A 57,671-nucleotide genomic window follows, 5' to 3' on the forward strand; every position below is an offset into this window, starting at 1 on the left:
AACCAATTATATCGATATCACGAATAAAAAACAGATGCACCCAATTTAATTGGTGACGCTCCATCTCCTTTTGAATAAGGTCGTGCAATCCCTTACCGTTATCGCTTTTGATAAAGTGATGTATCTTTTCCAGGTAGTCGGAATAATGCTCAAAGCCTATCATGATGGAAGCTTCAGGATAATCCCGTATTTTGCCGTTGAAACCATTTAGGGATTCACCATGAATATGCCAAACCTGATGTTCTGCTACCTGATTGAAACGGTAAAGGCTGTATTTAGGCCTTTTTTCATTTTTGCCTTTTAGCGGGTCAAAATCTTTAAACAAGGCTTTTTCTATGCAGTAATCATAATTAGTCGTCAGGTAATGCTGATAATAGTTTCTTTCGATGAGTTCACGCAATAATGGATGTGGCTGCAGTTTTAGCGCTTCCTGGCCGATATAACTTTTAAGCTTTTTTATATTTTCTTCAACAGGCTGATCGCGGTTTATGCTATAAGATATTTCTTCAAAAAAAAGAGGAAAGGCCTTTTGGTTACGTTGAATATTTAACCCCGCGTCGCGGCAAACATTGGCCAACAAGTCATCCCAGGAAAAACGGGCCGCTAATTGGTTGGGACCGTTGCCGATGAAAAGATATTTTTTGTCGGGAAGATAAAACTGCCTGATGTCCTTTTTCATTTCGCGTGATATGCTTTATAAACGATCGGCTGTAACAGCAATTCTTTTAATGGCTCCGCCAAAACGTAAAAATCAGCCGTATTGCTTTCGTCGTCAAAATTATAAAGTCTGTAAATGAAGTAACTTCCCGCGTGCCGTTCGGCGAAAATATACTCGTTGATAGTATAATAAAACGGCGTAAGCGCGCCCGCAGAGGTGGTTTTTACTTCGATACACAAGTAATTACCATCTGCATCAAAGGAGCGAACATCATAACCAAGGCCATTAGGTACAATAGCAACCTGTTCGGCCAAGTCCGGCCTTCCGGCGGCCAGGAGTTTTTGTTTTTCATATTGCTTAACCAGTTCTTCGCCTGCATCGCCCGTCTCTTTGTGTTCGGCGGCTTCGGCCACGTAATCGGTATCGTTTGCCTGGAAAGAAGGGTTTACAGGCGGTAATTGAGTTATGCCTTTGGTTGGTGGGGATTGTTTGCGCAGTACGTTGCTGAAAACTTCCTCCGGAGTCGTTGCGCCCCAGGCTAACCGGATCAATTTGTCGTACAAAGCGGTATTCTCAGCGATAAAATCTCTGGTAAGGGTGATAAGCCGCTGCCAATCATAATTTTCGAAATCGCCGACCGGAATTGAGCGCCAACGTAAAGACTTGGGGATATTTTTGTCGACGATATCCTTTTGCGCGGCGGAAAGATGTGAGTTTTTCTCAAAATAATAATCCATCTTGTAGACGAGTTCCCGTCCATGTCCATCCAGCCCTACGGTGAAAAAGATGTCTTTGTTTTCGTCACCGACCTTATAAATCCGAGCCCAGGTGTAGGTTTTATACCGAGCTACCCGTTTTTTACCGGCAGGCGTATCTTCCCAGCCTTTTTGGCTCCACATTCTCCAATTGAAAGTTTCAAAACCCGGAAGTAATTTGATCAGTGCATTCGACCAATAAACGGTTTTCGTACCGGGACCGCTGATAATAAAGTTCTTAGCTGCAACATGCTCCGCGTTATGCTTATCGTAAACCGTGCCGCCCCAAGCATGTAAAAAATCAGTTTCACGTTCGTTAAAAAACGGATGATTGTAAGTCACCAACGGCGCCAACTGATAGAACGCTTTGTAATGCTCGTCGTCTTTCCAGAACTCCGCACAGCGTTTCATTTCCGCAAATCCGAAAAATTCCTCCGCCAGTTTTTTTTTGACGCCAAATCCGAAATCCTCCGCCAGTTCGTAAAATCCGGGGCCGTGATCGGTTAAGTCGGCATACATCGCCATTGAACTTAATAACGGACGCTTATGATCATGCTCCAGCTTGGATATTTCATAAAGTTCATTGCTCAAAATTCGGCGATCGCCCGGACTATCATGGTCCAATCCCAAGCGTTTCATGATATCGCCGTAAGTTATCGGCGTGAGTTTTCGCGCCTGGTCTATGAGTAAAGTTCTGATCTGGTGGTTCATTATGATAAGATTATGTTTAGGATGGTAATATTAATCAATAGGCATTACTTATAAAATATTATTTTCACCCTATGATAAAACTACTTTACATCTTTATTCACGACTACGGAAACATTAAAGATCAGGGCTTTAATTTAAGTTCTGATTATGTAGTTCAATTCGATTCCGTCCAAGTTAATCTGACCATTAAAGAGCAAACGGACAAGCTGCCGCATTTATTCCATCCCAAGATCATTGATGTGAAAGGTATCGTTGGAGAAAATGGTGCCGGAAAAAGTACTTTATTACATTATTTGTCTACGAAAGCTCATCAGCATGACGTCGGTTTCAGCGAAGAATACTTCGCTAAAGACATTCTAGTTTTCATGGTTGACGGACAATTGTATGTCAACGCCGGTAAAAGCTGGTCATTGTCGCCAGATGATATCATCAACAAAACAAAGTTGAATTTTGAACATTCGGCATTAAGCATCAATAGCAGTCATGTTTCGTGGCGAGACATCAATGAGCTTTTGGGAACAAAGTTCATTTTTTACTCTAATGTGTTTGATAATAAACCTGAGGAATCCTTCAACGAGTTGCTGAACATCAGTACTAATGCGCTCTCGAGATCGGATACGGTCACGCGTACGAACGGTCGTATTTATGAATCGAGTGTAGAGTCGCATCGTTTATTGGAAAACCAACGCCAGTTCGAGTTAGCAGTTGCAGGCGTTCGATTGCCTTTTCCGCTTCCGGATAATTTTCAAGTGAGGGATAATGAACTAGCCAAACACAATCTATCGCAATTGCTGTTTAGTAAAAAATTAAACAAACGTGTCGCTGGAAGGATTAAACGCTGGCTGGAACTTTGTCAAAAATACCATTGGCAAAAAAATGAACATTCGTTTCAAAGCATGTTGGACCAAGCGTTTTTTAGCCAACTAATTTTGAATCGTATTGTCGAAGCGGATCGCTACACACAGGAATATTTCAATGGCTATGAATCCTATACGTTTCAGTTATTGCTGGAAATATTGAGAAATTTTTCCAGTCGCAAAGGAACGATCAACTTATCTCTGCTAATCAAAAAAAGCAAGGCTTTGGAATCCAAAATTCCACCGGGAACTTTACAGGTAAGTGAGCAGCAATCCTATGAGATTGGTCTTGGTAAATCCGCCATTAGTGAAATGCTGGAAGACTATCACAAACTCCGTCAACTGATGGAACCGTTTTTCAAGAACCCCATGATGACATCGCAGGGTTTTTTAGTTCCACGGGGCCAGGAAACCGTGAATATATACCGACAGTACGTCGCATCAAAAAGTCTGCTAAATTACCTTGATTTCTTTCTTCCAAGATTGAGTTCGGGTGAATTAGGCTATTTAACATTGTTTTCCCGGTTTTATGCATTAGTTTCTCATACACACGCTTTGAGTGTGAGTTTGGAGGACCATGAGAGGAATCTGGTAATCCTGATTGACGAAGGCGATCTTTATTTCCACCCGCAATGGCAAACGCAATATTTGGCTTTTCTAAATGAGTTCCTGCCACAAATCTTGGGGGATAGATCCATTCAACTCATTTTAACTTCTCATTCGCAGTTTTTACCCAGCGATCTGCCCGTCGATCATTTGCTGTTCTTGAAGCGTGAGTCTTATGATGACAACGGAAAGACCGCCTATAAAGCGGCTGTAGTAGAAGGACCTGAAAGAACTTTTGCCGCAAATATTCATGATTTATTAGCGGATACATTTTTTATGCAGGGAGCACATATGGGTGAATTCGCCAAACAACAGCTTTATATACTCCTGGATATCTTGGAGGGAAAACAACAGCGAGGTAATTGGACATTATCACAGATTAAGAGACTGATTGCGGAAGTAGGTGAACCCTGGATGCGCTCGCGTCTCGAAGAAAAATTTTCACTTTATCTAAACGAACAGCAATGATTTCTCTCAATCACCTTCCTTTGAATAAGATTGCCGATAAACACCGTATCGGCATTTCACAATGGGCCTTTACCAAACGCCTGGAACCACTTTTGCAGCTGTATGAAGAAGTCGTTAAACCTACAAAGCGTATCGGGTTTCCACAAAAAAAACTGGAAGCTTTAACGGTTAATTTGGGACCGGACACAAAACTAAAAACGATTACGGTATTAAAAAAACTTTTCTCAGATAGCAAAAGCTTTAACGGTGGATTAGAAATTCTTAGAAAAATTAAAGCAGATTGGGATGACTTGTTGACGGGATTACCATCCAGGTTAGCCGTATTAATCACAGAATATGACCCTTTGTTCGATAAGCACAAATCCATTGATCTTAAAGGAAATCTCGTTTACGACAAGTCATTTAAGCTCGTACTGGATCAACTGGGACATATTTTTGACTATGAAGACAAATTTATCAAAAAAGAAGACCTGAAGAAAAATTGGGATGCTTATCGACTGGCGGAAGCTTTATTGGTTGATGTTTGTCCTTATTGCAATCGCCAATATACCAACACGATTATAGCGGAAGATGCAACCGCATCAAAGAAGATCACCTACGACAAAATCATCCGCCCGGAATTCGATCACTTCTTCCCGCAATCGCAATATCCTTACCTAGCACTTTCATTTTACAATTTGGTACCTAGCTGTAAGGTCTGCAATTCCTCATTGAAAGGACAAAAAGTGCTTAATCTAACAGATCATATTCATCCTTACTTAGGAGGTTATCATGACCTTATCCGTTTCAGGACCGGAATCGATTTGAGGGATTTCTTAAAAGACATCAACATGGATATACCGGTAGACATGAAAGTCGTCGGTAAACCGTCGCAACAACTTACTCGCGCCGAAGAAACGATGAAGGTTTTCAAAGTATCCCAGATCTATCAAATACATTCGGAGACCGCACGGGAGATTTTCAAAAAAATGACAAACAACTCAAAAAAGTATCTCCGAAGGGCAAAAGTGGAATCTACTCATGGAAGTAAACTATTTGACACTAAACAGCAGCTTTACCGGCATTTTGTCGGAAATTATATGGACGTCGAAGATTTTCATCGCCGGCCGTTGGCTAAACTCCAACACGATATCGCTGAGGAAACAGGCTTATTGGATTTTATTAAAAAATTAAAATAGTTATGATTTTGAGATTTGTTTCGAAGATAAGTGATCGCTGATGTCGAAACAGTCAACGAATTTTTGATATTCGTTTTCCTTTAGCGCGGTGTAGAAATCATAACATTTGCAACGGCCTGTATGCTCACGTTTAACAATTTTGTAAGTGGGCCGATCGTATTTTTCAACTGCCTTCTCAAGTGCGGATTTAATCAGGTCGCGGCCTTCTATTTCACCATTCTTAAACGGCACTTTAATTTTAGGATCATCATAACAAATCTCGACCAAATACTTTTCTAGATTTAATTTTTTATCCGGTGATCGAAACGTGAACATAATTTGAGCGTCTTCAGTTTTTTTACCTGCTGTATAATTTGCCCTAACTTCATCTATAGTTTGATAGTATTTGCGTTCGTCCGGCATCACATCAGGCCAACTTCCAGGATTGGAGCGAGTGATAAAAACTTCACTGAAATCTGCAGAAAGCAACAATCCCAATTTGATTTTAAATAGTATAGGGCCATAATAATTACGACGCGAGAATATCACGTGATGATCGGTACCATCAAGAAATGAAGAATCCCACACATCATGCCTTTTATCTTTTTCATCAGAGCCCTGTGGAGTTTGATGTAAGTGCTATCATCCTCGACCGCCTTTATAGTCATAAAGCTCCCAGCTTTAATAAAACTGATGGCGGTGCCCAGAAACCGTCGGTCAAATATTGGGTCACAAAAAACTGGCGACTACCCAGTTATACGCGCGGGTCACTGACACCAAAGTCCTGAAAGATATGGAAACGGTCAGGGACAAGTACAAAAGGAATTTACTTTGAAATAATATTTTTAGTAAATTCGTGTTTTACTGTAAGATATGGCTCCCCTTAGCATGCTTTCTGATGAAGAATTGTTGCCCGATTTGATCGCGGGCCGGGCGGAAGCTTTTACGGTGTTTTACGAGCGTTACCATAGCAACATTTACCAGTTTATTTATAAATATGTGCATTCGGCCCCTATGGCGGATGATTTGACGCAGGAGGTGTTCATTAAGATCTGGGACGGCCGGGCGCAGCTACAGCATGTGCAGTCTTTTAAAGCCTATTTATTGATCAGCGCCCGTAACCATACGCTTAACCGATTGAAGGCGGCTTTAAGGAATGAGCACGCCATGGGCGAAGTGGTGCGGAACTTTGTGACGCAGCGCAAGGCGACCGATGAGCGTTTGCTGGAAACGGACTATGCCGCTTTCCTGCAACGGGAGCTGGCGAAGTTACCGGAGCGCAGCCGGGAGATCTTCCGCTTATGCCGCCAGGAAGGCCGTACCTATGAAGAGGTCGCCCAGGAACTGGGGATCTCCAAAAGCGCGGTTAAAAATCATATGGTCTTTTCCATGAAAGTGCTGAAGAACGCGGTGGAAAAAGAACTCGGCGTATCCCTGGCAACTGTTTTAGCGGTCTTCCTGACCCGCTAAAAACTTTTTTTTTCTTTTTTGCTACCCTACCCCCATAGCAGCGTTGTCTTATCCAAAGAAGCGCATAACTATGGAAGACGAACAATACTATCGATTACTGGTACAACGATTCACCGATCGTACGGCGACAGACGAGGAATTGGAGGTATTTATTAAGCTGGCCAATGAGGGTAAGCTGGATGCTTACCTGACCGAGGCGATGAACCGGGAGGCGGGTATCACCGAGCAGGATGAGGCGAATTTCCCGGCACCGGTAAAAACGGTCAGGTTATGGCCGCGCTATGTGGCCGCGGCTTCTATTCTTTTGTTCTTGTCGTTTGGCGCTTATTTCCTTTTGAAACCGAAGCCAACGCCACAATTAGCACAAAACACGATTCTACCCGGAACCAATAAAGCCATCCTGACTTTAGGTAATGGCCAAAAGATCGATCTGAATGATGCGAAAAATGGTGCTTTAGTCAAAGCCGCCGGTATCCGGATCACCAAGGATAAAAAAGGACAGATCACTTATGTCGTAGAAAATACCGGCCAACCGGCACAGTATAATACCACTACCACGCCTAAGGGCGGTCAATGGCATTTAGTGCTGGCCGATGGTACGCAGGTGTGGCTGAATGCGGCATCGTCCTTACATTACCCGACTGCCTTTAATGGGAAGGAAAGACTGGTAGAACTGACCGGTGAGGGCTATTTCGAGGTCGCTAAAGACAAAGCGCATCCGTTTATCGTGAAAACGGCGCAGGAAAGCGTGCAGGTGCTGGGAACGCATTTTAATATCAATAGTTACGCTGACGAACCTTCGGTGAAAACCACGCTGCTGGAAGGATCGGTGAAAGTCTCGAACGCGCAGCGTTCGGTACTGATCAAGCCGGGTGAGCAGGCGGTGCTGGTCAATAATGATTTAGTAGTGAAAGAAGCCGATACCGAAGAGGCCGTGGCCTGGAAGGAAGGGCGCTTTATCTTCAATGATGAATCGCTGGAAAGTATCATGCGCAAGGTTTCGCGCTGGTACGATGTTGACATAACCTATAAAGGCGTGGATCCGAAACAGGTTTTCGGCGGTACGCTTTCCCGCTACGGAGAATTAAACAAACTCTTACATAAGATAGAATTAACCCAGGGAGTCCACTTTAAAGTTGAAGGAAGGAGGATCGTCGTTACGCCATAACCTGTACTAAAAATGAAGGACACAAAAAAACCGGAAGCGCTTCGAAAGCTCCCGGCTATGTTTTGAAGTCCGCCCTAACATTTAACATATTAGTTTAAACCATGGCCGCTGCCGGTAATTTTCGAGGTTCCCAGACAGCGCCAGCTAACAAAACGAAACAAATTTATGAATTTTTATCCGATACCCGGGTACTATTATCCCTATAAAAAGTCCGGGCAAATCCTCCGTATTATGAAGCTCATCATAGTTATCATAACGCTCGGCTTTTTAAACGTAACTGCCGCCACCAAAGCGCAGCAACTCACCCTGAATGTAAAAAAAGCCAGCCTAAAAAAAATCTTCGGCGAGATCCGGAAACAAACCGGCTACGACGTTTTTTACCAAAGCGAACAAATCAATCACACACAACCCGTGACGGTTACCTTCCAGGGCAAACCGCTGACTGAGGCGCTCGATATTATTCTGGCTGATCAGCAATTGTCTTATACGATTGAGGATAAGGCGATCGTGATCAAAGAAAGAGCGCCAGTTGCCAAAGACAAAATGAGCAGTCTTGTAGCCCCGATGTACCTCGTAGGACGGGTGGTCGATGAAAAAGGCGAGCCAATGGCGGGTGTGAACGTGCTGATCAAGCGGACGAAAACCGGCGTGATCACGGATGCCCAGGGCGTCTACAGGTTCTCTAACGTCGAGCTGACTGACATCCTGGTCGTGTCGTTTGTAGGCTATGAGACCAAAGAGGTTAAAGTTTCGGATTCGAAAAGAGATGTGCTGTTCGTGATCCAGCTGAGCCCGGGCATAACCAAACTCAGCCAGGTGAACGTGAGCGTTAGCAATGGTTACCAGGATATCCCGCCCGAACGGCAAACCGGTTCCTTTGAGCATATCACCAAAGAGCAATTGCAGCACAGTTCCGACCCGGACCTGCTCAAAAGGCTGGAAGGGATCACCACCAGTATGAATTTCAATAATAACCTGATCCCCAACAATTCCGCGGCATCCGGGAAGACTACGATCCTCGGCCAGCAACTCAATTCAACCCTGAACAACCTGACCATTCGGGGCAAGAATACGCTGCAGCCGAATTTCGACCCCAATAACCCGGTAGGGCAGGTACTGGTGGTGATCGATGGGATCGCTACGGCTTATACCGTTGACCAGATCAACCCGAATGATGTGGAGGATATCACCATTTTGAAAGACGCGGCGGCGGCCTCGATCTGGGGCTCACAGGCGGCCAACGGGGTGATCGTCATCCGGACCAAAAGGGGGAGCTATGAGAGACCCCTGAGCGTGTCGTTCAATGCCAATGTGAACGTCACGGATAAGCTGGACCTGTTTTCCCAAAAGCTGATGAGTACCTCGGATTATATCGATGCCCAGGTCCTGGCCTATAATTCTTCCAATCCTTTGGGACCGGTATCGGCCAACCAGTACCAGTTCATGGCCTCGCCGGTCGCCGAGATCATGGAGCAGCAGCATAACGGGCAAATTACGCAGGCGCAGGCTAATGCGCAGCTGGACGCTTTGCGCGGCAACGATGTCCGCAACGATTATACCAAATACCTGTTAAGAAAGGCGGTTACCCAAAGCTATGCCCTGGCCTTTGATGGTGGTTCCAAAGCGGTCGCCTATCATGTGTCGGCCGATTATGACCATGTTTTAAACAATACCATCGCCTCGGGCTCTAACCGGCTGTCGCTGACCTATAATACCTCCTTTAAGCCGCTGAAGAACCTGGAGCTGACCGCCAATATCCATTATACGCAAACCGGCACACAGGACCAGATGCCGGACAATCCGGTAACAGCCTCCATAGACGGGATCTATCTTTTCCCCTATACGCGGCTGGTGGACGGCCAGGGGAACCCGATTAATATTCCTTTCAAATACCGGCCGGGCTTCGTGGATATCATATCCTCCACCTACGGCAATGCCGTCCAGGACCTGCATTATAACCCCCTGGCGAATATCCAGGAGGGCTATTCCAATACGGCCAATAAGAACCTGAACTTCAATTTGGGCGGTACTTATAAACTCAACCCTGCCCTATCCCTCAGCCTGCTGTACAATTACAACAGGGGTAATGCTGAACAGAATCAACTGGATCGTCAGAACTCATTTTATATGCGGGACCTGGTGACCTTTTACACCAACCCCAGCACCTTGACCAAACAGATCCCACTGGGCGGCTTGTACAGGCCGATAGCCTATACCACCAATAACCAGACGTTGCGGGGGCAGCTGAGCTTTAATAAGGAATGGGGTAAACATGCGCTGAACGCCATCGCCGGCCTGGAAGGCGCCCAGACTTACGTGGTGAGTCAACCCTATGTTTTTTGGGGCTATGATGATCATACGCTGAAGAGCAATAATACCCTGAATTTCCTGGACCAGTTGCCCACCCTGTACAGCGATCCTTTCGGCGGCCAGAATTATGCCATACCCGCCTTTAGTACCAGTTCTACGGACAATAAGGTCAGGACCTATAGTATGTTCGGCAATGCGGCCTACACCTATGACCGGCGCTATACGCTGACGGCGAGCCTGCGCAAGGACGGCTCAAGCAATTTCGGGGTTGGGACGAACAAGAGCGGCGCGCCGTTTTACAGTTTAGGCGCGGGCTGGAACATCGTGAACGAAGATTTCTATCACCTTGCCTGGCTGCCGGTCCTGAAGCTGACCGCGACCTTCGGCTATAACGGTAATGTGAACCCTTATGTCTATCCTTTCCAACTATTGAGTAATAATAAATTCACATCGGTCAGCGGCTTAACGGTGAGTACATTAGTTCCCGGCAGCGCGACCAATAATGAACTGCGGCCGGAAAAAACGGCGGTGATCAAACTGGGGCTGGATTTCGGTTTTAAAAACAATGTCCTTACCGGCAGTATAGAATATTACGATAAACGCACGACCGACGCGATCTCCACAGATGACATTGATCCTTCGACCGGGATGAGTTCGCTTCCGGTCAATTCCGCGAACCTCCGGGGACAGGGGGTGGACCTGACGCTCAGCTCCAATAATATCCGGCGCGGCCGGTTCAGCTGGAGCAGTACCTTTTTGTTTAGCTATAACCGGGTGAAGGTGACCCACCTGTACACCAAAACCCCGCTCACCGTAGGGACGGCTATTTACGGTGCACCCAATTATAGCGAAGGTTCCGACCTTTCGCGGATCTTCGCCTTCCCCTGGGCGGGTTTGGACCCGGCAACCGGGAACCCGAGAGGGTACCTGAACGGGCAGGTGGTTTCCGCCTCGGACCAATTTTTCGATATCGGCAACCAGCCGGCATCCGCGGCCCATTATATGGGATCTGCCGTTCCGGTCTATTACGGCTCCTTCCGAAACACGCTGCGCTACGGTCCGCTTTCCGTTTCTGCCATGCTCCGGTATGCGCTGGGGTATTATTTCCGGAGGCCGCTGTATAGCATGGTGCAATATGCCAGTTTATTTGGGTATAACCAAAATAGCCCTCAAGGAGCGGAGTTTAGCCAGCGCTGGCAGAAGCCGGGGGACGAGGCCCATACCAATGTGCCTGCCATGACCTACCCGGGCGATGCCTTAGGCGACCTGTTCTACCAATACGCGGACATCAACGTAATCAAAGCGGATAATATCCGCCTGCAGGAGATCAATGTGAGCTATAGTTTGCCCAGCAAGAAGAAGTGGCTCATCAAGAACCCGCGGGTCTATGCCAATATCTCCAACCTGGGGATCATCTGGCGGGCGAACAAGCAGGGGCTTGATCCCGAGGTGAACGACTATGCCGCCCCGAAGACTTACGCGTTTGGTTTCAGTTGCAATTTTTAACCAAGGAATTAATTTAAAGCTATTTCAATGAATATCAAGACCGATCGTACCCAATTGGTACGCATATTTCTCCTCCTTATTTTCTGCCTGGCCGGTTCCTCCTGCCGGAAGTTCGTCGACATCAAAAGGACCAGTACCCTGAGAATCATCGAGACGACGGATGACTGCCAGCAGATCCTGGACTATTATAATACAATGAACCTGAACGACCCCAGCGACGGGGAGGCCTCCGCCGATAATTCTTATCTCAGTGACGCGGGCTATAATTCCAGTTCGCTTCAATCGGACGACCGTAGCTTTTATATATGGGACCCGGGCGCGATCAGGGCGACTGCGGGAACGCAGTACCAGCCTAGTTATTATGTGATCTATACGGCGAACCTGGTGCTGGAGAACCTGGACAAGCTAAAGGGCACCGCCGCTCAGCAGGTGTTGGACAATATCCGGGGGCAGGCGCTGTTTTTCCGGGGGTTTCGTTTCTGGGGCCTGGCGCAGCTGTATGCCAAACCTTACAGCGCCGCCACCGCGGGGCAGGACCCGGGCATCCCCATCCGTTTGGGTTCCGATATCAATGAAAAATCCACCCGGGGGACGGTGCAGCAGACCTATGCGCAGATCATCAGCGACCTGAACCAGGCGGTGAGCTTATTGCCGGCTACATCGCCTTCGGCCACCCGGCCGAACAAGGCGGCGGCCTATGCCATGCTGGCGCGGGTGTACCTGTCGATGGAAGACTATGGCAACGCGCTGACCAGCGCCACGGCGGCCCTGCAGCTGAACAACCAGTTGATGGATTTCAATACGGTGAGCACCAGTTCGAACACCCCTTTTCCCCGCTTCAACAAAGAAGTGATCTTCCAGGCCATCCTGAGCCGGGTTCCTGCTTTGAACCCCGGTAGCGCATCAAGCAATATCGCGAAGATCAACCCGGTACTCTATGCCAGCTACGCTTCATCAGACCTCAGAAAGACCATCTTTTTTAAACCGAATTCGGGTGCTAACGCGGGGACCTACCGTTTTACGGGCAATTATGAGCCGGTGACCTCGGCCTCTTTATTTGACGGACTGGCGGTTGACGAGCTATACCTGACCCGGGCGGAATGTTATGCCCGGGCGGGCAATGTGACCGCCGCCCTAACCGACCTGAATACCTTGCTCCGGACGCGCTGGGTAACCGGGCAGTATGTGGATATGACGGCAGCCACGGCCGACCAGGCCCTAGCCATCATCCTGACGGAGCGCAGGAAAGAACTGGTGATGCGTGGGCAGCGTTGGACGGACCTGCGGCGGTTAAATAAAGATTCGCGCTTTGCTGTTACGCAAACCCGCACGGTGGCCGGGCAGACCTATACCCTGCCGCCGAACGACCTGCGGTACACTTTGCTGATACCGAACGAGGTGATCGTCAGTTCGGGCATCGCGCAAAACCCCAGGTAAACAGCTAAACTAAAGCGCCGGCTGTGCCGGCGCTTTTAAGACAAAACTATGAAAATAAAAAGAACAATATTCATCCTCGTGCTAGGATCCCTATCCGCTTTGCCGGGTTTTGCCCAGGTGAAAGATACCCTGGCTTATCATAAGCCGCTGTTTGACTTCGATTATGATAAGCCCGTATTTGAGCTGGACAGCAGCCAGTTGCATAACCAAAATCGTTTTCTTCGTTTTATCGCTTTGTCCGGTTACCGGGAGGGTGTTGAACAGGTTCATGGCGGATGGACAAATTGGGAAGCTACAGTGGATCAGGAACACGGTACTACCCGGTTTTACTGGATCAACCTGTCTATCCAGGATATCCTGACCAACCGGTTTAGTCCGAATATTCCTTATAACCACGTGATCCTGGAAGTAAGAGAGCCGTCGAAATACCGTTATGATCCCAGCTATGGTGATAAAACAGACTGGATGCGCAAAAATGCGTGGTGTATTGAACTCATGCTCCCTTATGCTTCCTCTCAGGATTTTTCAAAGACCTTAAACGAACAACTCGCCCAGGCATTCCAGGTGAAATTCAGCAATAAAAAACGGATGGTCAATTCCCTGGTACTGGTACGGACTTCTCAGGTTGATAAACTGAAGTCGGCCGGCGGGCCCCCGGTCAACGGAGATAAAGGGGTCTTTAGAAATACCAGTGTAAAATGGCTCGGGCCATTGCTGGATAAAGCCGGTATGCCGCCGTTCTCCGATGAGAGCGGGTACGCGGGCGCGGTAGATATGAATTTAAATATCAAAGACTGGACAGACCTGGCGGCCTTACGCAAGGCCTTACAATCATACGACCTGGACCTGAAAGAAGAACCCAGGATGCAGGATATGGTCGTGATCACAGAAATAGCACAAAACAAATGAAGATAAAAAATATAATCATACTGCTGTTCGTCGTGATGGCAACTCAAAGGGCAGCTGCTCAAACCCATTCCGAAGCCAACCGGGACATGCTGAAAAAGCAACCCGCCTTCCGGATCGGGGAAATGCTGCCTGATTTCAAATTGAAGGTCATCAACGCGCCGCAAACAGCGATGCATACGGGCCAATTTAAGGACCGGCTGCTGATCATCGATTTCTGGGATACCAATTGTGGCGCCTGTATCGAGGCCATGCCTGGAATGGACGCCCTGCAGAAACATTTCAGCACCCGAATTAAGATACTGCCGGTAACTTATCAGAAAGACGATTTCATTCGCAATTTCTGGAAAAACAACAGGAATACGAAGAAGCTGGACTTAGCTGTCGTTGTGGAGGACCAGCTTTTATCCCCCTATTTTGAACATGCTACATTTCCGCATGAAGTCTGGGTTTATAAGGGCAAAGTGATCGCGATCACGACTTCAGCATATGTGAACCAGGCCAATATCGAAAAAGTATTGAGCGACGCTGCGGTTAGCTGGCCGGTCAAAAATGATTTTTTTGCTTTTGATATCACGCATCATCGGTTATTTAATACCGATCCCAGACAGATCGATACCACAGCTACATTCCTGAAATACGCGGCGGTCGCGGACTACCGGGAAACAGACGGTGCATCGGACGGCGGAGAGTACAACCCGCCGGTGATCGTCAGAGATAAAAACAACCACACGGTTAGGGTGAGCCTTCTAAACCGCGGAATCCTGGATATATATATCAACGGCCTGATGGGCACGGGTAACTTCGGTAAGCTGGTAATGCCTACCGATGTGCGGCCCCAGGAGCAGGTACTCTGGGAAACTGGCCAAAGATCAATGTATGCCTATGATAAAGCTTCGGTTATCCCCGAAGGCGACTGGAACAGGGAGCATGCGATCTGTTTTGAATCGGTGAACCCCGATACCGGCCAAAGCGACGAACAAGTTTACAAAACGGTGATCGCGGACCTCGATAGATTGCTAGGCCTTCACGTGCGGTTTGAAAAGCGCATGGAAAAAGTCTGGATTGTTGCCAGGACCGGCGCGCAAGAGAAGTTTTTGAACCGAGCAAACGTACCCTATGAGCGTGCTGTTGGCCTAGGGGAATTCATGTATCAGGTGAATAATCCAACAGGGCACCCCTATGTTTTTAATGAAACCGGGTATAAAGGGCAGGGAGTGATGGATCTGCAGATCAGCAACTGGGGAGATCTGCCCGCTCTTCGTAAAGCCATCGCGCCCTATGGTTTATCCATCAAAGAAGAGGAAAGATCAGTCGACCGGCTGGTATTCTCGGAAGTCGACGGTAGTTTAATGGTCGACGGCAAAATGATCGCTGAGGCCAAAGCCAAACGGGCCGCCCAGAAAGGTATGCCGGACCCCCCGGAAGAAGCCGGCCGACTGTTTATGCAAGCGAATAAAACTGCTCCCGGCGTAGTGACGCTTCCTTCAGGTTTACAATACAAGGTCATTAAAACGGGCACGGGCAATAAACCCACTTTAAATGATAGCGTTCAGGTCCATTATAGCGGGACGCTGGTCAACGGGAAGATCTTCGACAGCACTTATGAGCTGGGAAGACCGACTAAGTTCAAAGTTAACGAACTTGTCAAGGGGTTTGCCCAAGGATTGCAATTAATGCCGGAGGGCTCTCTGTGGGAATTTTACATACCAGCAGAACTAGGTTACGGCAGCCATACGAATTCGGGGCAGTTGCCGCCGAACAGTACGCTGATATTTAAAGTAGAACTTCTTAAAATCTTACCTGAAAACAAATGATCGATCATCCTAATAAAGTTATCTTAACCATTTTTTTCCTGCTGATGGCCGCAGGGGGCGTGTTCGCGCAAAGCCCGGCCAAAGATAAGAACTGGCAAAACCTGGATTTGCGCCAGGACAGCGTGTTCGGCATCAGCACCGAGCGGGCGTACCGGGAACTGCTGAACGGAAAGAAAGGCATCCCGGTGATCGTTGCGGTCATTGACGGAGGTGTGGACATCAGCCACGAGGACCTCAGGAATGCGATCTGGACCAATCCGAAGGAAGTCCCGGATAACCATAAGGACGATGATAAGAACGACTATACCGACGATGTGCACGGCTGGAATTTCCTGGGCTCAGAGAAAGGCAGTTTTTTAGTAGATAACGCCGAGATCGTCCGTTCTTTAAGAGTTGAAATACAAAAGGACCCGGCTTCAAATACCGTTGCCGATCTCCGGCAGCAAATACAGCGAAAAAGAGAGGGCATGATCAGATCGCTGGAAAAAAGCAACGAGCGGATCAGCGTATTAAAAACCATCCTGGAAAAGATGGGGAAAGAGCACCCGACATTAAATGAGCTGGAGGATTTCAAATACAGCAATGAACCGGAGCTCAATATGTTGGTTTACATTGTGAAAACAATGAAAGCCACGGGCCAGGATTTTGCGGCCTTCAAAGAACAGCTGGAAGATCAGAACCGATCCTATCAAAACCATGTCGATGTGATCTACAATATAGACTGTAACCCGAGGGCAGACCAGGCCGGTCAGCAACCCCATCACGGCAATGGCAACGTACAGGGGCTGAAAGGCATAGAATCGCTTCACGGCACGCATATTGCCGGGATTATCGCCGCCGGCAGAAATAACGGGATCGGGATCAATGGTGTTTGTAGTTCGGCAAAGATCATGGCGATCCGGACGGTACCTATAGGAGAGTACCTGGATCAAGATATGGCCGATGCCATCCGGTATGCTGCCGATAACGGCGCCCGGGTGATCAATTTGAGCATCAATAAAAACAGCTCACCGGAAAAAAAGCAGATCGATGATGCCGTCCGGTATGCGTTGGATAAGGATGTACTGATCATTCATGCGGCCGGTAATAACGGCAAAGAGGATGAGCTGGAATATCCTAACCGGAACTATACTACAGGAACCCAGGCCGCAGCCTGGATCGAAGTCGGGGCCTCGGGGCCTAAGGATGACAAGACCCTGCAGGGCTGGTTCTCCAACTACGGAAAAAACACCGATGTATTCGCACCCGGCGTAGGGATTTATTCCTGCATTCCGGGTAACGGGTACAAAGTGGAAAGCGGGACGAGTATGGCGGCGCCGGTAGTTGCGGGCCTGGCAGCCCTGATCCGGGAATATTACCCGAAGCTGACGGCGGTGCAGGTGAAGGAGATCATCATGAGATCGGTCATCAAACGGGAAGTATTAAAAGATAAATGTATCAGCGGGGGCGTCGTCAATGCGTATGAAGCCCTGAAGCTGGCCCAGACCTTTTAAAGCGATGAAAAACTATCTGAAAATTGTCAGGATCGACGAGAACTCGGTCATTCCCAAGTACCGGCAGATCGCAGACGCGATTCTGCTGGGGCTGGAGGAAGGCCTGATCGTCAAAGGCGATGTCCTGCCCTCGATCCACGAGTTTTGTGTGGGACTGGACGTCTCCAAGAATTCGGTCGAGCGGGCCTACAATACCCTGAAATCCCAGGGCGTGGTCGGTTCGATAAAGGGCAAAGGTTTTTTTATCAGCGGTACACAAACGCAGCCGTTACACAAGGCGCTGGTGCTGCTGGATCAAAGCCAGGTACACCGGATCAATATCGCAGCCTTGTCAGGTATCGTCAGCCGGGAAACCCGTCTCGATTTTTACAATTATTCGGCGAACAGTTTTGTACTGCCGGAGAATGTTAGGGACTATGAATGGCTGATCATCCTCAGCAACGAACAGGATGAACCGCATTTGATCGCCGTCTGAACGGGGAATAGATCATGTACAGGAATTCCGGGCAATATCAGCCTGTAGACCATTACATGTGTAGAAAAATCATATATCCACTTAAAATTTAAACCAAAGAATTTAAAACCAACCAGCAGAAAGAAACAAGTTGGGATACTTTCGTTGATCGCCGTTATCTTATCACTGAATGCCTGTAAAAAGGAGACCACTACTTATCAACCAACGGCTGACCTATACGTTGTCAACGCCACCGTTGCTACCGGGGCCATCAAAGTCACCCGGTGTTCCCGGCGTTAAAGGTTACTATTGGTCCGGCGCAACTGCCCAGTCTGCCGCTTCGGTTGCGTCTGGATGCTTCACCGGCAAAAACAAATTGTCCGTGGTTAGTTCGACGGATACCACGAAAGTTTTATTTAGCAATGCGCTTAACCTGACTTCGGTCAATACCCTGTATCTTGCGAATAAGGCACCCAATATTGACACCGTTTTCCGTAACGAAGCCAGTCTGCCTTTTATCAATTCGCGGTGGTCCAACCGGACAGTTCGATCTATATCCGCTTTGTGAACATGTCTCCGAACAGCCCGGCGGTCAACATCAATATTAAGACAATAACCACCAACGAAGTGAGCGCGCTTTCGTACAAAGGGATCAGCGGTTTCAAAAAATATCCCGCCGCCGCGACAACCGGCACTTATATTTTCGAAGGCGTAAGCAGATTAACGGAAAAATGAACAAATGAATAGCTGGAACAGGAACCGTTCCAGCTATTTCGTTTAAATCTAATCCTACAGGAGTGTGATAAAACCGGAAAGTACTTAAGAAAGCTCATGAAAGTTGAGGCAGCCCGGTTCGTAATTTTGTAAATAAAAAATGATAAGTAAGATATCAGGGATCGCGATTATCTGTTTAGGTTTATGGGCCGGACCGGCCACAGCTCAGGTGACCCGGGTTCCTTTTGAAATGAATGGCAGCCGCATGTTCCTGAAGGTTCGTGTAGGACAGTCTGACTCCCTGCGTTTTATGTTTGATACCGGGGGGGGCGAGGGTGTCCTGATCGATTCCCTGACCGCGGAGCAGGCCGGTGTCAGCCGGACTGACCGCAAAAGCACTGAAGCGGTCGGTGTAGGCGGCGCTCAGTCTGCCGTATCCATCCCGCACCAGGACATCTTCCTTTCGAAGAACCTTCCGCTAAAAGACGTTGAACTGACGCTCATGAACCTCGGCCAGATGAATACCGGTTCAGCTACACCTATCCGGGGAATCATCGGTTATGACCTTTTTCACCGGTATATCACGCAAATCGATTTTGATCAGCGCCAACTCCTCCTCTATGAGGACATCCGGAAAGTAGATACCGCTGGCTACAAAGTCATTCCATTTGAATTTAAAGAAGGGATCATGGTCCCGCGCATTCCTGTCACAATAACCCTGGCCGGCGGCGAGCAGCTGAGTGGCAAGGCGATCTTTGACTCAGGAGCCAATATCAACCTGCTGATTTTCGCCCCGTTCAATAACTATTATGGACTTGGTGCCAAAACCGGCGCCACTGCCGCTTTACCAGGCAGGGGACTCAACCAACCGACCCGCGACCTGCGGGCATCGGTCAAAGCCATGGATATCGGCGGCTTTCATTTTGGCGGGGATATCCCCGTCCGCATCAATGTCGATGTAAATGCCGGGCAAAACAAAGAATACCTCGGTCTGCTGGGATTCCAGATGATCCGGCATTTCAACGTCATCCTTGATTATGCGAACCAGGTGATCTACCTGAAATCCAATCACGTTCTCAATTAACCTTTATATATGATGAATTATTATAAGCACCTATTTGCCGGCTTGCAGGCCTGTATCCTGACCGTCGCCGTTCAAGCGCAAAACGCACCGGCGCCTTATGGCGCATTGCCGTCTCCGCGACAGCTCAGGTGGCATGAAATGGAAATATACGGCCTGATCCACTATACCCCCGCGGTGTTCCAGGATGCCGAACGCGGTTATGGTGATGCCGACCCCTCTGTTTTCAATCCGACCGGTTTTGACCCTTTGCAGATCGTCCGTGCAGCGAAAGCCGGACACTTGAAAGGGATTATTTACGTTACCAAACACCACGACGGGTTCGCGATGTGGCCAACCCGTACATCACCTTACAATATCAGCAAAAGCATTTGGAAAAACGGAAAAGGCGACGTTGTCCGGGGTTTTCAGCAGGCCGCTCAAAAGGAAGGGCTGAAATTCGGGATCTACTGCTCGCCCTGGGACCGGAATAACTTGAACTACGGAACCCCGGCCTATGTCGAAGATTACCGCAGCCAACTCCGGGAGCTATATACGAATTATGGCGAACTATTCATGAGCTGGCATGATGGCGCCAATGGCGGGGACGGTTATTACGGCGGCAAAAGGGAGGAACGCAGAGTAGATCCCGGCACTTATTATGACTGGTCCAACACCTGGAAGATTACCCGGCAAATGCAGCCAAACGCCGTGATCTTCAGCGATGCCGGGCCCGACGTGCGTTGGGTGGGTAACGAGGACGGGCATGCGCCGGAAACCAGCTGGGCGACGATCAATTCGATCAGTACCGACGGCAGGGCGCCCATGCCGGGTTTCGTAGACACCAAAAACCTCGGCAGCGGCGATCGTAACGGAAAACAGTGGATACCCTTTGAAGCCGATGTTCCCCTGCGCCCGGAGTGGTTCTACCATGCCGTGGACGATGACAAGGTGAAAACGCCGGAAGAGCTTTTTGAAATTTATTGTAGTTCGGTCGGCCGAGGAGGTTGTATGGACCTGGGGCTGTCGCCCAATCTGACAGGCGTACTCCATCCGCATGATGTCCAGGCCCTGACCGGTTTCGGGCAATTGTTGACTGCCGTTTTTAAAGATAACGTGGCAAAGAAAGCGCTGATCACGGCTTCGAATGTCCGGGACCAAAATGCCAAAGCCTATGGTACTGCTCAACTAACCGACGCGGACCGCTACAGTTACTGGGCGACCGATAACAACGTCCACCAGGCAGCGCTGGAATTAAAATTTAAGAAGGATACGCGCTTCAGCCTGATCCGCCTGCGCGAAAACATCAAACTCGGGCAAAGGATAGACAGTGTAGCCGTGGATGTTTTCCGGAACAACCAGTGGGAGAATATTTCCCATGCGACGAGTATCGGTTCGTGCCGCATCATCCGACTGACTAAACCTGAAACTGCTGACCGGATGCGCATCCGGGTTTATGCGCCCGTTTGCCTGGCTTTAAGCGATGTCGGAATCTTCCTGGAGCCGGCCTTTCAAACCACAGATCAACGACATGATTAGCAACTTATACCGGAGCTGTATGGCCGGATTAGGGGTGCTGTGCGCAGGTTTATTATACGCACAGGACAAGAACGAGCAATTGACCACCATCCCGAATGCCTTGGTTAAACAAAATACACTGATCCGCCAAGCGCCCGATCTGACGGTGCCCCCGACTTTTGAACAAAGCCGCGCGAAATTGCCCGAACCGCTTTGGCCCGCAAGGCCGAAGGTGATCAGTTGCTACTGGAAGACCTGGGAGCTGGCCTTTGGCAACCTGCACGCGGCCAGCCCCGCGAACCATTTTATCGCCCCCTATATCGATCCGGCTTTTAACGGGTATATCTTTATGTGGGATACCAATTTTATGGCATTGTTCGGCGCTTACGGGCACCGGGCCTTTAACTTCCAAGGCTCGCTTGATAATTTTTACCATACCCAGCATGCCGACGGCTATATCTCCCGGGAGATATCCGAAGCCGATGGCTCCGAGTTCTTTGAAAAATTCAACCCGTCGAGTACGGGCCCTAATGTGCTGCCCTGGGCGGAATGGAATTATTTTGAGCGCTTTCAGGATACGGCCCGTTTAAAAACCGTGTTCCCGGCCCTGGTGGCCTATGACCAGTGGTTCCGGACCAACCGGTCCTGGCCCGACGGCTCTTATTTTTCCAGCGGCTGGGGCTGTGGTATGGACAACCAGCCGCGCGTACCTGACGGCTTCAGTCCGGAATTCAGCCCGGCTTTTATGTCCTGGGTAGATATCACCTTACAGCAGCTGTATGCCGGAAAGCTTTTACTGAAAATGGCCGCTGCTTTGCACCGCGAGGCGGATGTACCGGATATCAGGGCAGAGGTAGCGGCATTGAGTGTTTACGTTCGCCGGAACCTGTGGGATGAACGCACCGCTTTTCTGTATGACCGTTTTCGCGACGGTTCCCTGTCCAAAGTCAAAAGCATTGCGGCTTACTGGGCTTTGCTGGCGGAGGTACTGACACCGGCCGAACAGCAACGTTTTATCGCGCACCTGGAGAATCCGGCAGAATTCGCCAGACTGCACCGGGTACCGACGCTGTCGGCCGATGATCCGGCTTTTAATCCCGACGGCGGTTACTGGCGGGGCGGGGTCTGGGCGCCGACCTCTTACATGGTGCTACAGGGCCTGACGGCGAATCACCAGGACTCCCTGGCCTTTGAGATCGGTTATAACCATTTGAATAATGTGGTCCAGGTTTATCAAAAGACCGGGATGCTTTGGGAAAATTATGCACCGGACAAGGTACAAGGTAATGATACCAAAAACCTGGTCGGCTGGACCGGTCTCGTCCCGATCTCCGTGCTCTACGAATACGTGTTCGGTCTGCGCGCGGACGCGCCAAGAGATACCCTGACCTGGGATATCCGCCTGACGGATGCCTTCGGGGTAAAAAAATACCCCTTCAAACACGACGGACTGATCGACCTCTGGTGTGCGCAAAGAAACCATCCAACTGATAAACCGAAGATCCGGATCAAAACCAATACGCCTTTTACCCTCAAACTGATCTGGGCCGGCGGCAGCGAGACCCGGACCATTATCCCCCAATAAACCTGAACACCGTGAGCAAGAAAATATATACAAAATTAATTTTATCCATCATCCTGATCCTTGGTTCAGGTGCCTATGCCCGAACGAGGCGCGCCGCGGAGCCGGTTGACCAAAAGGTCAACGCGCTGATCCAAAAAATGACCATAGGCGGAAAGGAGGGGAAAGTTCGCCGGAAACAGAACATTAAGTTTGAGGGGTCTTTAAAACCATCAGATCATGAAGAACTTAAGAAAAATTTTAATTGTAGCGGTTTTGTTCAGTATCCGCACCGCGGTGCAGGCCCAGCAGATGCCTGCGGAAATGGTCAGCGCCATTGAAAAAGATGATACGACCCAACTGGGTAAGCTGATCAGCAAAGAAAATGTCAATCAATGTTACGGCTATTACAGCGTTTTATCGCAAACGGTCCGGGCGAATGCCGTCAATTGCTTTAACTTGGTGATCGGGAAGGGGGCCGATGTCAACTTAAGTTGCGCCGGCTACGTGCCGCCGTTGATGCATGCCATCAAATACGGTCACCTGGAGATGGTGAAGGCACTGGTCGCTAAGGGGGCGAATGTGCATTACCGTTTAGAGAACCAGATCGACCTGCCGGGCGGCGGACCGGAAAAGGGCGAGACGCCTCTATCCTACGCGGTTAAATTCCAGCGTACGGAAATTGAAGCCTATTTAAGGTCGATCAACTAAGGCGACGCATCCTGGGCTGACCATGAAATTAACAGTTCAACTACTGGGCGCTTTGACGGGCGTGGTCATGATGGCCGCCGTCGTCGGGCAGCCGCGCCAGGCTGGCGCGGTCAAAACGGACTGGCTCGTCCGTCCGGTCAGGATAAAAGTACAGGTGCTGCGGAGCACTGACGGGAAAGACCTCATTTTAAATAATGGCCTGCTCAAAAGGGTGTTCCGTATCTCGCCGAACCTGGCCTGTTATGACCTGGTCAACCTGGGTACCGGAAGACAGCTCCTGCGCGCCGTACGCGAGGAGGCCCGGCTGACGATCGACGGGCGGTCTTACGCGGTCGGGGGCTTGCGCGGACAGCCGGAAATGGCCTATCTCAAACCCGCCTGGCTGGATCAGTTGCGCACGGGGCCCGGAGACTTTCAATATACCGGTTACCAGGTTAGCGCGATCCGCCCGGAACTGCACTGGAAGAAAGATTTCTGGGCGCTTTCTTCGGCTCCCGGCACGGGCCGGCAACTGTCCTTTTTCTTTAGGCCCTCAGCGCCGGAACTCGATGGCCTGTCCGTTCAGGTCAACTACGAATTGTACGATGGTATCCCACTAATGGTGAAATCACTGGTTCTGAAAAATAAGGGAAAGAAAGTATTCAGGCTTGAGCGGGTGGTCAGCGAGGTGCTGGCCATGGCTGAGGAAGAAGGCGCGGTCGGGGATGACAGTACGGCGATCACGCCGCCCAAAGGAATGTACATCGAAACGAATTACGCTTTTAACAACGCGATGGTCTATCCGTACAGCGACCAGACCACGCACTGGCGGACAGATCCGGCCTATACTTCCCAGGTCAGTTATAACAAAAGGAACCCTTGTTTGCTGGAGGTTTACCCGGGCGATGTCACCGGCATCGAATTGCGCCCCGGCGAAATTTTCCAGTCGGTACGTACCCATGAACTGCTGATCGACAGCTATGACCGCGAACGCCGGGGCCTGGCTATCCGGCGGATGTACCCCAAAGTAGCGCCCTGGGTAACGGCTAACCCAATCTTTATGCACCTGGTGAGCGAAAATGATCAGCAGGTCCTTACTGCTATTGACCAGTGCGCTGCTACGGGCTATGAAGCAGTGATCCTGAGTTTTGGCAGCCACTTAAATATCGAAGACACCACGGCCGCCAACCTCCGGCGATGGCAAAATATGGCCGCTTACGCGCACCGTAAGGGGGTCAAACTGGGTTGTTATTCTCTGTTCAGTTCGCGCCATGTGAGCGACCGGGACGATGTGATCGATCCGAAAACCGGGAAACCCGATGTGCACGCGCTCTTCGGCCAGGCGCCTTGCTTCGGCAGCAGCTGGGGGCTTTGGTACCGGGATAATATCAAGCGTTTTTTCAGTCTGACGGGCTTTGATCTGTTTGAGAACGATGGCCCTTACCCGGGCGACCTCTGCGCTTCTACCACCCATCCCGGTCATCAGGGTCTGGGGGATTCCCAATGGCAGCAGATCGGGATCCAGAAAGAACTTTACCACTGGCTCAATGAAAGGGGAATTTATATCAACTCCCCGGATTGGTACTTCCTGGATGGTTCGAACAAGATCCAGATGGGCTATAAGGAATCCAACTTTCAACTGCCGAGGGAACAGCAGCTGATGTTGAACCGGCAGAATATTTATGATGCCCTTTGGGAAAAAACAACGTCGATGGGCTGGGGTTTTGTGCCGCTGACCGAATACGGCGGAGGCGGCCCCGCCGCTACGATTGAGCCTTTGAAAGAACACCTCCGTGATTACGAGCAGTTAATGATGCAGTATTACGGTGCCGGGATCCAGGCCTGTTACCGCGGCCCGCGGCTCTATGATTCCGAACAAACAAAACTGATGGTTACCCGGGTCATTAACTGGTACAAACGTTACCGGGATATCCTGAATTCCGACGTCATTCACCTAAGAAGGGCGGATGGCAGGGACTGGGACGGGATACTGCATGTCAATCCCTCCCTAAAGACCAAGGGCCTGGTTATGCTGTACAACCCGCTTCAATCGGCTATAACTCGCACAATCAAGTTGCCGTTATACTACAGCGGCTTAACCCGTGATGCGCGGATCAGGGAGCAGGAAGGAGTGCCACATACCTACAGGTTGAACCGGGATTATACCGTGCAACTGACCTTTCACATCCCCTCAGAAAGTTATACCTGGTTCGTTATTGAATAAGTACTGCCGGACGCTTACCACACCTGTACCGCCTGCATGAGAAAGCGGGGGTAAGTTATAGCGGGACGAACCTGTATTTTTACCAGTCTAAAATAAGCAATGGAATGAGGAAGAAGCTTTTGTGCGGGATATCGGCGGCTATGACCCTGGTTCCCGGTTTGCTTTACGGGCAGAAAATAGTGCTGCCTGCAGACTGGCAAAACCTGGACCTGAAGAAGAACGGGGTTTTCGGCATCGGTATCGACAAGGCCTACGAACAGTTGCAGAAGGGAAAGAAAGCCAGAACCGTGATCGTCGCCGTGATCGATGGTGGCCTGGACATCAGCCAGGAAGACCTGCAGGGCGTCATATGGACCAATCCCCGGGAGATCCCGGGTAACGGAAGGGATGACGACCATAACGGGTATGTCGACGATATACATGGCTGGAACTTTCTCGGTTCTGCACATGACGATTATGAATATGACAACGATGACCTGGTCATCGAAATCCGGCGCGGACTGGCGCGTTTCGGTAATCGCGACAGTACTGCGCTTTCCCCGGTCGAACTACGCGATTACCGGCAATACCTGCTCAACAGGAAAGCGCTGCAGGCCAGGCTTGACGAAGCCGGAAAAGACATCAGTCATATGAATCAGCTAATGGCCGATATCGATAGCATACTCCGGAAAATGGGTAAAACCGAGCCGACAGTGAATGATTTCGAGCAATTCGTTCCAACGGACCCCACCCTGGAAAATACACGAAAACTGATCCTCTCCGAGCTTAAAAAGAACCCGGACTTCAAAGGGTATATGGATCATGCGAAACATCTGCTTGAGGAACGAGAACACGACGTCCAATACCTTTTGAATATAAATTACGATCCACGCGCGCGTTACGCGGCTGACTATGCCCCGGAAAGAGGGCGTTTTTACGGAAACCCCCATGTCAGCGGCGCAGTTCCGCCGGAACACGGAACCCATGTCGCCGGTATCATCGGCGCCCTCAGGCATAATGGCATCGGGATCAACGGCGTAGCGGATCATGTGCTGATCATGCCGGTCCGCGCGATTCCCGATGGCGGCGGCCGTGACATAGACGAGGCGAACGCGATCCGCTACGCCGCGGAAAACGGGGCAAAAGTGATCAATATGAGTTTCGGACTGAGCACCGCCAATGACCGCGTAGCAGTGGAGGCAGCGGTAAAATATGCGGCCAGTAAGGATGTACTCTTTATCCAGGCCGCAGGCAATGGCGGGGATAACCTGGACCTTTCGCACGGCTACCCCGACCGTTCGGCAGGCAATACCGGGATCCTGCGTTACTTCATCAAGGTCGGCGCATCAGGCGCGCAGGATGACGACCGCTTACTACCCCATTACTCCAACTACGGAAAAATAGCAGTAGATGTTTTTGCGCCGGGGGTGAATATCAATTCCACCATGCCGGGTAACCGTTACGAGGTACACAGCGGCACCAGCATGGCCGCGCCCGTGGTGGCGGGTCTGGCGGCCGTGATCCGGGAATATTATCCGAAACTCACCGCAATACAGGTCAAGGAGATCATCCTGAGATCGGTGACCAAAAGGGACATCTTAATCGATAAATGCGTAAGCGGCGGCGTGGTCAACGCCTGCGGAGCTTTAAAACTGGCCGCAACTTATCCCGTAAATAAATGATGAAACTGAAATTGACGGTACTGGTATTATGGGCATGGTATTGCTTACCGGGAAAGGCGCAGGACCTCAGGATAAATCCAGCCTTGCTGAAAGGCTACTGGTCAGCCTCCTGGATCAGCTGCCCGGGGGCGCCGCAGCGGGAATACGGGATCTATCACTTCAGGAAAAATTACCGTTTGGATAAGGTACCGTCCACCTTCCTAGTGCATGTTAGCGCCGATAACCGCTACCGCCTGTTCGTCAACGGCCGGCCAGTTTGTTCCGGGCCCGCTCGCGGTGATCTTTTTAACTGGTACTTCGAAACGGTCGATATCGCCCCTTTTTTACAGAAGGGGAATAACCTGATCGCAGCCCTGGTCTGGAATATGGGCGAGCTGGCTCCCGTCGCGCAAATCTCCAATCAAACAGGCTTCGTCCTTCAGGTCGACAGCCCGAAGCACGCGGAACTTAATTCAGATAGCACCTGGAAAGTGTTTCAGGATTCCGCCTATCGGCCTACCTCACTGAATAACGGCGCGTGGCTGCAGGCCTACTACGCCGCAGGAGTCGGCGACCGCATCGATGGCCGACTTTATCCCTGGGATTGGGAGCAACCTGCCTTTGATGATGCCCGCTGGCCCCGGGCGACCGAGGTCTGTCGGGCTGTAGTGACCGGTTACGGAACAGGTAACCGCTGGACCCTCGCGCCACGCGATATACCCGTCTTCAGCGAAACCCTTACACGGTTTGCCGCCATCCGCCGGAGTTCAGCGGATAGCGTACCCCGGGCATTTTTACAAGGTACCCATACCGTGACTATCCCTGCGAACCGAACCGTTAAGATCCTGCTTGACCGCGGCGTGTATACCCTGGCCTATCCCGAGATCCGGGTCAGCGGGGGCAAGGCCGCGGAGATCACCCTCACCTATGCAGAAGCGTTGTTTGACAAAAAGCACCAAAAAGGGAACCGCAATGAGATCGAAGGCCGGGAGATTCTCGGGAATTATGATACTTTCATTGCTGACGGCGGGACAGGCCGAACCTTCCGCCCATTGTGGATCAGAGCTTACCGCTACCTGGAATTGGAGGTCCATACTCGGGAGGCGCCCCTGGAGATCCACGATCTTTACGGGATGTCCACCGGTTATCCCCTGACGATGAAAGCGTCCTTTGCAAGTAATGACCCGTCCCTGCAGAACATCTGGCAGGTCGGCTGGCGCACCGCTCAGCTTTGCGCGGGCGACCTTTACTATGACTGCCCCTATTACGAACAATTACAATATACCGGAGACAGCCGGATCCAATCCCTGATCTCTCTGTATGTTTCGGGCGACGACCGCTTAATGCGCAAAGCGATCACCGATTTTTATCACTCCCGGACACCTGAAGGATTGACCCAAAGCCATTACCCGGCGAACCAGTTACAGATCATCCCGACCTTTTCCCTATTCTGGGTCAGTATGGTCCATGATTATTGGATGCACCGCAGGGACGATGCTTTTGTGCGCCGGTTCCTTCCCGCCATCGCCGAAGTCCTCAGCTGGTATCAAACGCATACCGATCCCGGGAGCGGGATGCTCGGTTCCATGACCTGGTGGAATTTCGTGGACTGGGATAACTTCAACGGTTGGGGTATCGCACCGGGTGCTGAAGACGGCCATTCCGCTATCATCAGTCTTCAATACGCGGCGACGCTGCAACAAGCAGCCGATCTGATGGCTGCTTATGATAAACCCGTGCAGGCGAGGGCTTATCTGGCGGCAGCGGGAAAGATCAACCGGGCGACTTACCAGTTATGTTTTGATCCAAAAAAACAGGAGATAGCGGATACCCCGGAAAAAAAGACTTTCAGCCAGCATGCCGGGATCTGGGCTGTGCTCAGCGGCGCCCTGCCCGCCCGGCAGGTCAGGCCGGTCATGCGACAGTTGCTGTCGGACACCAGCCTGGGACAGGTCACTTTCTTTTACCGTTTTTACCTGGCCCAGGCCCTGGTCAAAGCGGGTATGGCCGACCGGTATTACGGCAGCTTAGGCCCCTGGCGAAAAATGCTCGCGCTGGGCCTGACCACCTTCGCGGAGAAACCCGAGCCCGCGCGTTCGGACTGCCATGCCTGGAGCGCCAGCCCCAATTATGATTTTTTAGCGACGATCTGCGGCATCCGGCCGGCCTCGCCCGGTTTCCGGACCCTGCGGATCGAACCGGCTTTAGGCGGCCTGCAGGAGATCAGCGCCAGTATGCCGCATCCCGACGGGATGATCCGCGTGACTTTTCAGCGCCATGGCGCCCACCTGCGCGGCACGGTCAGTTTGCCCGGCGCACTGCATGGCCGGCTCCTTTGGAAAAATAAAATGATCGCGCTGCGCGGCGGCGCGCAAAAAATCTCGATTTGATATGAAATTCAAAAATAGCTGTCTCTGCCTGTTGCTGCTGCCTTTGGGCGCCCTGGCGCAGGTGAATATCATACCCAGGCCTGTCCGGGTCAGTACCGGACCGGGCGGGCTGAACATCAGCAGCCGTACCCGGATCGTGTTCACCGACCACCGGCTGGCACGATCCGCCCGTTATTTGAACGCTTACCTGCAGCGGCAGGAAGGCTTCCGCTTGAAGAGGGCGCAGAAAGAACGGGCCGGCGATATCGTGCTGCGGATCACCCCAGCTAAAAATGGTACCTCGGGCCTTTACCGGCTAAAGGCCGGTCCGCAGGGCCTGGTCATTTCGGCAGCCAGCGATACCGGTGTGTTTTACGGGCTGCAGACCCTGATCCAGTTATTGCCCGCGCAGCGAGCCCCCGTTCTGAACATCGCTGCGCAATACCAGCGCTACCGGTTTTGGGGCTGGAATTTTAATCTGGCAGAACTGTAAAATGAACAACATGAAAAGAACAAACATAGCCCTATTACTATTACTGGCCGGTTTAAACCGCCAGGCTTGCGCCCAGGTGGCGCGTTTCCCCTTTGACTTTAACGGCAAGGAGATCTTCATCAAGCTCAGCGTGCAGGGCAGCCCGCCGATGGATTTTATTTTTGATACCGGGACCGCCGGCAGTTCTTCGATCGATTCGGCCACCGCTGAAAAGATCGGGATCAGCAAAGCCAACCGGCAGCTGGTCACCGTCGCCGGGCATGGCAGCGCCCGGCAGTACCAGATTGCTGCGGGCTTAAACGCAGCCCTGCCGGGCCTGGAACTGAAAGGGCTGAACATGACGCTGATCAATTTCGACGCTTTTTCCGGCAGCGCCGGCTTTAAGCTGAATGGGCTGATCGGCGACGATATCATGAACCGCTATGTGACCGCGGTCGATTTCGACCAGAAAGAAATAAAACTTTATGACCAGATCGGCCAGGTGGATACCACCGGCTATACCGGGGTGGCCTTTGATTATTATAAAGGGGTCAATATCCCGCGTTTTCCGATGACGATCACACTGGCCAGCGGCGAAAAGCTGACGGGAAAAGTGATGTTCGACACCGGCAACGGGACGACCCTGCTGGTCAGCACGCCTTTCAGTTTGTTCCATGACCTAGAGCATCAGCTCGGCGCGACCGTGATCGCGGGTGGCCGTGGGGTCAGCGCAGCGACCGTGGACCGTCTGGCGCTCATCAGCCAGGCCTCGCTGGGCGGTTTTGATTTCGGCCGGATGATGATCAAATTAACGGTCAACCCGGAGGCGAAGCCCGCCGATGGCTACCTGGGCATCCTGGGGATCGATATTATCAAGCGCTTTAACCTGATCCTGGATTACGCGCACAAAAAGATCTATATGAAACCGAACAGCTTGCACCGGGAAGCTTTCGACCTGGCCGAGTATGACCGGCTGATCGCGCCGGTACTAGCCGCCGACACGTTTTTAAAGGCCAACCAAACCAGACCCGGGGTGAAAACGACCGCCTCCGGCTTGCAATACTGGGTGGTCCGGCAGGGCAAGGGCCCCCTGCCCGCGGCCGGCGATAAGGTGAAATTATATTATACGGCCAAATTGCCGGACGGCAAGGTCGTGAGCGGGCCTTTTGACGCGTCGAAGCCCTTTAGCCATCACCTGGACAAGGCCCTGCCCGGCATCCGCGAGGCGGTGCTGATGATGCCGGTCGGTTCGAAATATGAACTCTATATCCCCGCCGCACTGGGTTTTGGCGAGGCCGGGTACGGGGATGTTCCTGCCGGCGCTGTGCTGATCTGTGAACTGGAAGTAGCGGGTATCGAAAAATAAAGCCATGAAAAAAGCGACCTTTATCTGCCTGGGGCTGCTGGCCGGACTGCAAAGCCTGGCCCAACGCTATACCCTGCGTTCGCCTGACAACCGCCTGCAGGCCGGGATCGAAGCCGGTGCCCGGCTGAGTTACCGGCTGTCTTACGACGGGAAAACTTACCTGCTGCCCTCGGCGATCGGGATGGCCCTGTCCAATGGCGCGGTATTGGGTGAAAGCACCCGGGTCAGCGGGTCACAAACGCGGTCGGCGGACCGGATTATCTGGCCACTCTACGGCATCAGCGCCGCCGTCACGGAAAAATATAATGAACTGGTGCTGACCTGCGCGGGGGGTTACGAGGTGGTGTTCCGCGCCTATAACGAAGGTTTTGCCTACCGCTTCCGGACGGGTTTTAAGGACAGCCTGAACGTGCTGTCAGAAACCGCGGAATTTAAGCTGGCGGCGAACGATACCGCTTATTTCCACCCGGCGCTTTCCGAAGCGGACTACCGGGTCCGGCCGCTTGGGCAGCAGTCCGGGCCGAATTATACCAGTATGCCCCTGCTGCTCCGCGCGGACGGGATGAATTTGATGATCCATGAGTCGGATGTCCTGGATTTTCCCTGTATGAGCTTGTCGGCGGTCGCCGGAAATGGCCTGGAGGGCCATCATGCGGCGGTTCCCAGGACGGTGGTCCCCGGCGGGCATGCCAATTTTAACCTGCTGGTCAAAAGTACCCAGCCTTATATCGCCCGGACGGCCGGGACGCGGGATTATCCCTGGCGGCTGGTCGCTTTTGAAAAGAATGACAAAGACCTGCTGACCAATCAATTGGTCTATCTGCTGGCTGGCGAATCCGTTTTAAATGATGTGAGCTGGATCAGACCGGGTAAGGTCGCCTGGGACTGGTGGAACGCGTTAAATTTATCCGGGGTGCCATTTAAAACCGGCTTTAATACCGAAACTTATAAATACTTTATTGACTTCGCGGCGCGTAACCATTTGGAATACGTTAACCTCGACGAAGGCTGGAGCGACCAGTTCGACCTGCTGAAGATCACCGATCAGCTGGATATGCCTGAACTGATCCGCTACGCAAAAGAAAAACACGTCGGCCTGATCCTGTGGTGCGTCTGGTATACACTCGACCGGCAAATGATGGCGGCTTTAAACCAGTTTGAAAAATGGGGGATTTCTGGTGTCAAAGTCGATTTTATGGACCGTGACGACCAGACGGTGGTCAATTTCCAGGAACGCTTGCTCAAAGAAGCCGCCAAGCGCCACCTGCTGGTGGACTTTCACGGGGCCTATCATCCCACCGGAATGGCCCGGACCTATCCGAACCTCATCAATACCGAAGGCGTTAAAGGCCTGGAATGGAACAAGTTTGATAGCCTGGGCACGTCGCCGCAACATGACGTCGAGATCCCGTATATCCGGATGTTCGCGGGCGGGATGGATTATACGCCGGGCGCGATGCAGAATTATAACCAGGCCGATTGGAAAGCGGTTTTTGACCGGCCCATGAGCCAGGGGACCCGGTGCCACCAACTCGCGATGTATGTCGTTTATTACGGACCGCTGCAAATGCTGGCTGACGCGCCAACGGCTTACGAGCAGGAACCGGCTTATCTAAAGTTCCTGGCGGCGATACCCACCACGTGGGACGAAACGGTTCCGCTGAACGGGCAGGTCGGCGAATCGATCGCTATCGCCCGGAAAAAAGGCGACGACTGGTTCATCGGCGCGATGACCAACTGGGAACCCAGAACCCTCGCCATCACCTGCGATTTTTTGGACGCCGGAAAAGTATACGAAGCCGAGCTCTTTCAGGACGGTCCGAATGCAGACCGGGTTGGGAATGATTACCAGCATGTCATAAAAAATGTAAGAAAAGGTGACCGCCTGTCCGCCCCTATGCGTGCTGGTGGCGGCTGGGCGGCTATTTGTAAACCAATAGAAAAATAAAAATAATAATTATGAAAAAAGCAATGATACTCGGCTTACTGCTATTGAGCGTAAGCGCGCTGAAAGCGCAAATTATGACCCCGGTAAAATGGGCCTATGGTGCAAAAAAAGGCCCTGCCGGAACCCTGACGGTTTTCTTTAAAGCGACCATTGATGATGGCTGGCATATCTATTCCGTAAATCAAAAACCTGGCGGTCCGCAAAAAACGGTCTTCAAGTTTACCAAGTCACCCGATTACCTGGTGTTGGGTAAACCCGTCGAACCCAGGCCCGACTCGAAATTCGAGGAAGCCTTTGGCATTAAAGTATTTTATTTCAGTAAGGCGGTGACCTTCCAGCAAAAGCTGAAACTGAAAAAAGGCGAAACCACGGTCCGGGGCACCCTGACCTATATGGCCTGCACCGACAAGCAATGCCTGGCACCGGAGGAACTGGCATTTGAGATACCGGTAAAGTAAAGAACTGACCCAAGCCGTTTAAAATACGACATGGGACTTTTAGTGTTCATAGGCCTAAGTATCCTGGTTTTGATCTATGCCAATATGCATATGATCTATAATAGAATTAAAAAGAAGGATGAACTGGATGGCTTGTTCCATTGGTTCAAAAAGAAAAATAAAAAGAATTAGTAATACCGTGCGTAATTGTGTTAAATATTTGGTTTTAGTCATCCTACTATGCGGATCATCTCTTGCATTCGCCCAGCGGCAGGTTTTCGCCCGGGCGCGATGGATCAGCCCGGCTTTCGCGGAAGACTCCCTGCACCGGCCGTGCCTGGTTTTTAAAAAAGGGTTTAGTGCAGGCAAAAAGTTAAAAAATGCGACTTTAGCGATCACGGCGCTTGGACTTTATGAGGCTCGTTTGAATGGTCACCGGATCGGTGATGCCTATTTTACGCCCGGCTGGACTTCTTATGCAACGCGGTTACAATACCAGCAATACGATATCACCAAGCTGCTGACTGCCGACAATATGCTTAAGGTCACCGTTGGTGAGGGCTGGTACCGGGGTAAGTTCCGTGGCGCCAAAGAACGGGATAACTATGGTTCAGCAGCTGGTTTGCTCGCTGTGATCAGGTTGCTATACCGTGATGGCAGTGTTGCTTATATCAACACGGACCATTCCTGGATCTGTACCACCGGCCCGATCCGTTACTCAGAATTCTATGATGGAGAATTATTTGATTCCAATGTTAAAATGCAAAAATGGCGTGCGGTTAAAATATCAGACCATACCAAAAACATATTGGTGCCTTCCGAGGCACCACCGGTCAAGCAACACGAACGGTTTAAACCGGTGCGGATTATTGAGACTCCAAAGGGTGAACAAGTGGTTGATTTCGGGCAAAATATGGCCGGCTGGGTACGGCTGATCATATCGGGACGCAAGGGTGACACGGTACGCCTGGCGCATGGTGAATTATTGGATAAGGCCGGTAATTTTTATAACGGTAATCTCCGGACGGCGAAAGCAGTGGATATATACGTTTTGAACGGCAAACCCCAGGTACTGGAGCCACATTTTACTTATCATGGTTTCCGCTATGTCAAAGTCACCGGTTTTAAGGCGACAAAAAACAATTGTACGGCGGTCGCGCTGTACTCAAACTTGAAGCCCACCGGGACTTTCGAATGTTCTGACCCATTGATCAACCGCCTGCAAAAGAATATCGAATGGAGCCTGAAAAGTAACTTCCTGGAAGTGCCAACCGACTGCCCGCAGCGGAGTGAGCGCCTGGGCTGGACAGGGGACGCGCAGGTCTTTGCCGCTACGGCGAGCTTCCTGATGGATACCCAAACTTTTTACACCAGGTGGCTGAAAGACCTGGCCGCCGAGCAAAGTGTTGATGGCAGTTTACCCAAACAAATACCTTCGGTTTACCCTTACCAAACAAATACTTATGGCATCGCCGGCTGGGGTGACGCGGCGACGATCGTGCCCTGGACGGTTTACCGCTGCTATGGCAACACGTCGATATTAAGACAGCAATACGCGTCCATGAAAAGCTGGCTGCATTATATCGGCACCAAAAGTAAAGATGGCTTATGGACCGAAGGTGGCTATGGGGATTGGTATGCGCCCGGCGCCAACACCGATATCGGACTGATTGACCAGTGTTACTGGGCCAATTCGACCCAGCTCCTGTTGAATACGGCCAGCGTGCTGCGCCAGGAGGCGGACCTGGAAATTTTCAAAAACCAATTGGCCGCTATCAAACAGGCATTCGTCAAAACCTACGTACGACCAGATGGCCATTTGACCGCTGATACCCAAACCGCATATGTACTGGCGCTGCAGTTCGACCTGCTGCCGGATCATTTGCGGGCAAAGGCGATAGCGCGTCTGGTGGAACTCATTCATGAAAATAATGACCATTTAGCGACCGGATTTTTAGGTACGCCTTACCTGCTGCCGGTATTGAGCCGCTTTGGTTATTCGGCGCTCGCTTATACCTTACTGAACCAGCAAACCTGTCCTTCCTGGTTATACCCGGTCAAAATGGGCGCGACCACGATCTGGGAGCGGTGGGACGCTATACGGCCCGACAGTACCATCCAGGAGGTTTCCTTTAATCATTATTCCTATGGCGCAGTCGGGCAATGGCTGTATGAAAACGTCGCCGGTATCAAAGCCGGTTCGCCGGGCTATCGTACGGTCATCATCAAACCCGAGATCGGCGGCGGTCTGACCTGGGCAAAAGCCAGCTACCAAAGCCGTTATGGGCTTATCCGTTCCGCCTGGCAAGTAGAAGGCGGACACGTAATTATGCAGGTAAGCCTACCGAAACATACGACCGCGGTGGTCTATGTCCCGGGTAAAGCGCCGGTAAAATTAAAATCCGGCAATTATGAATTTCATGGAATCCTAAACCGGCTACAAAAATGAACCTACGAGCCTTACTGACCTGCCTGATGCTGGTGTCAACGACTGAAATAACCGTTGCGCAAAAAATAACGCCCGGACTGCACCATACCCTTGATTCTTTAATGAAAAAAGGTATCCAGCAAGACCCGGATACCCGGAAATATTATTTCACCGGCTATGATTACAAAACGCTCTATGACTGGGACCAGTATTTTGAGGCGATCGTGCAGATCCATATGGGCAAGCCGTCCGGTCATATCATCAACGGTGTCACGATATTTTTGGACCACCAGCGCCCGGACGGCCTGATCGTGCGGGCAGTACCCGCGGACCGCAAGCATGACGAGCATATCAAACCTTTCCTTTGCCAGATCGCGCTGCTGGTCTTTGATCATTATCACCAGAGGGCCTGGTTAACGGAAGACTATTTTAAGCGCCTGCAAAAATACCTGGACTACTGGCTGGTCCAGCTGGACGGCGATCAGAATGGCCTCAGCGAGTGGCTGAGCGCGCCGCATAGCGGTATGGATAACCAGCATGAACGGGCCGGCTGGTGGTCGGACCGCAAAAGCGAAGGGGTCGATCTGAACTGCTACCTGGTCAAGGAACTCCGGGCATTTGCCACCATCGCTGAACGCATGGGCAAACCGGCGATCGCCCGCACTTACCGGCTGAAAGCCGACCGTAAGGCTGAACTGATCCGAAAAAACTTATGGGACGAAAAATCGGGTTTTTTCTATGACCAGGCATATCAAAAAAACAGGCTGATCCCGGTGAAAAGCATCGCGGGTTTCGCGCCCTTATGGGCCGGCATAGCCACGAAAGAACAGGCGCGCCGTATGATCTATGACCAACTCCTGAACCCGCAGGAATTCTGGAGCAACTGGCCGGTGCCGGCGCTGGCCAGGTCAGAGCCGGGTTATTCAACAACCAAGCTCCCGGGCGACCTGGGCTGCAACTGGCGCGCCAATACCTGGATACCGACCAATTATATGCTTTACCATGGCCTGAAGTATTACGGCTACCGGGAGCTGGCCTCGGTGATCGCTTATAAAACTGATGCTTTGGTCAGCAAGTCCGGGAACCGCGAATATTATGATGCCGAATCCGGAAACGGCCTAGGTTTAAACCCCTTTTGGGGCTGGAGCTTATTAGGCCATTTTTTTCAGTTCGAAGATCAGGCCCGCCATGACATTACCCGGTTTAACCGAGATGGGATCAGGTAAAAAATTTTAAAGATAAGGGCCGCACTAACGGGCCGGCGTCTTTAAACGATCGTTCTTTATAAACAGTTAAGAGAAGTTAGTAATAGTTAATTAAATCAGCGTGGCCCGCCTCACCGCAGGCCGCGCTTTTTACGAAACAGAAAAATCTAAAACATATATTCTACACGCCTCCTACACAGGAAAAATCTGGTAAATTTTAAAAGGCCCGGAGGCATAAGCAAACCGCTGATACGCGGGCTTGCCTGTGCTGTGCTTTGCGGCTTACCAGAGCCTTTCCTGTGCAGTACTTGCAGGTCCCGCGTATGAGCTTTACAAATCCTAAACTTAAAAAGCTACCATATGAAAACAATTACGGAGCGCTTTTACAGCGCCATGGAAAACCAACTCGCTGAAATTACCTTATCCGGGGAATCACTAACAGAACAGTACAAAGCCTCCATCAAGATATGTAAAAAGGCCATGAGCAAACTGAAGAACTATATCTCCAGCTACGCCTTTGAAAACAAAACTGAGGAAGTGCACTTCTTTAAAGAAATCAAACCCAAATTTTACAGCAAGTACATTTACTTTATCAATATCCATAATTTCCTGCTGCAAAAACCGACCGGTGGCGAAAGGATACAACGTGACTATATCGAAATGCACTTGGCTGAACTCAAGACCTTCTTTGATCATAACCGGGCGTTTTACTCCTACTACCGTTCCGGCATGACCCAAATGGATGAGAGCTACTATACCCGTGGCAGTTTTGATGTTCACGCGGAACTGGAGGATTTTGAAGAGGACGAGCAATATAGCACTACCCACGATTACAAACTCGCAAAGATCATTGCTAATGAAAAATTCCAGGATTACCTGAAGCTCGAGCTAGCCAAGATCGGTAACGAAGACCTCGCCACGCTGATCGGTCAAAAAGTATTTCCGTTCAACCATCCACAATGGACCGCCAGCCAAACCGATGCCGCTGAACTGCTGTACTCATTAAAAACCAGTTGCGCGGTTAATAATGGCAATATCGACATCAACGAGCTGGTGGCGATCTGGGAGTTTGTCTTCCAAATGGAGATCAACGAGCCTTATCATAAGTTGTTGGATGTCGTCAAGCGGCAAAGGGAGATGTTCGTTTTCCTGAACCGCCTAAAGAATAGCTTATGGAATTTCATCAAGGAAAAATTTAAAAAGGGCTTGCCGCCTGACATGCAATAAATAATATTACGGTCTATTGGCGTCTGAATCGATCTAAATTTCGGGAATAACTACCCCACCCTTTTACACGTTGGCAAGTATCCGCCGCGATACTTTTCACCTTTGTTTTGCCCGCCGGCATGGGGCCGCGGGTTAAAACAAAGCTTATATGTTTAACGCAATATCCTGGCAGCAATATATTACTGCCATACTCCTACTCGCCGCAGCCTGGTACGCTTACGTCGGACTGCGTTATTACCAGCCGGAATTATCGGCATTCCTCAAGATCAAACCAAAACCGCAACCAGCCATACCGCCGGTCGCCAATCAAATGACCATAGTGATGGGCGAAGCAAGACCAGAAGCCGATACAGGTTTGTATAATCCCGAAGAATTAATTTTCAGCAGTTCGCAACCCGATGATATCAGTGATCAAACGCTGCTCAAAGGACCGGGCGATGACCTGTTAGCTGAAGCTGTCGTGCTCATTGATGCCTACAGCGACAATGGTGATAAAAATGAGTTCCTTTCCCTTTTTAAACTATTACTGGACAAATACGAAGTGTTTGCTGATGAAATCAGTTTGCCGGGCATTCTTAAACAGCTTAACAGCTACGCAACTGACAAACTCCCATTTGAAATCCAGGCCGAAGAATGGCCTTTAACATTTGCATCATGAAAAAGATCATTTCAATTATTTCCCTGTTATTTATAGCCACGGTTACGATGGCACAAGACGGCAATGCCGGTATTAACGAGGCGACCAACCAGGTTAAAAGTTACTTTTCTACGGGCACCAATTTAATGTATGCCATTGGCGCTATTGTCGGCCTGGTTGGCGCTATAAAAGTTTATAAAAAATGGAATGATGGCGAACACGATACCGGTAAAGTCGCCTCCAGTTGGTTCGGTTCCTGCATCTTCCTGGTCGTTGTAGCCACTGTCCTTAAATCATTCTTTGGTGTATGAGTTACCAAATTAACAAGGGCATAAACCGCCCAATAGAATTTAAAGGGTTGAAGGCTCAATACATCGGTTATCTGGGTGGCGGGCTGGTTATCCTGCTTGTGTTATTTGCGATCCTATACCTCATCGGCGTGGCGGTTTACTTATGTATCCTTATCATTTTGGGCTTAGGCAGCCTGCTCTTTCACCAGGCATTCAGCCTGAGCCATAAATATGGTGAGCACGGACTAATGAAACGCAATGCCCGCAAATACCTGCCGACCTATTTAAAATTTAAAACAAGGACCCTCTTTTATGAAAAACGCTGAACAAGTTTTCCCGATCTATAAAGTTGAGCATGACACAATGCTTTCCATGCAGGGTGACCTGAGCATCGCATTTGAGTTGACCCTGCCGGAACTGTTCACCCTGTCGAACGACGAATATATGGCCTTTCACCAAACCTGGGTTAAAGCCATAAAGTTATTGCCAAAAAACAGCATTTTTCATAAGCAGGACTGGTTCGTACAGGAAGAATATCAAGCCAGATTTGGCGATAAAACCTTTTTGGGCCATGCCAGCGAACGCTTCTTTAACGAGCGACCTTACCTCGCCCACCACTGTATCGTGATGCTCACCAAAAGGCCGGAAAATTATAAGCAGGTCACCAGCGCGACCAGTGGTTTAATGCGCAAGCATATTACCCCAGCTCAAACCACCTCAACCGAACTGTTCCGGGATTTTGCGGACAGCGCCGGGCAATTTAAACGCATACTGGAGGACAGCGGTTTGGTGCGCGTACTCCGTTTAACAGATGACGAATTAGCGGGCACACTTGCGGTTCCCGGTATTTTGGAACAATACTGTTTTCTGTTGGGTAACAGTGATAAACCGGTATTAAAAGACATTCATTTGCGTGATGAGCTGCGCATCGGTGAAAACTATTGCCAGCTCTACACTTTAGCCGAAACCGAGCATTTGCCGGCATTAGTTGGCCCACGGATCACCTACGATCAATACAGTACCGATAAAACCAAATTCAGCACCGGCTTTGCCAGCCCCATCGGGGCGCTGCTCAACTGTAACCATATTTATAACCAGTATTTATTCATTGAAGATAGTGCCAAAACCCTGAAAAAACTGGAAGCCAAAAAACTGCGCCTGCAATCGCTCTCGGCTTACTCCCGCGAAAACGCAATCGGCCGTGATGCCACCCAGGAGTTTTTGAACGAAGCGATCAGCCAGCAACGGCTTCCGGTTAAGGCACATTTCAATATCCTGGCCTGGACGGCTGATAAAGCCGAACTCAAGGATGTCCGCAACAAAGTCAGCTCCGCCCTCGCCCAACTGGATGCCCAGCCCAAACAGGAAACCGACGGCGCGCCGCAGATCTGGTGGGCCGGCCTGCCCGGCAATTCGGGTAATTTCCCGATGAATGACACCTTTGATACGTTTGCTGAACAAGCGGTCTGTTTCTTCAATTTAGAAACCAATTACCGAAGTTCACTATCACCTTGCGGCATTCGCCTTGGTGACCGCTTGAGCGGTAATCCATTGCACGTTGATGTAAGTGACGAGCCGATGAAAAACGGCATCACCACTAACCGTAATAAATTTATCCTCGGTCCGTCCGGCAGCGGCAAATCCTTTTTTACCAACCACCTGCTCCGCAGCTATTATGAGCACGATTCCCACATCGTATTAGTGGATGTTGGTCACAGTTATGAGGGGCTTTGCGAGTTCGTCGATGGTTATTACTTCACCTATAGTGAAGACAGCCCGATCAGCTTTAATCCATTTTATGTCGGTAAAGACGATGTGCTCGATACCGAAAAACGCGAAAGCATCAAAGCCATGATCTTGGCGCTCTGGAAAAAAGAAGATGAAGGTGTACAGCGAAGCGAATATATCGCCATATCTGATGCCCTGTTTCATTATTATGAAAGCCAGCCAGAGTTTGCCTGTTTCAATTCCTTTTATGAGTTTTTGAAAGGGCCCTTTTATGATACCATGAAAGCCAGCAAGGTGAAAGACCAGCACTTTGACATTGATAATTTATTATTCGTCTTACGTCCCTATTATAAAGGCGGTGAATATGATTACCTTTTAAACGCTACCGAAAACCTGGACTTACTGCACCGCCGTTTCATCGTGTTTGAACTGGATAATATTAAAGACCACCCCATCCTGTTCCCGGTGGTTACGCTCATTATCATGGAAACCTTTGTGAGTAAAATGCGCAAGCTGCCGAAAGAAACCCGCAAAATGATCCTGATCGAAGAAGCCTGGAAAGCCATCGCCCGTGAAGGTATGGCCGAATACATTAAATATCTTTTTAAAACCGTGCGAAAATACTTTGGTGAAGCATTAGTGGTAACACAGGATATCGAAGATATTATCAGTTCGCCGGTGGTGAAGCAAGCCATTATCAATAACAGCGACTGTAAGATCCTGCTTGACCAGCGCAAATACCAGAACGATTTTCCGAAGATCCAGCAGCTTTTAGGTATCACTGATAAGGAAACCGCACTCATCATGAGTATGAACCGCGCAAATGACGAACGATACAAATACAAAGAAGTGTTTATATCGCTTAACGGGCAATTGTCGAGAGTTTACCGCACCGAGGTTAGTCGGGAAGAATACTGGACCTATACCACAGAATCTGCTGAAAAAGCGAAAGTGAAAGCCTACAAAAAGAAATATGGCGACATCCGCAAAGCTATCGCGGTTATCGTCCAGGAAGAACAAGAAAACAAAGCAGCATGAAAAAGTTCATTTATATAGCGATACTATTTGCAGCCTGCAAATCGAGTACAAATCACGATGGCACTTACGTCAGCCATGTCGAGGGTCAGTTTTCTATAGCCGATGATACGCTCGTCATTGCTGATACGGTTATCATTAATCACACCGGCTTTCAAAAGATACGCAATGGCCAGATCCTGCCCAAAGCGTTCAAAACCCGGAAATGGACATTGCACAGTCCCGACGCGCCAGCCATGCAGATCAATGGCGACCAAATACAGATCGGCAACACTACTTACCATAAACTGCCATGAAAAAGCTAATAGTCATCATCCTGCTTTTGGTATCATTACGCAGCCAGGCTCAATACCAGATCGTTACGACGCTGGTAAAAAAAGTAATTAAAGCCATTGACCTGAAGGTTCAACGCATGCAGAACGAAACGATCTGGTTACAGAATGCCCAAAAAACGATAGAAAACGAACTATCCAAATTCCGCTTGACGGAGATTTCCAATTGGTCGGAAAAGCAAAAGGCGTTGTATAGTGACTATTATGACGAGTTGTGGAAAGTCAAATCAACCATTGCCTATTACCAGCGCATCAAAGATCTGACGGTAAAACAAATAGCCATGGTGGGCGAATATCAACGGACCTGGAAACTATTCCAGTCTGATCAACACTTTAAGCCTGATGAAATTATCCAAATGCAAAGGGTTTATATAGGCATTTTGGATGCCAGCGCTAAAAACATCGACCAAATCATGCTGGTCATCAATCCGGGCAAAACCCAAATGACCGATCAACAAAGACTGGAGGCTATCAACCAGGCTGGTGACCGGCTGGATGAAAATTACAGCGACCTGAGACAGTATAATAATCAGAATATGATCCTGAGCCTGCACCGCAGCAAGGATCTGAACGAAGTACAAACGATTAAAAGTTATTATGGACTGCATTAAACAAGCGACAAGCCTTCGCAGCAAAGCAAAGCATTTGCTGGCGTTCGCACTGGTGACGGCGGCCATGAGCCACTGCGCACAGGCGCAAACTTTCGCGGAATGGTTCAGCCAAAAGAAAACACAAAAGAAATATCTGTTGCAACAGATCGCGGCGCTACAGGTTTATAGCGGCTACCTCAAAACCGGTTATAGTATCGCTAAAGGTGGCCTGGGTTCCATTACCTCCTACGTTGGCAACGAATACAGCCTGCACAACGGTTACTATACGCACTTAAAGACCATGAACACTGCTATTAAAAATAATAGCCAGGTTAATGATATTATTCGCTGGCAACAAGATATTTTAAAGCAAACGACCGCTATCAAAAAGCAGGACGGCTTAACCGCTACTGAAAGCGGCTATACCGGCAAAGTTTGCAACGCGCTGTTAAGTGATTGCGATGCCCGCATCAATGACCTGCAAACTATTTTATCGGATAATAAAACCGAAATGAGCGATGAGGAACGCATCCGGCAGATCGCAAGATTACACCAGGCGATGCAGGATAACTACCGCTTTGCTGCAAATTTCAGATCACAGTTACAGCTCTATGTTCGGAATAAACAACAGGAACAAAACGATCATAACACCTTAAAGAATTTATATGCGAACCGTTAAAATCATGGTGGCCCTATTGTGCTTCGGTATGAGCGCACAGGCCCAAAGCGACGAATTGCAGCAATTGCTGCTGAATATTGAGAAATTGACCCAGTTCAAGGCCATTCTTTCCGATATGAAACAAGGCTATCAAATTTACCAGCAGGGCTATGGCATGGTTTCCAATTTATCAAAAGGCAATTTCAATCTGCATAATGGCTACCTGACCGGTTTAATGGCCGTTAATCCGGCAGTTCGTAATAACCCCCGGATCGGCCAGATCGTAGGGCAGCAAACTGATTTGATCAGCGAGTATAAGCGCTACGCCAGCCTGTTTCGGCAAAGCGGCAGCTTCAACAGCAATGAATTGAATTATTTCAATAATGTCTATAACCAGCTCGTCAGGCAAAGTAATGCCAATATTGACGAACTCGCCAACGTCACGACCGCCGGGCAATTGCGCATGTCGGATGATGACCGGCTAAGGGCCATCGATCGCATTTACAACAGCAGTACCGAGCAACTGCAATTTCTCCGCTTCTTTAACCGCAAAGCGGTTATACTGAGTTTGCAGCGCAGCAAAGATCAAAACGATACCCAAACACTCAAACGGCTTTACGGCATCAACTAAAAAAACATGAAAAAGAAACTATTATTAAGCGCCTTATTGGCGTTTACAGGGATACTTTTTCCCTTATTTTCCAAAGCCGACGGTTTGGCTGACGATATCCACGGCCTCCAGGGCGTGTTAAATAATGTGTATTCGGAAATGCTCCCCATGTGCAGCCAATTGATAGGCGTTGCCCGCGGCATTGCCGGTTTTGGCGCACTTTGGTATATCGCGGCAAGAGTTTGGCGGCATATAGCAAACGCTGAACCAGTTGATTTTTATCCGCTCATGCGGCCATTCGGCTTAGGCCTTGCGATCCTGTTGTTCCCAACGGTCATCGCCATAATCAATGGTGTAATGAACCCTGTCGTCACCGCGACTGGCGGGATGGTTAAAAATTCGGATGCCGCTATCGAAAAGCTATTGGCCCAAAAGCAAGCTGCTATCGAAAAAACAGATACCTGGCAGATGTATGTGGGCGATGACGGCGAAGGCGACCGCGACAAGTGGTATAAATACACCCACCCCGATGACCCGAATGGAGACAAAGAAGGTGTATTCTCCGGTCTGGGTAATGATGTAAAATTCGCCATGGACAAAGCCAGTTACAAGTTCCGCAACAGCGTCAAACAATGGATGTCGGAAATATTGCAGGTAGTGTATGAAGCCGCCGCGCTTTGTATCAACACCATCCGGACCTTTTACTTGGTCGTGTTGGCGATATTAGGGCCGCTCGTTTTTGGCATCGCCGTCTTTGACGGTTTCCAGCATACGCTGACGACCTGGCTGGCCAAATACCTCAATGTATTTCTTTGGTTACCGGTCGCTAACATCTTCGGCAGCATTATCGGTAAGGTGCAGGAAAATATGCTGAAGCTGGATATCCAACAAATTGGCAACGCTGGCGATACCTTTTTTTCCAGTACCGATACGGCTTACCTGATATTTCTTTTGATTGGTATCGTCGGCTACTTTACTGTACCTGCCGTGGCCGGCTATATCATCAATCCAGGTGGCGGCAACGGCTTGCTGAACAAAGTCACCAACCTGACCTCAATTAGTTTGAGTTCAGTGAAATCTTCTTCATATGCCGCAGGCATGGCCGCCGGTGAACGCATGGGCCAGGGTGCTGCCAATATTATTAACGCACCCGGCCATATCGCCGAAGGCTACCGTTCGGCAGGTTCCAATAATGTACAGGCAGAAAAACTCAACGGAAACGCTAAAAAATAAGCTCATGTTCACACATCTCAGAAATATCGAAACTGCTTTTCAGCAAAATAAACGCATTGTCGCCCTGGTCATCCTAACCAGCGCGATCATATCCATCGCGGCTATCTATTTTTCCTTTGCCGCCTATCAAAAAGCATCGGGGCACATTTATGTATTGGCTAATGGAAAAGCCCTCGAAGCGATAGCGGCGGACCGCAAAGACAACATCCCCGTTGAAGCGCGTGACCATATTAAAATGTTCCATCACTATTTCTTTACACTTGATCCCGACGAAAAAGTTATTGAAAGCAATATCAGCAAAGCTTTGTACCTGGCTGATGAAAGCGCCCGTAACCAATATAACGGCCTGAAAGAAAAGAGCTATTATAATAACCTGATCTCGGGCAACATCAGTCAGCAGATCACCGTGGACAGCATTCAACTCAATATCAATTCCGAGCCTTATTATTTTAAATGCTTCGCCACGCAAAAGCTGATCCGGGCTACTTCGACCATTAACAAATTACTAATCACCCAGGGTTACCTGCGCAATGTTAGCCGTTCCGATAATAACCCGCACGGCTTTTTGATCGAACATTGGGAAACCTTGGCTAACCGTGATACGACCATCGCACCATGAAAAGATTCAATCAGTTAACACTAAAACAGCAAAAAACAGCCCTGGTGATTTTTTGCATGCTGTTCGCAGCCTTGCTGATACTCAGTATCCGCTACCAGCAAATGAGCATCAACACCGGCAATATTCAACAACCGAGAATTAAAAACAAATAATTATGGAAAAGCAACGAAAATTCCTGTTGGTATTACCCCTACTGGTGATCCCATTTATGACCATGGCCTTTTGGGCCTTAGGTGGCGGCAAAAATCAAAATCAGCAAATCGTCAATAACCGGGGCCTCGATACCAACCTGCCGGAAGCGCAGTTTAAGGACAAAGACAAAACCGATAAGATGTCGGTTTACCAGGCGGCCCAGCATGATTCTACCCAAAACGGCGTCAGCCCGGCATTTTTAAAGTCAATGGGGTTAACAAAAGATTCAGTAGCTACACCAGATGACCAGGTAGAGCGGATACAAGCCAAACTGGCTCAATTGAACAGTCAACTCAACCAACCGCAGCCAACAAGGCCAGTAACCAATTATGATGAACCCAACCCGCAACAAGTGAAGCAGCTTAAAAAGATGATGCAAAGAATGAATGCGGGCAGTAGTCAGCCAGACCCGGAAATGCAGCAGTTAAATAAGATGCTGGATAAGATACAGGCTATACAAAATCCGTCGTCTGTTATCACCACGCCAACAAAGCCGGAAGATACCACACCTTTTAAGGCCATCCCGGCTATTATTGACGGCAAACAAAAAGTCATGGATGGCGGCGCTGTTAAACTCAAGTTGACCGACTCCATTACCATTAAAAATCAACTCTTGCCTAAAGGTCAGGAACTCTTTGGGGTATGTCAAGTCACCAACCAACGACTACTGTTAACGATACAGAATATCCGGTTGGATAAACAGATCATCCCGGTGAACCTAACGGTATTTAGTCTCGACGGGATGCCCGGCATCCCTGCACCTGAAGCCGAATTGGGCGGGGCAGCCGGTTCCGGCGCGGATAACGCCGTTCAAAGTATGCAATTCCTGACGATGGATCAATCGTTGGGCGCGCAGGCTGCTGCTGGTGGTGTTAACGCCGCTAAAAGCCTGTTCAGCAAAAAAGTTAAAAAGATCAAAGTGAAGCTGGCCAACGAATACCCGGTTTTATTAAAGATCAACAAATAAAGGTTATGGACGACGAACTGAATATTGACCCAAGGGAAACGGATTATTTAGACCATATAGACATGAACCAGGCCATCAATTTTTATGAACTCAGAACCCAATTAGCGGATCTCGGCTTCAACGAAGATGTCCTGCTAAACGAATTGCGCAGCATGGTGACCAACAACAATGAAAAACGGCTGCACGATATCTTTTTACAACAAGACGGCGCCGAATTCGCGTTATCCTTTGAAAAGACGGAAAATTCCGATTACCGGTTGTACTGCATTGATGCCTCGATGAATATACCCGGCAAAGTCAACAACCATGTTATGCAATATTTCCAGCCCAATGTGCCGGTGGGTACGGCGACCGAATTACTCCGCCTAAGCCTGTTCGTCAGTAATGATCACGACCCTTTTATGCCATTGAACCTTCAAGAATCACAAGCTTATATTCATTTACTAAAAACAAATCATGTTATGAACGATCAAAATTTAAGTTATCTGCAAAAGCAATTGCTGAACCTGGGGTTTGGCGAGAAATTAAACGACGAGCTGGAAAAAAATATCAAGTCGGGCAAAAAGGAGTTTACCTTAACCAGTGAACAGGAATATAATAAACAGAGCGTAGATTATACCCTGCACTACAAAGCCGGCGATCAAAACGATATGTACTTCTTCAACAAATACGATGCGTCATTGCGGGATAAGGATATGCAGCAAACCTTTTACCTGAACAAAGGCAGCGGCATTACCGCGAAGGAGGCCTATAACCTCATGGAAGGTCGTGCTGTCCATAAACAACTCGAAAACCTGGAGGGTGAAAAATACAATGCCTGGATCATTATCGATAAAGAAAACAAGACCGAAAATGGCAATTTCAAACTCCGCCCTTTTACCGATGGCTGGAATTATAAACCTGAACGGGCCATAGACAAACTGGATATTGTCGGTATCAATGAAGAGGGCGCCCGCGATAAATTAATGAAGTCATTAGAAAAAGGTAACCGGCACCAGGTGACCGCCATGAAGGATGGGAAAGAAGTAAAATTGTTCCTTGAGGCTAACCCTGCTGAACACCGGGTTAACCTCACCAATTGGAAAGGTGAAGCCCAGCAACTGGAGCATTATAGAAAACCGGAACTAAAAGCGGAAAATAAAAAGGACCAAAAGCAAGCGCAGGCCCAGGAGGATGCGCCGGCAAAAAAGCAACGCAAACGCGGCGCTAAAATGAGCGTATAATGCGACTAATGATTAGATTGAAAGTCCCCGGCAGCAGTGTTTGGGGACTTTCGTATCACCTCACCACAACATCATATACCGCACCACCGAAGCTCTTACCAAAGACTCATTAACCGGACTGTGCCAGTCCCCATAACCCTCCAGTTTCATCGGCGCTTCCTCAGTCTTTAGCAATATTGGGGCACTTGCTTTAAGTTGCTGCGCAATGGTTTCATCGTCCAGCAAGTGATCAATAAATGAGTGATTAAACTCGTGAATCAGATAAGGCATATAAATTTCTTTTGGAAACAGCGGCTGGAATGTTGCAGTAAAAGTCCAGGAGCCCATTATCGCTTAAGCCAATTTTTTGGGGTTGATAGGTTTAACCGCGGGGCCATAGTTAGCACCGCCGTCGCCAAGCCCTAATATAACCTGGTACGCGATATCATGCTCACCGTAGTAATTCAAATACCAGTTTTGATCAAACTCCTTTGCGGAATGATCAAATTGAGCGGTAGCATCGGCGTATCGTTGGGGGGCGTCAAAGAAAGTTTCAAAGGCTGATTTCTTGTAAAAGTCGTTCGCCAGCGCTATAAACTTCAGCGCATCCTTGTTCTCCCATTTACCTCCTAAAGTATTTTTTAGCGCCTTTTATCAGAATTAACCGGTCGCCTTTAAATTCCGTGCCAACCGCGAGAAACATCACCCTGGAAAAACCCAAAGCTTCATATTATATTCCGGGTTACCAGCCAATCGAAATATAATACTGAATAGCTCCACCCGCCTCCACTTTTGATCTGACAATGTCCTGCGAATAGCTGTTTGAAAAAATAAAAAGTGACAGAATAATTAACCTGAATTTCATAGCGGAATTTTAGTGCTCTGCAGCAAAAGTACTATTTTGATAGACGCCAAAAACCGATCTTTTTTATCGACTTAGCTATGCGGAATCAATATATTAAGCTTAATTTTTGTTTATCCTGTTTTCTTCTGTTTCCGAGCCTGTTTTTTTATTACTGGATTTGATCTTATTATTTCCAAAACGGTAAGTCAGAGTCAGGCGGCCCACCCTGCTGTCGAAAGCAGACCGGATCTTCAAGTTATTGCCCTGCTGGTAGCTGTTGGATGATTGTCGTCCACGGGTATTAAAAAGATCATTAACAGCCAGTTTAATCGAAAATTGTTTTTCAAAAAAGAATTGGTTCAAACCCAAGTCTACCCCATAATATCTGCCGGTATTAAAAATACCTTGTACAGCCGGGGAAAAATAGTTAGCATTCAATTCTACAGATGTCATCTGGCTGAAGGTAAAGGTTTGGTTGCTACTTGCCTGATAAGCCAGTTTCGATAAATTCAGAGAAGCGCCGTTTATATCCGGAGATTTAAACCGGTTATAGAAAAAGACAATGTTATTGTTGGTTGTCCACCAATTGGCAATATCAATAGGAGCATTCAGGTTGATATTATAGTAATTATTGGAAGCCAAGTTTTCACTCTTTTGAAAAATGGCTTTTGTCAACGGATCATTAAGGATTACAGTGGTTATTGCATCTCCGGTGTGCCTGTAGCCGATACTAAGCGTGTAACGATTTTTAAAAAGATAATTGACCTCGTAAGAATCCGTATACTGAGGTTTTAGGTACGGGTTGCCTTGGCGGTAAGTATATTGGTCTATAAAGTAAATGAAGGGATTAAGCAAACCATAATTGGGCCGGTCAATCCGGCGGCTATAAGAAAAACCAATTGTATGATCAGGTGAAAGTTGTTCCATAAGAAATACGGTTGGAAATAAATTCAGGTAGTTTCTTTTGATCGTAGCCGCAGGGGATTCTCCCTTTGAATAAGTGTTTTCTGCTCTTAGCCCGATCTGAACACTGAGTTTGTCAAAGGTACTATTGAGATTAACATAAGCCGCACTTACGCTTTCCGTATAACGGAAATTATCACTTCTGCGGGGATCATTAACATAGTTGTTCTGGAGCAGCGTGTCAAAAATTAACCTGTTAGCTGTTTTAACCAATGCACTTTTCAGGCCGGCTTCCAGGTTGATGTTTTTGTTAAAGGCGTGATTAAAATCAATTTTGCCCACATAAATATTGATATGATTGGGTGCCTGCGTTTGATAAATTTGGGGCGACCTGGTATTCGTCAGGTCGCCATCTGTAAACCTGTTATTATAATCATAAGTTTCCGTACTATTAAATCTGGAATAATCAAAACTGACATTCAACTCTGTTCCGGATGTATCTAACACCGATTTGTAGTTAATGTTGTAAGCCTGGTAATCATAAGGTGATCTCCCCCTGTTGAAACCAACTACGGCTGAATCTCTTCCGGATGGAACCGATCCGATATAATTCGTACTGTTTTGTTCATTTTTACCCTTGAATATATTGCCGCTGGCTATAAAACCCAGGGTATTGGTTTTGTTAAGGTAAAAATCCATTCCCGCTCTGAGGTTATGTGACTGGTATTGCTGCAAGTTATAAGTAGCTGCATTAAAATAAGTAGTGGCAGCGCCTGTTGTAACATTACGGTCAAAATCAAGCTTTCTAAAATTAGCCCAGTTACCATAATTGTAGCCGGCAAAAAGATTATAATACTTTTCACGGTGATTGATAGCCATCCCCGCATAAGTTTTGTGATAAATTCCATATCCCTGGGTAAAGTTAAGGGAGCCATTAGTGCCGTAATTCTGATCTTTTTTGAGTTTGATGTTAATTATACCTGAGCTGCCGGCAGCATCATATTTCGAGGACGGATTGGTGATGATCTCAATGGTTTGGATAGTACTGGCCTGGGTAGAGCGTAATAAAGCAGCGAGCTGGTCGGCAGACAGATAAGTTTGTTTTCCATCTATTAAAATACTTACACCAGCTTTTCCTCTTAAACTAATCTGATCATTGTCTACGCTAACACCCGGCGCTTTCTGTAATATCTCCAACACATTATTACCTGCGGCGAGCGGGCTGTTCGCCACATTTAATACGGTTTTATCCAATTTATTTTCTATAAGCGGTCTGTTAGCTGTTATCTGAACCTCTTTGAGTTGTTTGGTGCCCTCAATTAAACTTAAAGGCAAAATTCGCAAATCATGAAGCACTAACATTACTGTGTCTGAAACGGTTTTTTTATAGCCCATGGCAGTAGCAATTACATAGTATGTCCCTGGCTGTATATGATCGAATACGTATACGCCCTGATCATTTGTTAAGGTCCCTTTTATCAGTGAAGAATCTCTCGCCTTAAAGAGACTTATAGTAGCATAATCTGCAGGCGTATTCAAGGATTTAAAGACTTTGCCGCTTATATTAAACCCCGCAGCATTTTGGGCTTTGGAACTAAATACAGCACATATCAGCGCCATGAATAAGAAGACATTGAAGAATTGAACGGATGATTTCATAATGATGATTTAATTTTTATAAGATTTTTAGACAATAGCTTTCCCGCAGACGAATTGCGCCTGTTAAAATTTGCAGTTAGAAATTGAGATTTTATTTAGATAGGTTATCGCTGCTTTTTAATAACCAAATAGTAAGTAATGAATCCAAAAGCTATAAACACGATTTCGATACCATAGGGTAAAGTGGAATTCGCAGGATCAAAGGGAAATAATTGCAAAACAATTAGCCCTGCTCCGCCAAAAAGTGAAATAATTCCCCACTTTAAAATTTCTGAATTTTTGCCTTGTTGATTGAGTAACTCTTTGATCGCATCCGCGTCCATGAGGTTGGAGTCGATGATTCGTTTTTTGAGCAGGAAATTAAACAGGTTAACGATCAATACGGCTATGACAATAAATAATATGATGGCGACAATGTGTGAACTTTTCATGTAAAGCAAAATTTGTTGTTAATTTATACAATAGTCAAGGCTCGATAATTAAAGGTTGCAATTATTTTTTTTTATTTACTGCAACCTTTATTGTGCTTCCTTTGACTAATATATTATATGTTCGATGAACGCGAAGTTATTTCTGGGATATTGGCAGGTCACCGTAATGCTTTCGCCTCATTGGTCAGCCAGTATGAAAGATTGGTATTTACCGTGGTGAACCGTTTGATAGACGAGAAGGATGAAACAGAGGACGTATGTCAGGAGGTTTTCATTAAAATATTCAACGGCCTTGGTCGGTTCCAGTTCGAGGCTAAGCTATCTACCTGGGTTGCGCGAATTGCGTATATGACGACGATCAACCACGTAAGAAAAAATAAAGGGAAAAGATATCATCCCTATCCGGCGAACGTGGAAAACTATCATTTCACGGCTGATAACCCGGAAAAGGTCACGATCCATAAGGACATGTCTGTCTATGTAAATGAATTGATAGCGCAAATGCCGAAGCAATATCAAACAGTTATTACGCTGTTCCATTTAAAAGAGTTTAACTTAAAGGAGATCCAGGATATAACCGGAATGCCGGAAGGAACTGTAAAAAATTACTTGTTTAGGTCGCGGCAGTTACTAAAAGAAAAATTGAATGTTTATTTAAAAAATGAAGAAAGATGAGCAAGTTGTCCGATAAAGAAATTCAGGAATTACTGGATCAGAAAGATATTAATTATACCATTGAAAAATCCAATGAGGAGGGATTTTTTGTGTATAAAACTCTATTTGAGGAACTGGACAACATTCCACAAGTTAAATTGCCATATAGTTTTCCTAACCAGGTGATTAACAGATTTGAACAAAGTAAAAGCACTGAAAGTAAACTTCGCATATATACCTATACGGCGTTTGCCACTATTATATGTTTGGCCGGGGGAGGGATAATCCTAAATGAACTACTGGGCAACGAAGCTAAAGAATTATACCTTTGGCTGCTAAGCTATAAAAAGATTATTTTATTTGTCATTATTGTTATTGCACTCATTCAATTATTTGACCAAAAGTTTGTAAAAAGTAACAGAACTTTCACCCAATAAATTGTCAACAAGACATTCAAACCATTAAAATGGATACCTTGCCAGCCATTTTGCGCCGGCTTATTTTAAGCAAGCTATCGCCATTTACCGCAAGAACTTTAAGCCATCTGCGTATTTGGCCACTCCGAATGTTTTGGCCTGCGTTAACGTCGTGGCTGCAGATTCTGCCAGCATAAACTTAAGGTTCGAAGTCTGGTTAGCTGTTAATATGGGCGAGTTGTTCCACCAGTCCTTTAATCTCTGTTTTGATTCGCTGATAGTTCATCTGAACTTCGGTATTGGAAACCTTTCTGGCATCAGGAATGGTTTGATAGGCACTTTCTTCCAATGAAATTGCATTGTGGTCGTTCTGTATTTGACAATGAAAGGTCTTTAATTCTATCTTGTTGGTCGGGTCGTCGGCGACCATACCGACGAACTCCCCGGAGGAAAGTCCGGCTATTTTAGAAGCTGGTATGGCATAATCTAGTTGGGTGGATCTGCTCACAGAGGTATCGGTAGCATTGATGGAGAGGCTTTCTTTGACCTGGTTGATCTTGCCGAAACGCTCGGAAAGTTGTTTGGCGGTATCCCCGGTGACCTGCCCGCAAACGATATTGCCGACGATATTCATTATCACTTCAGCCTGCTCGCGGCCATAATCTTTTTTTAATTGAGAATAGTCCTGCACGGCCAGCGTCACCGCCACTTTATTGGAACGTGCCGTAGCAATCAGGTTATCGATACCATTAAAGTATATCGTTGGAAACTCATCAAATATCAGGCTGCATTTCTGCTGGTGCTTACGGTTCACCAACTTATTGATCCGGTTAATATAGAGCGATAATACCGCCCCGTAAACCTGTGACTTTTGCGGGTTGTTCGCGAGGCAAACCACTTTTGGTTGAAGCGGGTTATTAATATCCAGCGAAAAATCATTACCGCTCAATACGTAATAAAGCTGCGGTGAACTTAACCGAGCCAGGCTTATTTTAGCGCTGGCGATCTGGCCTTCCAGTTGCTCAAAGGCTTCGTTCTTCCAGGCAGAGATAAAAGGGTTGATCAGTACCTCGATCTCGGGTTCGCTGCTTAATACGGCAAACAGGTCCTTATAATCTACCAGCGACAGTTCGATCACATGCGGTAAGGTACAATAGCGTCCGCCCTCATATTTTTTGAGGAACCAGATCAGCGCCGTTACAAAATTGATCGGCGATTCGACAAAAAAATCACCCTGTTTTTTGATCCATTCCCGGTTCAAACCCATCATGATGGTGCGGGCCGATTCCATCGCGTCCGTAATATCCAGCATGGTATCGGGCTCCAATGGATTACTGCGGTGCATAATCTTCTCAAAGTTGATGACATAAAATGACCGGCCTCCATGTTCCCGCAGTGCGTTGTAAGCAATCCTGGAAAGATCATCGTATTTAAAATCATAGATCAGCATACTAAAGCCTTTGCGGATATGCTGGGTAATGATATGCCGAATCACAAAATAGGATTTACCGGCACCGGGACTGCCGCCAACTAAAGTACCTCTGAACGGGTTGATCACATTGATCCAACTAGACCGCTCTTTGCCTTTTAATTGATATTTAGCGGGCAGGTTAATGGAATACTCATTTTCCAACAAGCGTTCCTCCTGCGGAAACGTCTCATTTTCCTTATTAAAGATATCAGCACCCAATTTCAATTTGAGCATTCTAAACAACAGCCCGCCGCCGGTCATAAATAAAAGGTAGCCAAAGGCGGTGATGAGTATGTAAAGTGCAGCAACTATTTTAGTAGTCAATGGCAACGCTAAAAAAAAGCCGCTGATAAAATAAAGCAGCAAGCCGGTAAAGCAATAAGTGATGATCGTTTTTGGCCTGATCTTTTCATCCCGCTTGCCTTTGCTGCCGACCAGGGATACTACTAATAAGAGCAATGCACTCAGCTTGGCGATAAGCACCGTTTTAAAGACCACCATTTTGGAAAGCGGCAATAAGATATGGTCAACGATCTTGTGCGTTAATTTGAGCTCCTGGAAAGCCGGGTAACAGCATAAATAAGAATGAATGATGAGTATCGCAATACTCAATAGCCTTGTAAAATCAATGATCTTACGGAGGGCCTGTTCGTTTTCTCCGGTTTGCATATATTATAGATTTAATCCTTTACGTTTTTTCTTTTTGAATTTGTTAAGCGCGGCGAGGTCTTCGCGCTCAGCCGCAAACAATAGATCTATCAACTCGTCGCCTGCAGATGCCTGGCTGAATTCATGACCATCCTGTGCTTGATCTTGATGTTGGAATTTGGGCTTAACCGGGTCGGGTAAAAATTGCGCGCTGAGCTGATTGGCACTATAAGCTTTGCTCAGGTCACTGCCGTTAAATACCGCTTTGTTTTTCTGATCGATGAATGTCACGCCATAAATGCGCCCTTCCTCGTTTTGTCGCAGGACGCACTGGACACCTTTTTCGCGTAAGGCTTTTTGAAAGTCACGCTTGGTTAGCGGCTTAATTAATATGCCATCCAATATTTTGGTAAGCTCATCTTTGAACGGCTTACGCAGCTGCGCGTTAAGCCTGAACCTTTCCTCCAGTGTTTTGAGTGTTGGTTTACCATAAATGGTGCTGGCTTTTATTGGTACGCCGATCTTGTTGCCCCGTTTATCCAAAATCCAATAAACCAACCCCTCGCGGGCATACATGCGGGAATCTTTGGAACCCCGGTCGGCTTGAATATTATATCGACCCAGTACGGCATTGAGTTCGGGAACGCTGGTGAATTTGTAAGCTCTTACTATAAAACTCAGGACGTTAGTGATCGCGCGTTTAGTTTCGGCCTTGCCATATTCAGCGGCTGAAATGTCGGCTTTCAGATTTGGCTTTTGTTTGGTTTGCTCATCCGCCTTAACCAAGCTGTATTTGATCTCTATCGCCTTACGTGTTTTTTCAGACTCATTCTGTCCAAGGTAGTGCAGGCTGATCCGTTCACCATCGCGTTTGATATTGGTGGTAACGATGTGAATATGCGGATGTCCGGCATCTTCATGCCGGTAAACCAAATAAGGTTGGCTTGCAAAGCCAACGCCATTCAGGTAATCCCTCACGATGTCATTTAAATTATCGTCCGGTAGGTTTTCACCATTTGGAAAATTCAGCGAGATATGCACCGTATTGGTTTTGGCCCGATGATTCATCGCGGCCAGGTCGGTCAAGCGAAATAACTTATCATTAAAGGATAAGTCTTTGGCATCCTTGGGATAGCCTTTGGCACCGATCAGCATGGCTTTTCCCTGTTTCACTTTATTCTCATTGTAGTTGAGCGCGCCGATCAGGCTTTTACCGCTTTTAATTTTTGCGACCATATATCCGCGTATTGGTTCATCCGTTCTTTGATCTGGCTAATGGACGGCTCTAGTTTGGTGTTGATCACGCTCAGTAAATTCATCCATAGTCGGGTATCGGCATTGCCATGAGCACTGTTGATGCTACGCATCGCCTGGTTCAGGTTATTGCCGATGGCGTTAAGCTCCTGTCTTAGCAGGATCATTTCTTCCAGCAGGTCATCCATAGCTTTGTCCCGGTAATTAACCGTGACCGGTTTCTCCAAAAGCACGCTGCGCATATATTCGCTAAGCTTTCGGAAGCTGGTCTTTTTGAATCGCTTTTCGAGCAATTGATATTCCTCCGGTTTGAAGCGGAGGTTCTTCCATTGTACCCTTTTGTCTTCTTGTGTAGCCATTGTTATTTGCTTAAAAAAGCCGACTTCGGAGGCTTTTTGCCTGGACCCGCAGCAGCTCCTGCGCGGAGGGCAAGATTCAATTGTGACACAATTGTACATCTTGCTGACTGCCGCGAAGCGGGCGGTCTTATCCTGCTGTCAGTGTTTTATTCGGCATTTTTTGTTGTTTGTTGTTTGTTTTGCAGATAAAGTTCAAGTGCCTGTATATTGATGTCTTTAAGGGATTCATCATACTCCAGTCCAAAAGTCTTAAGCCGCTTTAACAGGCCCTTGGGTATCCGGTTATTGAACTGTACTTCGGGCTCGT

At 48.4% G+C, this 57,671-nt stretch carries 50 protein-coding genes and 1 pseudogene (2 of these 51 cut by a window edge); 41 read left to right on the forward strand and 10 right to left on the reverse strand.

All coding sequences use genetic code 11. The features are described 5' to 3' along the window. Both LJ658_RS01395 and LJ658_RS01400 read right to left on the reverse strand, forming a co-directional pair. Positions 1-679 carry the 5' portion of an SIR2 family protein gene (locus LJ658_RS01395; protein WP_230544664.1) on the reverse strand. Its footprint begins 239 nt before the window's first position, so the window shows 679 of its 918 coding nt (coding positions 1-679); the start codon lies at positions 677-679; its stop codon lies beyond the left edge, outside the window. Further along, the gene (locus LJ658_RS01400) at positions 676-2,124 is read right to left on the reverse strand and encodes a DUF3883 domain-containing protein (protein ID WP_230544665.1); all 1,449 of its coding nucleotides are present in this window, start codon (positions 2,122-2,124) and stop codon (positions 676-678) included. Before LJ658_RS01400 ends, LJ658_RS01395 begins: the two co-directional genes overlap by 4 nt. A 71-nt stretch (positions 2,125-2,195) precedes the next feature. Here LJ658_RS01400 and LJ658_RS01405 point away from each other — a divergent pair, with 71 nt between their 5' ends. Then, positions 2,196-4,055, forward strand: a complete 1,860-nt coding sequence (locus LJ658_RS01405; protein WP_230544666.1) for a hypothetical protein — start codon at positions 2,196-2,198, stop codon at positions 4,053-4,055. Beyond that, a complete protein-coding gene (locus tag LJ658_RS01410) occupies positions 4,052-5,233 on the forward strand; it encodes a hypothetical protein (RefSeq protein ID WP_230544667.1) in 1,182 nt (393 codons plus the stop codon). The genes LJ658_RS01405 and LJ658_RS01410 overlap by 4 nt, the downstream gene beginning before the upstream one ends. On the opposite strand, the gene LJ658_RS01415 is transcribed toward LJ658_RS01410, so the two are convergent. Continuing rightward, positions 5,234-5,800, reverse strand: coding sequence for a hypothetical protein (locus LJ658_RS01415; protein ID WP_230544668.1), 567 nt, complete (start codon positions 5,798-5,800; stop codon positions 5,234-5,236). Positions 5,801-6,085: 285 nt separating this feature from the next. Between LJ658_RS01415 and LJ658_RS01420 the strand changes: the two genes are divergently transcribed. The 37 genes from LJ658_RS01420 to LJ658_RS01600 all read left to right on the forward strand — a co-directional run bounded on the left by LJ658_RS01420 (position 6,086) and on the right by LJ658_RS01600 (position 48,746). Then, positions 6,086-6,682 carry an RNA polymerase sigma factor gene (locus tag LJ658_RS01420; protein WP_230544669.1) on the forward strand — a complete coding sequence of 199 codons (597 nt, stop codon included), beginning with the start codon at positions 6,086-6,088 and terminating at the stop codon, positions 6,680-6,682. A gap of 43 nt (positions 6,683-6,725) precedes the next feature. Continuing rightward, a complete protein-coding gene (locus tag LJ658_RS01425) occupies positions 6,726-7,850 on the forward strand; it encodes a FecR family protein (protein ID WP_230544670.1) in 1,125 nt (374 codons plus the stop codon). Positions 7,851-8,081: 231 nt separating this feature from the next. Further along, a complete protein-coding gene (locus LJ658_RS01430) occupies positions 8,082-11,666 on the forward strand; it encodes a SusC/RagA family TonB-linked outer membrane protein (protein WP_230544671.1) in 3,585 nt (1,194 codons plus the stop codon). 27 nt (positions 11,667-11,693) lie between these two features. After that, the gene (locus tag LJ658_RS01435) at positions 11,694-13,103 is read left to right on the forward strand and encodes a RagB/SusD family nutrient uptake outer membrane protein (protein ID WP_230544672.1); all 1,410 of its coding nucleotides are present in this window, start codon (positions 11,694-11,696) and stop codon (positions 13,101-13,103) included. Between the two features lie 48 nt (positions 13,104-13,151). After that, positions 13,152-14,012 (forward strand): DUF3738 domain-containing protein, encoded by an 861-nt coding sequence (locus LJ658_RS01440; RefSeq protein WP_230544673.1) that lies wholly within the window; start codon positions 13,152-13,154, stop codon positions 14,010-14,012. Next, positions 14,009-15,826 carry an FKBP-type peptidyl-prolyl cis-trans isomerase gene (locus tag LJ658_RS01445; RefSeq protein WP_230544674.1) on the forward strand — a complete coding sequence of 606 codons (1,818 nt, stop codon included), beginning with the start codon at positions 14,009-14,011 and terminating at the stop codon, positions 15,824-15,826. The genes LJ658_RS01440 and LJ658_RS01445 overlap by 4 nt, the downstream gene beginning before the upstream one ends. Beyond that, on the forward strand, positions 15,823-17,319 hold the full coding sequence (locus LJ658_RS01450) for a S8 family serine peptidase (protein ID WP_230544675.1): 1,497 nt from the start codon (positions 15,823-15,825) through the stop codon (positions 17,317-17,319). Before LJ658_RS01445 ends, LJ658_RS01450 begins: the two co-directional genes overlap by 4 nt. A gap of 4 nt (positions 17,320-17,323) precedes the next feature. Beyond that, a complete protein-coding gene (locus tag LJ658_RS01455; protein WP_230544676.1) occupies positions 17,324-17,794 on the forward strand; it encodes a GntR family transcriptional regulator in 471 nt (156 codons plus the stop codon). A gap of 549 nt (positions 17,795-18,343) precedes the next feature. Next, the gene (locus tag LJ658_RS01460; RefSeq protein ID WP_230544677.1) at positions 18,344-18,508 is read left to right on the forward strand and encodes a hypothetical protein; all 165 of its coding nucleotides are present in this window, start codon (positions 18,344-18,346) and stop codon (positions 18,506-18,508) included. A gap of 139 nt (positions 18,509-18,647) precedes the next feature. Continuing rightward, the gene (locus tag LJ658_RS01465) at positions 18,648-19,571 is read left to right on the forward strand and encodes an aspartyl protease family protein (protein ID WP_230544678.1); all 924 of its coding nucleotides are present in this window, start codon (positions 18,648-18,650) and stop codon (positions 19,569-19,571) included. Positions 19,572-19,580: 9 nt separating this feature from the next. Further along, a complete protein-coding gene (locus LJ658_RS01470) occupies positions 19,581-21,086 on the forward strand; it encodes an alpha-L-fucosidase (protein WP_230544679.1) in 1,506 nt (501 codons plus the stop codon). A gap of 19 nt (positions 21,087-21,105) precedes the next feature. After that, positions 21,106-22,650, forward strand: coding sequence for a trehalase family glycosidase (locus LJ658_RS01475; RefSeq protein ID WP_230544680.1), 1,545 nt, complete (start codon positions 21,106-21,108; stop codon positions 22,648-22,650). Positions 22,651-22,866: 216 nt separating this feature from the next. Beyond that, positions 22,867-23,337, forward strand: coding sequence for an ankyrin repeat domain-containing protein (locus LJ658_RS01480; protein WP_230544681.1), 471 nt, complete (start codon positions 22,867-22,869; stop codon positions 23,335-23,337). A gap of 22 nt (positions 23,338-23,359) precedes the next feature. Further along, the gene (locus LJ658_RS01485; protein ID WP_230544682.1) at positions 23,360-25,540 is read left to right on the forward strand and encodes an alpha-galactosidase; all 2,181 of its coding nucleotides are present in this window, start codon (positions 23,360-23,362) and stop codon (positions 25,538-25,540) included. A gap of 104 nt (positions 25,541-25,644) precedes the next feature. Beyond that, on the forward strand, positions 25,645-27,201 hold the full coding sequence (locus LJ658_RS01490) for a S8 family serine peptidase (RefSeq protein ID WP_230544683.1): 1,557 nt from the start codon (positions 25,645-25,647) through the stop codon (positions 27,199-27,201). Next, on the forward strand, positions 27,198-29,570 hold the full coding sequence (locus LJ658_RS01495; protein WP_230544684.1) for a family 78 glycoside hydrolase catalytic domain: 2,373 nt from the start codon (positions 27,198-27,200) through the stop codon (positions 29,568-29,570). The genes LJ658_RS01490 and LJ658_RS01495 overlap by 4 nt, the downstream gene beginning before the upstream one ends. A 1-nt stretch (position 29,571) precedes the next feature. Continuing rightward, positions 29,572-30,042, forward strand: a complete 471-nt coding sequence (locus tag LJ658_RS01500) for a glycoside hydrolase family 20 zincin-like fold domain-containing protein (protein WP_230544685.1) — start codon at positions 29,572-29,574, stop codon at positions 30,040-30,042. Between the two features lie 10 nt (positions 30,043-30,052). After that, a complete protein-coding gene (locus LJ658_RS01505) occupies positions 30,053-31,387 on the forward strand; it encodes an FKBP-type peptidyl-prolyl cis-trans isomerase (protein ID WP_230544686.1) in 1,335 nt (444 codons plus the stop codon). A 4-nt stretch (positions 31,388-31,391) separates the two neighbouring features. Then, positions 31,392-33,335, forward strand: a complete 1,944-nt coding sequence (locus LJ658_RS01510; protein ID WP_230544687.1) for a glycoside hydrolase family 97 protein — start codon at positions 31,392-31,394, stop codon at positions 33,333-33,335. 11 nt (positions 33,336-33,346) lie between these two features. After that, positions 33,347-33,793 carry a protein-disulfide reductase DsbD domain-containing protein gene (locus tag LJ658_RS01515; RefSeq protein ID WP_230544688.1) on the forward strand — a complete coding sequence of 149 codons (447 nt, stop codon included), beginning with the start codon at positions 33,347-33,349 and terminating at the stop codon, positions 33,791-33,793. Between the two features lie 30 nt (positions 33,794-33,823). Continuing rightward, positions 33,824-33,964, forward strand: coding sequence for a hypothetical protein (locus LJ658_RS01520; RefSeq protein ID WP_230544689.1), 141 nt, complete (start codon positions 33,824-33,826; stop codon positions 33,962-33,964). 28 nt (positions 33,965-33,992) lie between these two features. Then, a complete protein-coding gene (locus tag LJ658_RS01525; RefSeq protein WP_230544690.1) occupies positions 33,993-36,221 on the forward strand; it encodes a family 78 glycoside hydrolase catalytic domain in 2,229 nt (742 codons plus the stop codon). Then, on the forward strand, positions 36,218-37,426 hold the full coding sequence (locus LJ658_RS01530) for a trehalase family glycosidase (RefSeq protein ID WP_230544691.1): 1,209 nt from the start codon (positions 36,218-36,220) through the stop codon (positions 37,424-37,426). The genes LJ658_RS01525 and LJ658_RS01530 overlap by 4 nt, the downstream gene beginning before the upstream one ends. Before the next feature lie 339 nt (positions 37,427-37,765). Further along, positions 37,766-38,632, forward strand: coding sequence for an RteC domain-containing protein (locus LJ658_RS01535; protein WP_230544692.1), 867 nt, complete (start codon positions 37,766-37,768; stop codon positions 38,630-38,632). Positions 38,633-38,780: 148 nt separating this feature from the next. After that, entirely contained in the window at positions 38,781-39,290 is a 510-nt protein-coding gene (locus tag LJ658_RS01540; RefSeq protein ID WP_230544693.1) for a hypothetical protein, read from the forward strand. After that, complete coding sequence (locus LJ658_RS01545; RefSeq protein ID WP_230544694.1) at positions 39,287-39,580, forward strand: DUF4134 domain-containing protein; 294 nt, start codon at positions 39,287-39,289, stop codon at positions 39,578-39,580. The genes LJ658_RS01540 and LJ658_RS01545 overlap by 4 nt, the downstream gene beginning before the upstream one ends. Then, on the forward strand, positions 39,577-39,885 hold the full coding sequence (locus LJ658_RS01550; protein WP_230544695.1) for a DUF4133 domain-containing protein: 309 nt from the start codon (positions 39,577-39,579) through the stop codon (positions 39,883-39,885). Before LJ658_RS01545 ends, LJ658_RS01550 begins: the two co-directional genes overlap by 4 nt. After that, positions 39,872-42,325, forward strand: a complete 2,454-nt coding sequence (locus LJ658_RS01555) for a TraG family conjugative transposon ATPase (RefSeq protein WP_230544696.1) — start codon at positions 39,872-39,874, stop codon at positions 42,323-42,325. Before LJ658_RS01550 ends, LJ658_RS01555 begins: the two co-directional genes overlap by 14 nt. After that, positions 42,322-42,618, forward strand: coding sequence for a hypothetical protein (locus LJ658_RS01560; RefSeq protein WP_230544697.1), 297 nt, complete (start codon positions 42,322-42,324; stop codon positions 42,616-42,618). Before LJ658_RS01555 ends, LJ658_RS01560 begins: the two co-directional genes overlap by 4 nt. Continuing rightward, positions 42,615-43,265: a conjugal transfer protein TraI gene (locus tag LJ658_RS01565; RefSeq protein WP_230544698.1), complete on the forward strand. Its 651-nt coding sequence runs from the start codon at positions 42,615-42,617 to the stop codon at positions 43,263-43,265. The genes LJ658_RS01560 and LJ658_RS01565 overlap by 4 nt, the downstream gene beginning before the upstream one ends. Continuing rightward, positions 43,252-43,923, forward strand: a complete 672-nt coding sequence (locus tag LJ658_RS01570; RefSeq protein ID WP_230544699.1) for a hypothetical protein — start codon at positions 43,252-43,254, stop codon at positions 43,921-43,923. The genes LJ658_RS01565 and LJ658_RS01570 overlap by 14 nt, the downstream gene beginning before the upstream one ends. After that, positions 43,910-44,533 (forward strand): TerB family tellurite resistance protein, encoded by a 624-nt coding sequence (locus tag LJ658_RS01575; RefSeq protein ID WP_230544700.1) that lies wholly within the window; start codon positions 43,910-43,912, stop codon positions 44,531-44,533. The genes LJ658_RS01570 and LJ658_RS01575 overlap by 14 nt, the downstream gene beginning before the upstream one ends. 6 nt (positions 44,534-44,539) lie before the next feature. After that, positions 44,540-45,745, forward strand: coding sequence for a conjugative transposon protein TraJ (gene traJ, locus LJ658_RS01580; RefSeq protein ID WP_230544701.1), 1,206 nt, complete (start codon positions 44,540-44,542; stop codon positions 45,743-45,745). 4 nt (positions 45,746-45,749) lie between these two features. After that, positions 45,750-46,364, forward strand: coding sequence for a conjugative transposon protein TraK (traK, locus tag LJ658_RS01585; RefSeq protein WP_230544702.1), 615 nt, complete (start codon positions 45,750-45,752; stop codon positions 46,362-46,364). Further along, on the forward strand, positions 46,361-46,516 hold the full coding sequence (locus tag LJ658_RS01590; protein ID WP_230544703.1) for a hypothetical protein: 156 nt from the start codon (positions 46,361-46,363) through the stop codon (positions 46,514-46,516). The genes traK and LJ658_RS01590 overlap by 4 nt, the downstream gene beginning before the upstream one ends. 2 nt (positions 46,517-46,518) lie before the next feature. After that, positions 46,519-47,523 carry a conjugative transposon protein TraM gene (gene traM, locus LJ658_RS01595; RefSeq protein ID WP_230544704.1) on the forward strand — a complete coding sequence of 335 codons (1,005 nt, stop codon included), beginning with the start codon at positions 46,519-46,521 and terminating at the stop codon, positions 47,521-47,523. A 5-nt stretch (positions 47,524-47,528) separates the two neighbouring features. After that, entirely contained in the window at positions 47,529-48,746 is a 1,218-nt protein-coding gene (locus tag LJ658_RS01600; RefSeq protein ID WP_230544705.1) for a hypothetical protein, read from the forward strand. Between the two features lie 60 nt (positions 48,747-48,806). On the opposite strand, the pseudogene LJ658_RS01605 reads toward LJ658_RS01600, so the two are convergent. The 3 genes and pseudogenes from LJ658_RS01605 to LJ658_RS01615 form a co-directional block, all read right to left on the reverse strand. Then, positions 48,807-49,349, reverse strand: a pseudogene (locus LJ658_RS01605) (DUF4932 domain-containing protein); the annotation flags it as partial. A 340-nt stretch (positions 49,350-49,689) separates the two neighbouring features. Beyond that, the gene (locus LJ658_RS01610) at positions 49,690-52,131 is read right to left on the reverse strand and encodes a TonB-dependent receptor (protein ID WP_230544706.1); all 2,442 of its coding nucleotides are present in this window, start codon (positions 52,129-52,131) and stop codon (positions 49,690-49,692) included. Between the two features lie 104 nt (positions 52,132-52,235). Further along, positions 52,236-52,454, reverse strand: a complete 219-nt coding sequence (locus LJ658_RS01615) for a hypothetical protein (RefSeq protein WP_230544707.1) — start codon at positions 52,452-52,454, stop codon at positions 52,236-52,238. A gap of 225 nt (positions 52,455-52,679) precedes the next feature. Between LJ658_RS01615 and LJ658_RS01620 the strand changes: the two genes are divergently transcribed. After that, the gene (locus tag LJ658_RS01620; protein ID WP_230544708.1) at positions 52,680-53,237 is read left to right on the forward strand and encodes an RNA polymerase sigma factor; all 558 of its coding nucleotides are present in this window, start codon (positions 52,680-52,682) and stop codon (positions 53,235-53,237) included. Next, a complete protein-coding gene (locus LJ658_RS01625; RefSeq protein WP_230544709.1) occupies positions 53,234-53,653 on the forward strand; it encodes a hypothetical protein in 420 nt (139 codons plus the stop codon). Before LJ658_RS01620 ends, LJ658_RS01625 begins: the two co-directional genes overlap by 4 nt. 196 nt (positions 53,654-53,849) lie before the next feature. Here LJ658_RS01625 and mobC read toward each other — a convergent pair whose 3' ends face one another. The 4 genes from mobC to LJ658_RS01645 form a co-directional block, all read right to left on the reverse strand. After that, on the reverse strand, positions 53,850-55,772 hold the full coding sequence (gene mobC, locus LJ658_RS01630; RefSeq protein ID WP_230544710.1) for a conjugal transfer protein MobC: 1,923 nt from the start codon (positions 55,770-55,772) through the stop codon (positions 53,850-53,852). A gap of 3 nt (positions 55,773-55,775) precedes the next feature. Further along, a complete protein-coding gene (locus LJ658_RS01635) occupies positions 55,776-56,987 on the reverse strand; it encodes a relaxase/mobilization nuclease domain-containing protein (RefSeq protein ID WP_230544711.1) in 1,212 nt (403 codons plus the stop codon). Continuing rightward, the gene (locus LJ658_RS01640) at positions 56,954-57,364 is read right to left on the reverse strand and encodes a plasmid mobilization relaxosome protein MobC (protein ID WP_230544712.1); all 411 of its coding nucleotides are present in this window, start codon (positions 57,362-57,364) and stop codon (positions 56,954-56,956) included. The genes LJ658_RS01635 and LJ658_RS01640 overlap by 34 nt, the downstream gene beginning before the upstream one ends. A 146-nt stretch (positions 57,365-57,510) precedes the next feature. Next, a protein-coding gene (locus LJ658_RS01645) for a hypothetical protein (RefSeq protein WP_230544713.1) crosses the window boundary here: on the reverse strand, positions 57,511-57,671 show its 3' portion. It continues 109 nt past the right edge of the window; only the last 161 of its 270 coding nucleotides appear in the window; its start codon lies off the right edge, out of view — the gene reads right to left on this strand; the stop codon is at positions 57,511-57,513.

This window comes from Mucilaginibacter sp. UR6-11 (assembly GCF_020880695.1).
Taxonomy (GTDB): domain Bacteria; phylum Bacteroidota; class Bacteroidia; order Sphingobacteriales; family Sphingobacteriaceae; genus Mucilaginibacter.

Excerpts from the sequence above, each read along its gene's own strand:
- LJ658_RS01405 (WP_230544666.1), top strand. The coding sequence starts at position 2,196 with ATGATAAAACTACTTTACATCTTTATTCACGACTACGGAAACATTAAA.
- LJ658_RS01430 (WP_230544671.1), top strand. The coding sequence starts at position 8,082 with ATGAAGCTCATCATAGTTATCATAACGCTCGGCTTTTTAAACGTAACT.
- LJ658_RS01455 (WP_230544676.1), top strand. The coding sequence starts at position 17,324 with ATGAAAAACTATCTGAAAATTGTCAGGATCGACGAGAACTCGGTCATT.
- LJ658_RS01465 (WP_230544678.1), top strand. The coding sequence starts at position 18,648 with ATGATAAGTAAGATATCAGGGATCGCGATTATCTGTTTAGGTTTATGG.
- LJ658_RS01410 (WP_230544667.1), top strand. The coding sequence starts at position 4,052 with ATGATTTCTCTCAATCACCTTCCTTTGAATAAGATTGCCGATAAACAC.
- LJ658_RS01635 (WP_230544711.1), bottom strand. The coding sequence starts at position 56,987 with ATGGTCGCAAAAATTAAAAGCGGTAAAAGCCTGATCGGCGCGCTCAAC.
- traM (WP_230544704.1), top strand. The coding sequence starts at position 46,519 with ATGGAAAAGCAACGAAAATTCCTGTTGGTATTACCCCTACTGGTGATC.
- mobC (WP_230544710.1), bottom strand. The coding sequence starts at position 55,772 with ATGCAAACCGGAGAAAACGAACAGGCCCTCCGTAAGATCATTGATTTT.
- LJ658_RS01540 (WP_230544693.1), top strand. The coding sequence starts at position 38,781 with ATGTTTAACGCAATATCCTGGCAGCAATATATTACTGCCATACTCCTA.
- LJ658_RS01420 (WP_230544669.1), top strand. The coding sequence starts at position 6,086 with ATGGCTCCCCTTAGCATGCTTTCTGATGAAGAATTGTTGCCCGATTTG.
- LJ658_RS01560 (WP_230544697.1), top strand. The coding sequence starts at position 42,322 with ATGAAAAAGTTCATTTATATAGCGATACTATTTGCAGCCTGCAAATCG.
- LJ658_RS01505 (WP_230544686.1), top strand. The coding sequence starts at position 30,053 with ATGAAAAGAACAAACATAGCCCTATTACTATTACTGGCCGGTTTAAAC.
- LJ658_RS01490 (WP_230544683.1), top strand. The coding sequence starts at position 25,645 with ATGAGGAAGAAGCTTTTGTGCGGGATATCGGCGGCTATGACCCTGGTT.
- LJ658_RS01570 (WP_230544699.1), top strand. The coding sequence starts at position 43,252 with ATGGACTGCATTAAACAAGCGACAAGCCTTCGCAGCAAAGCAAAGCAT.
- LJ658_RS01620 (WP_230544708.1), top strand. The coding sequence starts at position 52,680 with ATGTTCGATGAACGCGAAGTTATTTCTGGGATATTGGCAGGTCACCGT.
- LJ658_RS01445 (WP_230544674.1), top strand. The coding sequence starts at position 14,009 with ATGAAGATAAAAAATATAATCATACTGCTGTTCGTCGTGATGGCAACT.
- LJ658_RS01550 (WP_230544695.1), top strand. The coding sequence starts at position 39,577 with ATGAGTTACCAAATTAACAAGGGCATAAACCGCCCAATAGAATTTAAA.
- LJ658_RS01400 (WP_230544665.1), bottom strand. The coding sequence starts at position 2,124 with ATGAACCACCAGATCAGAACTTTACTCATAGACCAGGCGCGAAAACTC.
- LJ658_RS01510 (WP_230544687.1), top strand. The coding sequence starts at position 31,392 with ATGAAAAAAGCGACCTTTATCTGCCTGGGGCTGCTGGCCGGACTGCAA.
- LJ658_RS01520 (WP_230544689.1), top strand. The coding sequence starts at position 33,824 with ATGGGACTTTTAGTGTTCATAGGCCTAAGTATCCTGGTTTTGATCTAT.
- LJ658_RS01625 (WP_230544709.1), top strand. The coding sequence starts at position 53,234 with ATGAGCAAGTTGTCCGATAAAGAAATTCAGGAATTACTGGATCAGAAA.
- LJ658_RS01450 (WP_230544675.1), top strand. The coding sequence starts at position 15,823 with ATGATCGATCATCCTAATAAAGTTATCTTAACCATTTTTTTCCTGCTG.
- LJ658_RS01440 (WP_230544673.1), top strand. The coding sequence starts at position 13,152 with ATGAAAATAAAAAGAACAATATTCATCCTCGTGCTAGGATCCCTATCC.
- LJ658_RS01515 (WP_230544688.1), top strand. The coding sequence starts at position 33,347 with ATGAAAAAAGCAATGATACTCGGCTTACTGCTATTGAGCGTAAGCGCG.
- LJ658_RS01475 (WP_230544680.1), top strand. The coding sequence starts at position 21,106 with ATGGCCGGATTAGGGGTGCTGTGCGCAGGTTTATTATACGCACAGGAC.
- LJ658_RS01555 (WP_230544696.1), top strand. The coding sequence starts at position 39,872 with ATGAAAAACGCTGAACAAGTTTTCCCGATCTATAAAGTTGAGCATGAC.
- LJ658_RS01600 (WP_230544705.1), top strand. The coding sequence starts at position 47,529 with ATGGACGACGAACTGAATATTGACCCAAGGGAAACGGATTATTTAGAC.
- LJ658_RS01485 (WP_230544682.1), top strand. The coding sequence starts at position 23,360 with ATGAAATTAACAGTTCAACTACTGGGCGCTTTGACGGGCGTGGTCATG.
- traJ (WP_230544701.1), top strand. The coding sequence starts at position 44,540 with ATGAAAAAGAAACTATTATTAAGCGCCTTATTGGCGTTTACAGGGATA.
- traK (WP_230544702.1), top strand. The coding sequence starts at position 45,750 with ATGTTCACACATCTCAGAAATATCGAAACTGCTTTTCAGCAAAATAAA.
- LJ658_RS01500 (WP_230544685.1), top strand. The coding sequence starts at position 29,572 with ATGAAATTCAAAAATAGCTGTCTCTGCCTGTTGCTGCTGCCTTTGGGC.
- LJ658_RS01535 (WP_230544692.1), top strand. The coding sequence starts at position 37,766 with ATGAAAACAATTACGGAGCGCTTTTACAGCGCCATGGAAAACCAACTC.
- LJ658_RS01640 (WP_230544712.1), bottom strand. The coding sequence starts at position 57,364 with ATGGCTACACAAGAAGACAAAAGGGTACAATGGAAGAACCTCCGCTTC.
- LJ658_RS01610 (WP_230544706.1), bottom strand. The coding sequence starts at position 52,131 with ATGAAATCATCCGTTCAATTCTTCAATGTCTTCTTATTCATGGCGCTG.
- LJ658_RS01460 (WP_230544677.1), top strand. The coding sequence starts at position 18,344 with ATGTCTCCGAACAGCCCGGCGGTCAACATCAATATTAAGACAATAACC.
- LJ658_RS01530 (WP_230544691.1), top strand. The coding sequence starts at position 36,218 with ATGAACCTACGAGCCTTACTGACCTGCCTGATGCTGGTGTCAACGACT.
- LJ658_RS01615 (WP_230544707.1), bottom strand. The coding sequence starts at position 52,454 with ATGGACGCGGATGCGATCAAAGAGTTACTCAATCAACAAGGCAAAAAT.
- LJ658_RS01565 (WP_230544698.1), top strand. The coding sequence starts at position 42,615 with ATGAAAAAGCTAATAGTCATCATCCTGCTTTTGGTATCATTACGCAGC.
- LJ658_RS01470 (WP_230544679.1), top strand. The coding sequence starts at position 19,581 with ATGATGAATTATTATAAGCACCTATTTGCCGGCTTGCAGGCCTGTATC.
- LJ658_RS01480 (WP_230544681.1), top strand. The coding sequence starts at position 22,867 with ATGAAGAACTTAAGAAAAATTTTAATTGTAGCGGTTTTGTTCAGTATC.
- LJ658_RS01575 (WP_230544700.1), top strand. The coding sequence starts at position 43,910 with ATGCGAACCGTTAAAATCATGGTGGCCCTATTGTGCTTCGGTATGAGC.
- LJ658_RS01590 (WP_230544703.1), top strand. The coding sequence starts at position 46,361 with ATGAAAAGATTCAATCAGTTAACACTAAAACAGCAAAAAACAGCCCTG.
- LJ658_RS01435 (WP_230544672.1), top strand. The coding sequence starts at position 11,694 with ATGAATATCAAGACCGATCGTACCCAATTGGTACGCATATTTCTCCTC.
- LJ658_RS01495 (WP_230544684.1), top strand. The coding sequence starts at position 27,198 with ATGATGAAACTGAAATTGACGGTACTGGTATTATGGGCATGGTATTGC.
- LJ658_RS01545 (WP_230544694.1), top strand. The coding sequence starts at position 39,287 with ATGAAAAAGATCATTTCAATTATTTCCCTGTTATTTATAGCCACGGTT.